The sequence below is a fragment of the Carboxydothermus pertinax genome, assembly GCF_001950255.1.
Lineage (GTDB): Bacteria > Bacillota > Z-2901 > Carboxydothermales > Carboxydothermaceae > Carboxydothermus > Carboxydothermus pertinax.
This window is the reverse complement of sequence record NZ_BDJK01000055.1, coordinates 242,739-299,303: the sequence shown is the minus strand read 5'-3', so window position 1 is coordinate 299,303 and position 56,565 is coordinate 242,739. Positions and strand designations below refer to the sequence as shown.

The 56,565-nt window shown below is 37.9% G+C and carries 68 protein-coding genes and 1 riboswitch (2 of these 69 running past the window's edge); of the genes, 63 read left to right on the top strand and 5 right to left on the bottom strand.

The window, feature by feature from the left end; all coding sequences use genetic code 11:
- From coaBC to hslO, 17 genes are all read left to right on the top strand, one after another.
- A protein-coding gene (gene coaBC / locus cpu_RS11500; RefSeq protein WP_077177327.1) for a bifunctional phosphopantothenoylcysteine decarboxylase/phosphopantothenate--cysteine ligase CoaBC crosses the window boundary here: on the top strand, positions 1-320 show its 3' end. The gene continues 880 nt to the left of window position 1, outside the view; the window shows 320 of its 1,200 coding nt (coding positions 881-1,200); its start codon lies off the left edge, out of view; its stop codon occupies positions 318-320.
- Positions 321-357: 37 nt separating this feature from the next.
- The gene (priA, locus tag cpu_RS11495) at positions 358-2,514 is read left to right on the top strand and encodes a replication restart helicase PriA (protein ID WP_075860114.1); all 2,157 of its coding nucleotides are present in this window, start codon (positions 358-360) and stop codon (positions 2,512-2,514) included.
- A 13-nt stretch (positions 2,515-2,527) separates the two neighbouring features.
- Positions 2,528-2,986 (top strand): peptide deformylase, encoded by a 459-nt coding sequence (def, locus tag cpu_RS11490; protein WP_075860113.1) that lies wholly within the window; start codon positions 2,528-2,530, stop codon positions 2,984-2,986.
- Positions 2,987-3,928 (top strand): methionyl-tRNA formyltransferase, encoded by a 942-nt coding sequence (gene fmt, locus cpu_RS11485; RefSeq protein WP_075860112.1) that lies wholly within the window; start codon positions 2,987-2,989, stop codon positions 3,926-3,928.
- Positions 3,929-3,931: 3 nt separating this feature from the next.
- Positions 3,932-4,423 (top strand): DUF116 domain-containing protein, encoded by a 492-nt coding sequence (locus cpu_RS11480; RefSeq protein ID WP_075860111.1) that lies wholly within the window; start codon positions 3,932-3,934, stop codon positions 4,421-4,423.
- Between the two features lie 9 nt (positions 4,424-4,432).
- Positions 4,433-5,755 carry a 16S rRNA (cytosine(967)-C(5))-methyltransferase RsmB gene (gene rsmB, locus cpu_RS11475; protein WP_159434010.1) on the top strand — a complete coding sequence of 441 codons (1,323 nt, stop codon included), beginning with the start codon at positions 4,433-4,435 and terminating at the stop codon, positions 5,753-5,755.
- 12 nt (positions 5,756-5,767) lie between these two features.
- Entirely contained in the window at positions 5,768-6,796 is a 1,029-nt protein-coding gene (gene rlmN, locus cpu_RS11470) for a dual-specificity RNA methyltransferase RlmN (RefSeq protein WP_075860109.1), read from the top strand.
- A 2-nt stretch (positions 6,797-6,798) separates the two neighbouring features.
- Complete coding sequence (locus cpu_RS11465) at positions 6,799-7,542, top strand: PP2C family protein-serine/threonine phosphatase (protein WP_075860108.1); 744 nt, start codon at positions 6,799-6,801, stop codon at positions 7,540-7,542.
- Entirely contained in the window at positions 7,539-9,371 is a 1,833-nt protein-coding gene (locus cpu_RS11460) for a protein kinase domain-containing protein (protein WP_075860107.1), read from the top strand. Before cpu_RS11465 ends, cpu_RS11460 begins: the two co-directional genes overlap by 4 nt.
- Positions 9,372-9,376: 5 nt before the next feature.
- Positions 9,377-10,249 carry a ribosome small subunit-dependent GTPase A gene (gene rsgA, locus cpu_RS11455; RefSeq protein WP_075860106.1) on the top strand — a complete coding sequence of 291 codons (873 nt, stop codon included), beginning with the start codon at positions 9,377-9,379 and terminating at the stop codon, positions 10,247-10,249.
- A gap of 7 nt (positions 10,250-10,256) precedes the next feature.
- Positions 10,257-10,916: a ribulose-phosphate 3-epimerase gene (gene rpe / locus cpu_RS11450; protein ID WP_200800691.1), complete on the top strand. Its 660-nt coding sequence runs from the start codon at positions 10,257-10,259 to the stop codon at positions 10,914-10,916.
- A 48-nt stretch (positions 10,917-10,964) separates the two neighbouring features.
- Positions 10,965-11,088, top strand: a riboswitch (FMN riboswitch).
- Between the two features lie 72 nt (positions 11,089-11,160).
- On the top strand, positions 11,161-12,237 hold the full coding sequence (ribD, locus tag cpu_RS11445) for a bifunctional diaminohydroxyphosphoribosylaminopyrimidine deaminase/5-amino-6-(5-phosphoribosylamino)uracil reductase RibD (protein WP_075860104.1): 1,077 nt from the start codon (positions 11,161-11,163) through the stop codon (positions 12,235-12,237).
- Positions 12,238-12,246: 9 nt separating this feature from the next.
- Positions 12,247-12,888, top strand: coding sequence for a riboflavin synthase (locus tag cpu_RS11440; protein ID WP_075860103.1), 642 nt, complete (start codon positions 12,247-12,249; stop codon positions 12,886-12,888).
- 19 nt (positions 12,889-12,907) lie between these two features.
- A complete protein-coding gene (locus cpu_RS11435; protein WP_075860102.1) occupies positions 12,908-14,116 on the top strand; it encodes a bifunctional 3,4-dihydroxy-2-butanone-4-phosphate synthase/GTP cyclohydrolase II in 1,209 nt (402 codons plus the stop codon).
- Positions 14,117-14,130: 14 nt separating this feature from the next.
- The gene (ribH, locus tag cpu_RS11430; protein WP_075860101.1) at positions 14,131-14,589 is read left to right on the top strand and encodes a 6,7-dimethyl-8-ribityllumazine synthase; all 459 of its coding nucleotides are present in this window, start codon (positions 14,131-14,133) and stop codon (positions 14,587-14,589) included.
- Positions 14,590-14,604: 15 nt separating this feature from the next.
- Complete coding sequence (gene yfcE, locus cpu_RS11425; RefSeq protein ID WP_075860099.1) at positions 14,605-15,141, top strand: phosphodiesterase; 537 nt, start codon at positions 14,605-14,607, stop codon at positions 15,139-15,141.
- 15 nt (positions 15,142-15,156) lie between these two features.
- Positions 15,157-16,017, top strand: a complete 861-nt coding sequence (gene hslO, locus cpu_RS11420; RefSeq protein ID WP_075860098.1) for an Hsp33 family molecular chaperone HslO — start codon at positions 15,157-15,159, stop codon at positions 16,015-16,017.
- 60 nt (positions 16,018-16,077) lie between these two features.
- Here hslO and rpmB read toward each other — a convergent pair whose 3' ends face one another.
- Entirely contained in the window at positions 16,078-16,266 is a 189-nt protein-coding gene (gene rpmB, locus cpu_RS11415; protein WP_075860097.1) for a 50S ribosomal protein L28, read from the bottom strand.
- 23 nt (positions 16,267-16,289) lie between these two features.
- Between rpmB and recG the strand changes: the two genes are divergently transcribed.
- A complete protein-coding gene (recG, locus tag cpu_RS11410) occupies positions 16,290-18,404 on the top strand; it encodes an ATP-dependent DNA helicase RecG (RefSeq protein WP_077177326.1) in 2,115 nt (704 codons plus the stop codon).
- Positions 18,405-18,428: 24 nt separating this feature from the next.
- Here the strand turns inward: recG and cpu_RS14155 are convergent, their stop codons facing one another.
- Positions 18,429-18,560, bottom strand: coding sequence for a hypothetical protein (locus tag cpu_RS14155; protein ID WP_268761787.1), 132 nt, complete (start codon positions 18,558-18,560; stop codon positions 18,429-18,431).
- 116 nt (positions 18,561-18,676) lie between these two features.
- On the opposite strand from cpu_RS14155, the gene cpu_RS13700 reads away from it, so the two are divergent.
- The 3 genes from cpu_RS13700 (at position 18,677) to cpu_RS11400 (ending at position 19,334) form a co-directional block, all read left to right on the top strand.
- Positions 18,677-18,829, top strand: a complete 153-nt coding sequence (locus cpu_RS13700) for a hypothetical protein (protein ID WP_159434009.1) — start codon at positions 18,677-18,679, stop codon at positions 18,827-18,829.
- A 69-nt stretch (positions 18,830-18,898) separates the two neighbouring features.
- Positions 18,899-19,111 carry an alpha/beta-type small acid-soluble spore protein gene (locus tag cpu_RS11405; RefSeq protein WP_075860095.1) on the top strand — a complete coding sequence of 71 codons (213 nt, stop codon included), beginning with the start codon at positions 18,899-18,901 and terminating at the stop codon, positions 19,109-19,111.
- 19 nt (positions 19,112-19,130) lie between these two features.
- Positions 19,131-19,334: an alpha/beta-type small acid-soluble spore protein gene (locus cpu_RS11400; RefSeq protein ID WP_075860094.1), complete on the top strand. Its 204-nt coding sequence runs from the start codon at positions 19,131-19,133 to the stop codon at positions 19,332-19,334.
- Positions 19,335-19,381: 47 nt separating this feature from the next.
- Here cpu_RS11400 and gpr read toward each other — a convergent pair whose 3' ends face one another.
- The gene (gpr, locus tag cpu_RS11395; protein WP_075860196.1) at positions 19,382-20,356 is read right to left on the bottom strand and encodes a GPR endopeptidase; all 975 of its coding nucleotides are present in this window, start codon (positions 20,354-20,356) and stop codon (positions 19,382-19,384) included.
- 73 nt (positions 20,357-20,429) lie between these two features.
- Here gpr and cpu_RS11390 point away from each other — a divergent pair, with 73 nt between their 5' ends.
- From cpu_RS11390 to cpu_RS11375, 4 genes are all read left to right on the top strand, one after another.
- Positions 20,430-21,080 (top strand): YkgJ family cysteine cluster protein, encoded by a 651-nt coding sequence (locus cpu_RS11390; protein ID WP_075860093.1) that lies wholly within the window; start codon positions 20,430-20,432, stop codon positions 21,078-21,080.
- Between the two features lie 141 nt (positions 21,081-21,221).
- A complete protein-coding gene (rsmD, locus tag cpu_RS11385) occupies positions 21,222-21,764 on the top strand; it encodes a 16S rRNA (guanine(966)-N(2))-methyltransferase RsmD (protein ID WP_075860092.1) in 543 nt (180 codons plus the stop codon).
- A 13-nt stretch (positions 21,765-21,777) separates the two neighbouring features.
- On the top strand, positions 21,778-22,266 hold the full coding sequence (coaD, locus tag cpu_RS11380) for a pantetheine-phosphate adenylyltransferase (RefSeq protein ID WP_075860091.1): 489 nt from the start codon (positions 21,778-21,780) through the stop codon (positions 22,264-22,266).
- Between the two features lie 3 nt (positions 22,267-22,269).
- Positions 22,270-22,710: a hypothetical protein gene (locus tag cpu_RS11375; RefSeq protein WP_075860090.1), complete on the top strand. Its 441-nt coding sequence runs from the start codon at positions 22,270-22,272 to the stop codon at positions 22,708-22,710.
- Here the strand turns inward: cpu_RS11375 and spoVV are convergent.
- Positions 22,700-23,782: a dipicolinic acid transporter SpoVV gene (spoVV, locus tag cpu_RS11370; protein WP_075860089.1), complete on the bottom strand. Its 1,083-nt coding sequence runs from the start codon at positions 23,780-23,782 to the stop codon at positions 22,700-22,702. The two genes, cpu_RS11375 and spoVV, sit on opposite strands and share 11 nt — an antisense overlap.
- Before the next feature lie 135 nt (positions 23,783-23,917).
- Between spoVV and pta the strand changes: the two genes are divergently transcribed.
- The 20 genes from pta (at position 23,918) to cpu_RS11270 (ending at position 44,144) form a co-directional block, all read left to right on the top strand.
- On the top strand, positions 23,918-24,922 hold the full coding sequence (gene pta / locus cpu_RS11365) for a phosphate acetyltransferase (RefSeq protein WP_075860088.1): 1,005 nt from the start codon (positions 23,918-23,920) through the stop codon (positions 24,920-24,922).
- 46 nt (positions 24,923-24,968) lie between these two features.
- Complete coding sequence (locus cpu_RS11360; protein ID WP_075860087.1) at positions 24,969-26,165, top strand: acetate/propionate family kinase; 1,197 nt, start codon at positions 24,969-24,971, stop codon at positions 26,163-26,165.
- 57 nt (positions 26,166-26,222) lie between these two features.
- A complete protein-coding gene (locus cpu_RS11355) occupies positions 26,223-26,720 on the top strand; it encodes a YceD family protein (protein ID WP_075860086.1) in 498 nt (165 codons plus the stop codon).
- Positions 26,721-26,723: 3 nt separating this feature from the next.
- Positions 26,724-26,900 (top strand): 50S ribosomal protein L32, encoded by a 177-nt coding sequence (gene rpmF, locus cpu_RS11350; RefSeq protein WP_075860085.1) that lies wholly within the window; start codon positions 26,724-26,726, stop codon positions 26,898-26,900.
- A gap of 110 nt (positions 26,901-27,010) precedes the next feature.
- A complete protein-coding gene (gene fapR, locus cpu_RS11345) occupies positions 27,011-27,571 on the top strand; it encodes a transcription factor FapR (RefSeq protein WP_075860084.1) in 561 nt (186 codons plus the stop codon).
- A 2-nt stretch (positions 27,572-27,573) separates the two neighbouring features.
- The gene (plsX, locus tag cpu_RS11340) at positions 27,574-28,566 is read left to right on the top strand and encodes a phosphate acyltransferase PlsX (protein WP_077177325.1); all 993 of its coding nucleotides are present in this window, start codon (positions 27,574-27,576) and stop codon (positions 28,564-28,566) included.
- Positions 28,550-29,542, top strand: a complete 993-nt coding sequence (locus cpu_RS11335; RefSeq protein WP_075860083.1) for a beta-ketoacyl-ACP synthase III — start codon at positions 28,550-28,552, stop codon at positions 29,540-29,542. The genes plsX and cpu_RS11335 overlap by 17 nt, the downstream gene beginning before the upstream one ends.
- Before the next feature lie 13 nt (positions 29,543-29,555).
- The gene (fabK, locus tag cpu_RS11330; protein ID WP_075860082.1) at positions 29,556-30,500 is read left to right on the top strand and encodes an enoyl-[acyl-carrier-protein] reductase FabK; all 945 of its coding nucleotides are present in this window, start codon (positions 29,556-29,558) and stop codon (positions 30,498-30,500) included.
- Positions 30,493-31,431 carry an ACP S-malonyltransferase gene (gene fabD / locus cpu_RS11325; RefSeq protein ID WP_075860081.1) on the top strand — a complete coding sequence of 313 codons (939 nt, stop codon included), beginning with the start codon at positions 30,493-30,495 and terminating at the stop codon, positions 31,429-31,431. The genes fabK and fabD overlap by 8 nt, the downstream gene beginning before the upstream one ends.
- Before the next feature lies 1 nt (position 31,432).
- A complete protein-coding gene (gene fabG, locus cpu_RS11320) occupies positions 31,433-32,176 on the top strand; it encodes a 3-oxoacyl-[acyl-carrier-protein] reductase (RefSeq protein ID WP_075860080.1) in 744 nt (247 codons plus the stop codon).
- Positions 32,177-32,191: 15 nt separating this feature from the next.
- The gene (locus cpu_RS11315; protein WP_075860079.1) at positions 32,192-32,425 is read left to right on the top strand and encodes an acyl carrier protein; all 234 of its coding nucleotides are present in this window, start codon (positions 32,192-32,194) and stop codon (positions 32,423-32,425) included.
- A gap of 54 nt (positions 32,426-32,479) precedes the next feature.
- Positions 32,480-33,718, top strand: a complete 1,239-nt coding sequence (gene fabF, locus cpu_RS11310; protein ID WP_075860078.1) for a beta-ketoacyl-ACP synthase II — start codon at positions 32,480-32,482, stop codon at positions 33,716-33,718.
- Between the two features lie 4 nt (positions 33,719-33,722).
- Positions 33,723-34,424, top strand: coding sequence for a ribonuclease III (gene rnc / locus cpu_RS11305; protein ID WP_075860194.1), 702 nt, complete (start codon positions 33,723-33,725; stop codon positions 34,422-34,424).
- A 9-nt stretch (positions 34,425-34,433) separates the two neighbouring features.
- Positions 34,434-37,991 carry a chromosome segregation protein SMC gene (gene smc, locus cpu_RS11300; RefSeq protein WP_075860077.1) on the top strand — a complete coding sequence of 1,186 codons (3,558 nt, stop codon included), beginning with the start codon at positions 34,434-34,436 and terminating at the stop codon, positions 37,989-37,991.
- 21 nt (positions 37,992-38,012) lie between these two features.
- Complete coding sequence (ftsY, locus tag cpu_RS11295) at positions 38,013-38,921, top strand: signal recognition particle-docking protein FtsY (protein WP_075860076.1); 909 nt, start codon at positions 38,013-38,015, stop codon at positions 38,919-38,921.
- Positions 38,922-38,947: 26 nt separating this feature from the next.
- Positions 38,948-39,745 (top strand): S-methyl-5'-thioadenosine phosphorylase, encoded by a 798-nt coding sequence (gene mtnP / locus cpu_RS11290; protein ID WP_075860075.1) that lies wholly within the window; start codon positions 38,948-38,950, stop codon positions 39,743-39,745.
- Between the two features lie 27 nt (positions 39,746-39,772).
- Entirely contained in the window at positions 39,773-41,008 is a 1,236-nt protein-coding gene (locus tag cpu_RS11285) for an adenosylhomocysteinase (RefSeq protein WP_075860074.1), read from the top strand.
- A gap of 13 nt (positions 41,009-41,021) precedes the next feature.
- Complete coding sequence (locus cpu_RS11280; RefSeq protein ID WP_075860073.1) at positions 41,022-41,654, top strand: class II aldolase/adducin family protein; 633 nt, start codon at positions 41,022-41,024, stop codon at positions 41,652-41,654.
- A gap of 19 nt (positions 41,655-41,673) precedes the next feature.
- Complete coding sequence (locus cpu_RS11275; protein WP_075860072.1) at positions 41,674-42,966, top strand: amidohydrolase; 1,293 nt, start codon at positions 41,674-41,676, stop codon at positions 42,964-42,966.
- Positions 42,967-42,971: 5 nt separating this feature from the next.
- Positions 42,972-44,144, top strand: a complete 1,173-nt coding sequence (locus cpu_RS11270) for a class I SAM-dependent rRNA methyltransferase (RefSeq protein ID WP_075860071.1) — start codon at positions 42,972-42,974, stop codon at positions 44,142-44,144.
- On the opposite strand, the gene cpu_RS11265 is transcribed toward cpu_RS11270, so the two are convergent.
- Positions 44,134-45,546, bottom strand: a complete 1,413-nt coding sequence (locus cpu_RS11265) for an aspartate aminotransferase family protein (protein WP_075860193.1) — start codon at positions 45,544-45,546, stop codon at positions 44,134-44,136. The genes cpu_RS11270 and cpu_RS11265 overlap by 11 nt on opposite strands.
- Before the next feature lie 49 nt (positions 45,547-45,595).
- Here cpu_RS11265 and ylxM point away from each other — a divergent pair, with 49 nt between their 5' ends.
- The 18 genes from ylxM to nuoK all read left to right on the top strand — a co-directional run.
- A complete protein-coding gene (ylxM, locus tag cpu_RS11260) occupies positions 45,596-45,937 on the top strand; it encodes a YlxM family DNA-binding protein (RefSeq protein WP_075860070.1) in 342 nt (113 codons plus the stop codon).
- A 14-nt stretch (positions 45,938-45,951) separates the two neighbouring features.
- Positions 45,952-47,292: a signal recognition particle protein gene (ffh, locus tag cpu_RS11255; RefSeq protein WP_075860069.1), complete on the top strand. Its 1,341-nt coding sequence runs from the start codon at positions 45,952-45,954 to the stop codon at positions 47,290-47,292.
- Positions 47,293-47,327: 35 nt separating this feature from the next.
- Positions 47,328-47,588 (top strand): 30S ribosomal protein S16, encoded by a 261-nt coding sequence (gene rpsP / locus cpu_RS11250; protein WP_075860068.1) that lies wholly within the window; start codon positions 47,328-47,330, stop codon positions 47,586-47,588.
- Between the two features lie 18 nt (positions 47,589-47,606).
- Complete coding sequence (locus cpu_RS11245; RefSeq protein WP_075860067.1) at positions 47,607-47,834, top strand: KH domain-containing protein; 228 nt, start codon at positions 47,607-47,609, stop codon at positions 47,832-47,834.
- Positions 47,835-47,872: 38 nt separating this feature from the next.
- A complete protein-coding gene (rimM, locus tag cpu_RS11240) occupies positions 47,873-48,385 on the top strand; it encodes a ribosome maturation factor RimM (RefSeq protein ID WP_159434008.1) in 513 nt (170 codons plus the stop codon).
- Between the two features lie 3 nt (positions 48,386-48,388).
- Positions 48,389-49,150, top strand: coding sequence for a tRNA (guanosine(37)-N1)-methyltransferase TrmD (gene trmD / locus cpu_RS11235; RefSeq protein WP_075860065.1), 762 nt, complete (start codon positions 48,389-48,391; stop codon positions 49,148-49,150).
- 2 nt (positions 49,151-49,152) lie between these two features.
- Positions 49,153-49,725, top strand: coding sequence for an RNA methyltransferase (locus cpu_RS11230; protein WP_075860064.1), 573 nt, complete (start codon positions 49,153-49,155; stop codon positions 49,723-49,725).
- 100 nt (positions 49,726-49,825) lie between these two features.
- Positions 49,826-50,167, top strand: a complete 342-nt coding sequence (gene rplS, locus cpu_RS11225) for a 50S ribosomal protein L19 (RefSeq protein WP_075860063.1) — start codon at positions 49,826-49,828, stop codon at positions 50,165-50,167.
- A gap of 74 nt (positions 50,168-50,241) precedes the next feature.
- Positions 50,242-51,078, top strand: coding sequence for a ribosome biogenesis GTPase YlqF (ylqF, locus tag cpu_RS11220; RefSeq protein ID WP_077177323.1), 837 nt, complete (start codon positions 50,242-50,244; stop codon positions 51,076-51,078).
- 99 nt (positions 51,079-51,177) lie between these two features.
- Positions 51,178-51,831, top strand: a complete 654-nt coding sequence (gene rnhB, locus cpu_RS11215) for a ribonuclease HII (RefSeq protein ID WP_075860061.1) — start codon at positions 51,178-51,180, stop codon at positions 51,829-51,831.
- Between the two features lie 93 nt (positions 51,832-51,924).
- Positions 51,925-52,281 carry an NADH-quinone oxidoreductase subunit A gene (locus tag cpu_RS11210; protein ID WP_075860060.1) on the top strand — a complete coding sequence of 119 codons (357 nt, stop codon included), beginning with the start codon at positions 51,925-51,927 and terminating at the stop codon, positions 52,279-52,281.
- Entirely contained in the window at positions 52,272-52,772 is a 501-nt protein-coding gene (locus tag cpu_RS11205) for an NADH-quinone oxidoreductase subunit B (protein WP_075860059.1), read from the top strand. Before cpu_RS11210 ends, cpu_RS11205 begins: the two co-directional genes overlap by 10 nt.
- Positions 52,772-53,200, top strand: coding sequence for an NADH-quinone oxidoreductase subunit C (locus cpu_RS11200; protein ID WP_075860058.1), 429 nt, complete (start codon positions 52,772-52,774; stop codon positions 53,198-53,200). The genes cpu_RS11205 and cpu_RS11200 overlap by 1 nt, the downstream gene beginning before the upstream one ends.
- A 12-nt stretch (positions 53,201-53,212) precedes the next feature.
- On the top strand, positions 53,213-54,310 hold the full coding sequence (locus cpu_RS11195) for an NADH-quinone oxidoreductase subunit D (RefSeq protein ID WP_075860057.1): 1,098 nt from the start codon (positions 53,213-53,215) through the stop codon (positions 54,308-54,310).
- A gap of 23 nt (positions 54,311-54,333) precedes the next feature.
- Entirely contained in the window at positions 54,334-55,386 is a 1,053-nt protein-coding gene (gene nuoH / locus cpu_RS11190; protein ID WP_075860056.1) for an NADH-quinone oxidoreductase subunit NuoH, read from the top strand.
- A gap of 5 nt (positions 55,387-55,391) precedes the next feature.
- Entirely contained in the window at positions 55,392-55,805 is a 414-nt protein-coding gene (locus cpu_RS11185) for a NuoI/complex I 23 kDa subunit family protein (protein ID WP_075860055.1), read from the top strand.
- On the top strand, positions 55,798-56,307 hold the full coding sequence (locus cpu_RS11180) for an NADH-quinone oxidoreductase subunit J family protein (RefSeq protein ID WP_075860054.1): 510 nt from the start codon (positions 55,798-55,800) through the stop codon (positions 56,305-56,307). Before cpu_RS11185 ends, cpu_RS11180 begins: the two co-directional genes overlap by 8 nt.
- Positions 56,304-56,565 carry the 5' portion of an NADH-quinone oxidoreductase subunit NuoK gene (gene nuoK / locus cpu_RS11175; RefSeq protein WP_075860053.1) on the top strand. The gene runs 47 nt beyond the window's last position, so the window shows 262 of its 309 coding nt (coding positions 1-262); it begins with the start codon at positions 56,304-56,306; the stop codon falls past the right edge of the window. Before cpu_RS11180 ends, nuoK begins: the two co-directional genes overlap by 4 nt.

Genomic DNA, 56,565 nt, shown 5'->3' with positions numbered 1-56,565 from the left:
ACTTTGTCAAAACCAAAGATATTTTAAAATCTTTGGGGCAACGGAAAGGACGAAAGTTTTTAGTAGGCTTTGCTGCCCAAACTCATGATCTTGAAAATTATGCTAGACAAAAACTTATTGAAAAAAATTTAGATTTAATTGCTGCCAATGATGTTTCAAGATCTGATGTGGGCTTTGATTCCGAGGAAAATGAATTATTGGTATTTACCAGAGATGGAAGAAAAATATTTTTTTCCCGCGAAAGTAAAAAGATTGTTGCCCAAAAACTTGCCCAATTAATTGGTGAAATGTACCTAAATAAACAAAACGAAAAAGGTTAAACCTTTTTCGTTTTTAATTATTTTAAGGGGGTAGTTTATGGCTACCTATGCCCAGGTTGCTTTATTGCGACCTTCCCGGTACTTGGACCTGCTTTATACCTATAAAATACCTTATGAAGCCAATGAAATTTCCATTGGGGCTAGGGTTAAAATAAATTTTAATAACCGTATTGAGGAAGGTTTTATCTTTTCGCTCTCAACAGAAAATACTTATCAAGGGGAAGTTAAACCTATTCTAGAAATTCTACCGAAAGATTTATGGCTTACCCCTGAATTAGTTGAGCTTATAAAATGGGTTTCCGAATATTATTTATGTTCGATAACGGAAGCATTAAATTTAGTATCTTCTCCAGAAAAAATCTACCTACCTTCTGAAGTATTATGTGCAGTGGTTGACGAACACCGTTTAAAACAAAAAGTTGAGAAAAGCAAGTGTTTAAAAAACGATAAAGCGCTCGCAAATTTACTAAAAGAAAAAAGTGGCTGGCTGAAAAACTCCGTTAGGGTACGAAAATTAATTGCTGAAGGATTGCTTACTGTCATAGAAAAGAAGTTACCTGCTCCACCAGAGATAGTGCTTTCGGATAGCCAAAGCAGTGTTTATCGGAGAATTGTTCACGATTTGGGAAAAGATTTTGTTGGGTTATTACACGGGGTTACGGGTAGCGGTAAAACGGAGATTTACTTAAAATTAGCCGGAGATGTTATTAAACAGGGAAAGCAAGTTTTGTTTTTACTGCCTGAAATTGGAATTACCACCCAAATGGTTGCGAGAGTAAAAAAATATTTCCCTGATCACACTTTAGTTTACCATAGCCGCTTAAATTCAAGGGAAAAGTTTTTTGTTTGGCATGAAGTGAGGCAAGGGAAACCGGTTTTGGTGCTAGGCCCCCGATCGGCTGCTTTTTTACCTTTTATAAAATTAGGACTGATTATCCTTGATGAGGAACACGAATTAAGTTATAAACAAGAAGAATCACCTAAATATCATGTGCGGGAAGTAGTGTACTGGCGGGCCAAAAGGTTAGGAGTACCGCTTTTGCTTGGAACAGCGACTCCATCCTTGGAAACATATGCAGCTGTTTTATCCGGGGCCATTAAATATTATCGTTTGGAAAAACGTTATCAAAATCGCCCCAGTCCTAAAATATTTATAGTTGATATGTTTAAAGAGGCCAAGGAAGGTAATACGGGAATTATCAGTAGAACTTTAAACCAAAAAATTGAAGAACGGCTAGTTAAAGGTGAACAGGTATTTTTATTTTTAAACCGTCGGGGTTTTGCTCCTACCATTATGTGTCGAAGTTGTGGCTATTTTTACCGATGCCCGGATTGTGATGTGGCAGTTACTTATCATAAGGAGGAAAAGAATTTTCAGTGTCATTATTGTGGTAAAAAAATTGTTGCCACCCGGAAATGTCCCGTTTGCCAAGAAAATTCTCTTGATTTGTACGGTTATGGAACGGAAAGGGTTGAAGAAGAATTACAGCGTTTGTATCAAGCTCGTATTTTAAGAGTAGATTATGATACAATGAAAGGTAAAGATAGTTATGAAAAAATAATTTTAGCGATGAAGAGAAAAGAAGTGGATATTTTAGTTGGAACGCAGATGCTTGCGAAAGGTTTCGACTTTCCCGATTTAACTCTAGTTGGGGTATTAAATGCCGATCAAAGCTTAAATTTACCGGATTTTCGTGCAGGAGAAAGAAGTTTTAATCTCCTAACCCAGGTAGCTGGAAGAGCCGGGAGGGGAATTGTTCCGGGAGAAGTGGTAATCCAAACCTTTAATCCGGAAAATTATGTTTTAAAAGCAGTAAAAGATGGTAATTATCAGCAATACGCGTTAAAAGAGCTCTTTAATCGAAAACTGGCGGGCTATCCCCCTTTTAACAAGATATTTAGGATAATTATTGCTGGAAGGGATGAGCAACTGATTTTAGAAGGGGCAAAATGTTTTGCAGATTTATTGAAATTTAACAGTGAACGATTAAAAGCCAATATCGAAATAATAGGGCCGGCATCAGCTCCCTATTATAAGTTAAAACGAAACTACCGTTATCATATTTTAATAAAGGGAAATAAAGGTAATATTGCCCGGGAGGTATTAAAGAATGTGGTTTTGGAGTTTAAAACCACAAGTTTTTACTCTAAATTAACTTTAGCCCTTGATTTAAGTCCACAAATCTTTTTTTAAAGGAGGCAAAAGAGTGGCGGTTTACAAAGTGGTGGAAATTGGTGATCCTGTTTTAAAAGAAATAGCCAAACCAATAAAAGAGATTACTCCAAATGTAATAAAGCTTTTAGAAAATATGGCAGATACGATGTATGCTTACGATGGGGTTGGCCTTGCGGCACCGCAAATTGGGGTTAGTAAAAGAGCAATAGTGGTAGATGTGGGCGAAGGTTTAATAGAGTTAATTAATCCTGAGATTGTGGCTTTTTCTGGCGAAGAAAAGGATGTGGAAGGTTGCCTTAGTATTCCGGGGGTACAGGGAGAAGTAGTGCGTTCCCAGAAAGTTACAGTTAAGGGTTTAAACCGGCACGGTGAGGAAATTATTATTTCGGCCGAAGGTTTATTAGCGCGGGCGTTTCAACACGAAATTGATCATTTAAATGGCATTTTATTTGTCGAAAAAGCGGATAATATTATAAGGAAGGGACGTTAAATGCGGGTTGTTTACATGGGAACCCCGGAGTTTGCAGTAAAGCCTTTAGAAAAGCTAGCTATACAGCATGAAATAGTCCTGGTAGTTACTAAGCCGGATACTATAGCTGGAAGGGGAAAAAAGCTAACTTCCTCTCCGGTTAAACTTTTTGCAAAAAAGCACGAATTAAAAGTTATAGAACCTTTAAGGCTTACCGCTGAAGTAGCTCAGGAAATTGCCAGTACAAAACCGGACGTTATTGTTGTTGCAGCCTATGGAAAGCTTTTGCCTAAAGAGATTTTGGCACTTCCTCCCTATGGTTGCTTAAATATTCATGCCTCCCTTCTTCCTTTTTACCGGGGTGCGGCACCTATTGAAAGATGCTTAATGGCTGGAGAAAAAGAGACAGGAGTTACTATAATGTATATGAATGAAGGGCTTGACACCGGTGATATTGCCTTACAGGAAAAAGTTTCAATTGAACCAGAAATCACCGGGGGAGAACTGCGGGAAATTCTAGCAACGTTAGGGGCGGACTTAATACTTGAAGCCTTAAAACAACTAGAGGTGGGACAGCTTCCCCGCATACCTCAAGACCACCGAATTGCAACATATGCTCCGCCCCTTAAAAAAGAAGACGAAATCATCAACTGGTACTTACCAGCGGAAAAAATTTATAACCAGATACGAGCGTTAAACCCTATACCTGGTGGCTTTACGGTTTTTCGCGGCAGAAAGCTTAAAATTTGGAAAGCAAAAATTTTTCAAAACAAACAAGTTTTTACACCGGGCGAAATTATCTTTGCCGACCGGATAAAGGGACTTCAAGTTGCTACCGGTGAAAATATACTGCAAATCCTAGAAGTTCAGCCAGAAGGTAGTAGAAAAATGACCTGGGAAAGCTTTTTAAATGGCTACAAACCGGTAAAGGGCGAAACCTTTTCAAGTCTAAGTTGGGGATAAAAAATGATTAACTTTTATAAACACAAAATATTTCTAAAATCCTTTTTAAAACTTGATGTAAAAAAAGATATACAAAAATTTGTTGCTTTAGTAAATCAAGCGACTTTAAAAGAAGGGCCTTTTGCGCCGGAAAAAGTGTTGGTGTTGCTCCCCCATTGTTTACAGAAAGCTGATTGTCTTTATAAAATTACTTATGATATGGGAAATTGTCGGGAATGTCAACGTTGCCCTATAGGTATTTTAAAAGCTTTTGCCCGGTTTAAAAGGCTAAATATCGCTGTAGCTGCTGGAGGCACTGCGGCTAGACGCATTGTTCAGAAGATCAAACCCGAAGTAGTGCTTGCAGTTGCTTGCGAGTGGGATTTGTTTTTAGGTATTAATGATATTTCTGTACCGGCGGTTGGCCTTCTTAATCTTCGACCGAAAGGACCTTGCTTTGAAACATTGGTAGAATTGGATAAACTTTATTCTTATATAAACCAATTAGTTTGGTAGGTGCGTTTGGTGAATTTAAGAGAACTGGTTATTAAAATCCTTGTAGAGGTGGAAAAAAATCATTCTTATGCTAACTTATTACTGCCAAAGGTAATTAAGAAACTTCCTAAAAAAGAAGATCGGGACTTTGTCTTAGAGCTTACCTATGGGGTTATCAAGCAAATAATGTTTTTGGATTATATGGCGGAGAAACTCCTAAAGAAAAGGAGTAAACTTCCGCCTTTTGTCGTAAATGCCCTGCGGGTTGGTTTATATCAGTTATACTTTTTGGATAAAGTGCCAACCTATGCGGCTATTAATGAAACCGTTGAGGCGGTTAAGAAAAATTATCGGGAATTTAGTGGGCTGGTTAATGGAGTTTTGCGAAATTTCTTGCGGAATAAAGATGAAATTATTAAAGTTACTTCAGAGGATTCGGTAAAATATTTAGCAATAACTTATTCTCACCCTGAATGGATGGTTGAGCGCTGGCTTAAACAATTTGGTTATTCCAGGACTGAAGAGATATTAAAGTACAATAATGGCCACCCGAATTTAGCTCTTAGAATTAATACGTTAAAAGTAGCTCCCAAAGCTTATGGAAAACTTTTAACTGAAAAAGGGATTAATTTTAAAAGTTTGCCTTTCGTCCCAGAAGCTATCATTATTTTGGACAGAATAGGGGTTACCGAGCTTCCAGGTTTTAACGAAGGCTTGTTTTACATTCAGGATATCGGATCAATATTAATTGCTTATTTGGTTAATCCTGAGCCAAATTCTGTAGGCATCGATGCCTGTGCCGCACCAGGAGGAAAAACAACCCATTTAGCACAGCTTATGCAAAATCAGGGTGTAATATATGCCTTTGACCTTCATTCCCATAGAATTAAGCTTGTGGAAGAAAATGCTCGCCGGCTAGGAGTAGAAATTATTCGGTGTGCAACCGCTGATGCTACAAAATTGCGGCTACCGGAAGAAAATCGAATAGACTGGATTTTAGCAGATGTACCGTGTTCAGGAACTGGTGTACTGGCCCGGCGCCCCGATGCCCGCTGGCAAAAAAGTCCTGATGAGATAATAAAACTTTCTCAATATCAGTTGGAAATTTTAACGCATTTAGCAATGCTTTTACCCCCTGGAGGAATAATAGTTTATTCAACCTGCAGTCTTGAATATGAAGAAAACGAAGGGGTTATTGAAAACTTTTTCAAACGTCATTCTAACTTTACTTTAATAAAGCCACCGGAACTTTTTTATAATTTAGGAGTTATAAGTAAAGAGTTTTATGTTCGAATGCTTCCAGGAGAATTAGGAGATGGGTTTTTTGGAGCAAAACTTTTAAAGCTTAAATAAGGCGGGGATTTGATGAAAGTATTTCTGGAAACTTCGGTAGATGATATAATGAGCTGGCTTGCACTTAATCAAGAAAAACCTTTTCGTTTAAAACAACTGAATGAATGGATTTTTAAAAAAGGGGAACTGGATTTTAATAAGATGACAAACCTTCCCAGCAAATTAAGAGAGAAATTAGCTGAATATTTTCTTTTACCCTCGGCGAAAGTAATTCATCGCAAAAGTTCACGGGACGGTCAAAGTATTAAATACTTATTAAAATTAAAAGACGGTATGGGGATAGAGGCGGTTTTACTTAAATACCGGTATGGAAATACCCTTTGTGTTTCTACCCAGGTTGGTTGCAAAATGGGGTGTAAATTTTGTGCTACTGGCCTTGGGGGGTTTTCCCGAAATTTAACGTCGGGTGAAATGTTAGAACAACTTTTGTTACTGCAAAAGGACAGCCAAGAAAAAATTAACCGGATCGTTTTAATGGGAAGCGGCGAACCGCTTGATAATTATGAGGAAGTAGTTAAATTTATTAAAAGGGTCAATGAAAAAGACAACTTTAATATTAGTTTTCGTAAAATTACGGTTTCGACGTGTGGGATTGTTCCTAAAATAAGACAGCTTGCCGAGGAAAATTTACCAGTTACTTTAGCGATCTCGCTCCATGCTCCAGAAGATAGTTTGAGGAATGAACTTTTGCCGATTAATAAACGTTGGGGTTTAGAGGAGCTTTTAAGCGCTGCCTGGTATTTTATTGAGAAAACTGGTAGAAGGGTAAGCTTTGAATATGCCCTCATTGAAGGTGTTAATGATTCTCCAAATTATGCCTTAAAGCTTGCTACTTTATTAAAAGGAAAGCTTGTTCATGTAAATTTAATCCCTTACAATAAAATTGGTGGACAAAATTTTAAAACTTCCAGTGACGAAAAAATAGAAAAGTTTAAAGAAATTTTAAAGAAAGCAGCAATACCTGTGACTGTTCGCCGGGAATTAGGCGATGAAATTGAAGGAGCTTGTGGGCAGTTAAAAGCAAAATATTTTGGGGTGTAACAATGAAAATCATTGGGAGATCTGTTAAAGGGCCGGTGCGTGCCCAAAATGAAGATGCTTATTATATTGATGAAAATAATGCTATCTGGGCAGTTGCTGATGGTATGGGGGGCCATACCGGTGGGGCGATTGCCAGTCAATTAGCAGTAAAAGTTGTTGCTGACTATTTTTTAAGTACTTCTGTTGCTGATATTACTGATCCAGAGAAAGAGATTCAACAAGTTTTTCAAATTATTAATAGAAAGATTAAAGAAAAACAAAATATAGATGCTGACTTGAAAGAAATGGGTACTACATTGACCTTAGGTATGCTACGTAATGCTTATCTTTTTATTGGTCATATAGGTGATAGCCGTGCTTATGTTTTTAGGGCTAATAAACTAACAAGGCTTACCCAAGATCATACTTACGTAGCAAAAATGGTTTCGCAAGGGATTTTAACGGAAAAAGATGCTATTTCTCATCCCTACCGGCATCTTCTCATAAAAGCCTTAGATGGAGCAAATAATGAAGTAGACATTGTGAAATTTAAAGTACAAGCAAACGACCTTTATCTTTTTTGTACTGACGGTTTATTAGATGGGATAAGCGAAACAGAAATCGAGGCAATTATTGAAAAAAACGGTACAGAAGATTTGGAGCAACTGGCTGAGGAGCTAATTTCGGGAACTTTAGCTAAAGGTTCCCGGGATAATATTACGGTAGTTCTTGCCCGTTATGACGATGGGAGAGAGGTGGAGAAATGATCGGCAGAATATTAGCCGGTAGGTATAAAATTATTGAACCTTTAGGTGGCGGGGGAATGGCGGTTGTTTATAAAGGCCAGGATTTACTTTTAAACCGCTATGTTACTATAAAAATTCTTCGCCCCGAATTTACTAGTGATGAAGAGTTTGTAGAAAGATTTAACCGAGAGGCTAAAGCGCTAGCCAGCCTTTCCCATCCCAATATTGTCAATATTTACGATGTAGGAAAGGAAAATGATACTTACTTTTTAGTAATGGAATATGTCGAAGGAAGAAATTTAAAAGATATTATTAAAGATAAACCTTTAGGTTTAAGAGAAAGCGTCCGCATTATTTTACAAGTAGCCTTGGCTTTAGGTCATGCTCACCAACACGGCATTTTACACCGGGACGTTAAACCCCAAAATATTATCATTACCCCGGAAGGAATTGCGAAATTAACAGACTTTGGCATTGCTGGAAATGTAAGTTCATCTACTATAAATAACTCTAAAGAAATCATGGGTTCGGTTCATTATTTATCTCCGGAGCAAGCTAAAGGAGAAAGTTTAACCTTTGCTTCTGACCTCTATTCTCTAGGAGTTGTTTTTTACGAATTGGTTGCGAAAAGACTACCTTTTACAGGGGATTCACCGATAGCGGTAGCCTTGAAACAAATCAATGATTTACCCCAACCCCCCTCATATTTTAATAAAAAAATACCTTCTGAAATTGACCGGATTATTTTAAAATTATTAAGCAAAAAGCCGGAACAAAGGTTTAATTCTGCTTATGAATTAATTGCTGTTTTAAAAAGGTTAGACTTGCCTCAAGAGGATAGTGAAGATGACCATACGATGACTATCATTTTAGATAAAAACCAGTTATCAGACGCTAGGAGTAAAAAAAAGTTAAAACCGGTAGGTATATTGGCCATAGCGGTTTTAATATTTGCCGTAGTTGGTGTTTTGGTTTATTTTCTTTATAATTACTTAAATGTCAAGGAAGCTACCGTACCGGATGTTCGGGGGCTTGGAATTATTGAGGCTAAACAAAAGTTAGTCGAACTAGGATTTCAAAATATAAATATTTCTTCTACCTACCATGATACCATTCCTAAAGATAAAGTAATTTCTATCGATCCTATGCCCGGGGAAAGGGTTAAGGTAGTTCGACCAATTTACTTAGTTGTAAGTAAAGGTAAAGAAATAGTATTGGTTCCAGATGTACGCGAAAAAAGTATTGAAGATGCCCGGGTGGCGTTAGAAAATGCTGGTTTAGCAGTGGGAGAAATTAGCGAAATATATGATGAACGGTTGCCGGCTGGAACTGTAATTGAACAGGATCCGGAACCAAACACCGAGATAGAAAAAGGCTCTAAAATCAAACTCATTTTAAGTAAAGGCGCAAAACCAGCCTGGGTTACGGTACCGGATTTATTAGGTAAGCAAATCGAAGAGGCTAGAAAGGCTTTACAACAGTCAAAATTAGTCCTTGACGATTCTATTAAAGAAGTGGATAGTATTGATTATTTCGCTGGCCAAATTGTTTCCCAGGCACCTTCTCCAGGAAGCTTGGTGGAGGAAGGTTCAAAAATCAAGGTGACCGTATCTAGAGGGCCTGGACCAGTTAGAAAATCAGTATTAGTTACTTTAGAAATACCCAATGATGGCAATAAACATTCGGTAAAGATAGTTGTAAAAGATGTAAGACCCTCGGAAGTAATTGCGTATGCCAATGACAGTGAAGAACCCGGTACAGTCCTTGAAAAAGAAGTATTTTATTATGGAAAAGGAAAAATAAAAGTTTATTTAGACGAAATAGTTATTGAGGAAAAGGAGGTAAACTAACGTCGTTGGAAGGATTAGTGATAAAAAATTATGCAGGGTTTTATTATGTTGATACCGGAAAGATAATTTATAGGTGTAAAGCTAGAGGAAAATTTAAAAAAGATAATATTAAAATTTTAACAGGAGACCGGGTTGTTATCTCGGTACTCATTCCTGATTCTGAAGGGGTAATTGAAAGCTTACTTCCTAGAAAAAATGAACTAATAAGACCTCCTATTGCTAATGTTGATCAGGTTTTACTGGTGTTTTCTTTTGCTAATCCTTCTCCTAATTCTGAATTAATCGATCGCTTGTTAGTCATGGCAGGAGCTGCAGACTTGGACGTGGTCTTAGTGTTTAATAAAAGTGATTTAGCTGTCTTAGAAAGTCAACAACTCTTTGAATATTATCGGCGAATCTTACCCAAAACAGTAGCAATTTCAGCTCATGCTGAAATAGGTATTGACCACTTAATGAATTATTTAAAGCACAAAATATCCGTTTTAGCTGGACCTTCCGGAGTTGGGAAAAGCACTTTAGTTAATAGACTTGTGCCTGGAGCAAAGTTGGTCACTGGTGAAGTAAGTCCAAAAATTGGACGAGGGAGACATACTACAAGACACGTTGAATTAATAAAACTTCCCTTGGGTGGATTTTTAGCGGATACTCCTGGTTTTAGTAATTTAAATTTGCCTGAAATTGATAAAAAAGATTTGCAAAATTATTTTCCTGAAATTAAAGAAAACCGTATCTTCTGTCATTATCCCGATTGTTTACATGTAAAAGAACCGGAATGCCGAATTCGAGAGCTTATACATAAAGGGGAAATTCCCTCCTTTCGCTATGAAAATTACAAAGCCTTTTTAGAAGAAATATCTCAACGGGAAAGGAGTTATTAGTTTGCCAATTGAAATTGCACCCTCAATTTTAAATGCTGACTTTAGTAACTTGGAATTGGTCATTAAACAGCTAGAACAAAGCGGTGTAAAGTATTTACACCTCGACATTATGGATGGTCACTTTGTTCCTAATTTGACTTTTGGTCCGCCGGTAGTTAAAAGTTTACGTTCCAAAACTAAATTAATTTTTGATGTCCATTTAATGGTGGAAAAACCTGAATTATTAATTGAACCGTTTGTCGACGCCGGAGCGGATTTTATTACGGTGCACTGGGAGAGCACTAAACATCCACACCGGCTTTTGCAAAAAATTAGAAGTTTTGAAAAAAAAACGGGGCTTGCTTTAAACCCTGCAACGTTGCCTGATAATTTGGAATATCTTATGGAACTTCTAGATTTAATATTAATTATGTCGGTTAACCCTGGTTTTGGAGGACAAAGTTTTATTCCAAGTCAAATTAACAAAATAAAAAAAGTCAGGGAAATGATTGATAGGGCAAACCGAAAAATTTTTCTAGGAGTTGATGGGGGGATTAATTTACAGACTGCCAGGAATGTAGTTGCGGCTGGGGCTGATTTTTTAGTGGCCGGAAGCTTTATCTTTAACGGAGATATTGTTAAAAACTACCAAGAACTTTTAGTTATTTGTAGCAAAGCGCAAGATTGACAGCATAAAAACCTCTTAATATAATTAAATTAATTTAATAATGAAGATTGTTACCTTCGGGGTCAGGTGAAATTCCTAACCGGCGGTAAAGCCCGCGAGTCCGTAAAAAGTACGGATAGATCCGGTGTAATTCCGGAGCCGACAGTTAAAGTCTGGACGGGAGAAGGTAAGTGACTCTATTCTTGTCTCTTTTTACCCCGAAGCTCATGCTTTGGGGTTTTAAATTTTTAGAGAGGGGTTAGTAATGTATCAGGAACAATTTATGAAAAGAGCATTAAGCCTTGCCAAAAAAGCCCTGGGCCGAACTTCTCCTAACCCGGTAGTGGGAGCAGTTATTGTAGATAGCGAGGGAAAAATTGTTGGCGAGGGGTTTCATCAAAAAGCTGGGTTACCCCATGCGGAAAGAGAAGCGTTAAAAATGGCCGGGGAAAAAGCACTGGGTGGCACCATGTATGTTACTTTAGAGCCTTGTTGTCATTACGGCCGAACTCCGCCCTGTACCGAGGCCATTATTGCTGCAGGCATTAAAAAGGTGGTGGTTGCGGCCCGGGACCCTAATCCCAAGGTTTCGGGCAAAGGTATTGAAATATTAAAAAAGGCGGGCATTGAAGTAGTGGAGGGTGTGTTAGAAGAAGAGGCGAGCCGTCTTAATGAAAAATTTTTTAAATATATTAAGAGTAAATTACCCTTTGTTGCGTTAAAATGGGCTATGACGTTAGATGGTAAAATTGCTACAATAACAAAAGATTCTCGTTGGATTTCCGGTGAAAAGAGCCGGGAGTTTGTCCATAAATTGCGCAATGAATATGACGGGGTACTGGTTGGGGCCAAGACCTTAATTTTAGATGATCCGCTTTTGACCTGTAGGATACCTGGAGGACGTGATCCCTATCGGATTGTATTGTCCGGTAGTGGCAACTTACCCGAGGGTTTAAAAATTTTTAGCCTCGATAGAGAAAGAAATATCTTAATAACCGCTAACAATAAGCTTCCAAATCATGTACAAAAAGGTTTTAGTAAAATCATTGTTGCTTATGGTGGAGAAAATAAAGTTAATCTTAATGAAGCGTTTTTAGAATTAACCAAGCTTGGGATAATATCCCTACTCGTGGAAGGTGGCGCACAAGTTCATGCCAGTATACTAAAAAATAAACTTGCGGATAAAGTTTACCTTTTTTTAGCGCCAAAAATTGTAGGTGGTGAAACGGCTCCGGGTCCTATTGGGGATTTAAATATCAATTTTATGAAAGATGCATTGCCTTTATCAATTCGTAAAGTTAAGAGGTTTGAGGAAGATATTTTTGTAGAAGGTTACTTTTAGGAGGGTGTCATGTTTACAGGACTCGTGGAAGAACTAGGGAAAGTTCAAGGGATTAAGAGATCTGGAAATTCATTAAGATTAATTATTGAAGCTAATAATGTTACTAAAGAGGTAAAATTAGGGGATAGTATTGCCGTCAATGGGACTTGTCTAACAGTTGTGAATTTCGGAAAGGGGTATTTTGAAGCGGATGTGATGCCAGAGACTTTTGATAAAACAAACTTAAAATATCTAAAACCTGGAGATAGGGTAAATCTTGAGCGGACCTTAAGGCCAGTGGACCGTTTAGGAGGACATATTGTTCAAGGACATGTAGATGAAGTGGGTTGGATTTATGAAATTAAGCCTTGGGAAATTGCCAAATTAATAACCATAAAAGCAACCCGGGATTTTTTAAAATATTTAGTTCCCAAAGGTTCGGTGGCAATCGATGGTATTAGTTTAACGGTGGTCAATGTCTATGAGGATTCCTTTACGGTATCAATAATTCCGCATACGTTTCAAAATACAACCTTAGGTTATAAAAAGGTTGGGGCACCAGTGAACTTGGAAGCGGATATTCTGGCAAAATATGTAATTAATTTTTTACAAAAAAGCCAAACCGCCCAAAAAATTGACTTAAATTTTCTTGCGGATAATGGCTTTTTATAAAAAAAAGGAGTGGTAAAAGGTGAGCTTTAATACTATAGAAGAAGCTTTGGAGGAATTAAAGCAAGGAAGAATGATAATTGTGGTGGATGATGAAGACCGTGAAAATGAGGGGGATTTAGTATGTGCTGCAGAAAAAGTTACCCCGGAAATTATAAATTTTATGGCTAAATACGGTCGAGGGCTTATTTGTGTTCCCATGGAAGGTAGACGCCTGGATGAACTGGAAATACCTATTATGGTAAGTAGGAACACTGACCCCCATCATACGGCTTTTACTGTATCTGTTGATGCCGTGGATACTCATACTGGGATATCTGCTGCAGAAAGAGCTAAAACAATCTTAAAGTTAATTGACCCTGCTTCTCGGCCAGAAGATTTTCGCCGTCCAGGTCATATTTTTCCATTGAGGGCAAGAGAAGGAGGGGTTTTAAGGCGGGCTGGACATACTGAAGCGGCGGTGGATTTAGCTAAACTAGCTGGTTTATATCCGGCAGGAGTTATTTGTGAAATCATGCGGGATGATGGGCAAATGGCTCGTGTGCCGGATTTGCTGGAATTTGCCAAAAAACATAGTTTAAAAATTATTACTGTTGCCTCATTAATCCAATACCGCCGGCGCACAGAAAAATTAGTAGAAAGGGGCGCTTTTGCTCTGCTCCCATCCAAATTTGGTGACTTTGTAGCAGTTGCCTATGAAAGCCTTTTAGATCACCAGACGCATTTAGCGGTAGTTAAGGGCAATGTGGCCGATGGTGAACCGGTACTGGTTAGAGTACATTCGGAGTGTCTTACTGGGGACGTTTTAGGAAGTTTGCGATGTGACTGTGGTGACCAGTTACAAACGGCTTTGAAAATGATTGAAAAAGAAGGGCGAGGAGTATTGTTGTATATGCGGCAGGAAGGACGTGGAATTGGCCTTGGAAATAAAATAAAGGCTTATCATTTGCAGGATTTAGGAAAAGACACCGTTGAAGCCAATGAAGCTTTAGGATTTCCTGCCGATTTACGGGATTATGGAATAGGTGCTCAGATTTTAGCGGATTTAGGTATTAAAAAAATTCGCCTTATGACCAACAATCCCAAAAAAATCAAAGGACTTGAAGGTTATGGATTGGAAATTGTCGAACGAGTGCCCATTGAAATTCCACCCAAAAAAGAAAATAAGAAATATCTTTTAACTAAAAAGAAGAAATTAGGACATCTTTTAAACATTAATGAAAATTTATAGAAAGGGGAATTAACATGCAAGTACTTGAAGGTAAACTAATAGGGAAAGGGTTGAAAGTAGGGATAATTGTCAGCCGTTTTAATGAATTTATTACCCAAAAGCTTTTGGCGGGGGCTTTAGATTGCCTTACCCGGCATGAAGTGGAAAGCAATAATATTGATGTAATCTGGGTTCCAGGTGCTTTTGAAATTCCTTTGGCTGCTAAAAAAGCTGTTTTTAAAGATTATGATGCAGTGATTTGTTTAGGAGCGGTAATCCGGGGGGCAACTCCTCACTTTGATTATGTTGCCGCTGAAGTCACTAAAGGAATTGCAGCTGTAGGATTAGAAAGTGGCAAGCCGGTTATTTTTGGGGTTTTAACTACCGATACCATAGAGCAAGCTATAGAAAGAGCTGGAACAAAAGCAGGCAATAAAGGTTGGGAAGCAGCTTTAGCTGCAATTGAAATGGCTAATTTATTTAAGAAAATCTAAAGTGGAGGGCTTACTTTGGCAATTGGAATAGTTAGTGACCTTCATGGAAGTCTGGCGGCTTTCGTCAAAGCTTATGATTACCTTAAGCATACGGATTATCTTATTTTAGCGGGGGATATTTTATACCATGGACCAAGAAATCCTTTACCCGAAGGATATGACCCGAAAGGATTGGCAAATTTTTTAAACAAGCTTCAACAAAAGATATTTGTAGTTCGGGGAAATTGTGATGCCGAGGTAGATGAGACCTTATTAGGATTTCCATTGCTCTCGCCGTTTTTTTTAACCGAGTATCTGGGTAAGAAGATCTTAACTGTTCACGATTTAAATAAGTTAAATGAAAAATATTTTAACTTTGCCAATATTATTATTCATGGGCATACCCATATCTGGCAATTAGAAAAGTTCCCTGATTATATAATTTTAAATCCTGGCTCTATTTCCCTACCTAAAGGAAAGGACCCAATACCTACTGTAGCAATTATAGACCAGGAATTAAAAATTATTGATATAAATACTGGAAACGTCGTAAAAAATTTGGCTCTGGAGTAGAGAGGAGCAAGAAGTGTGAGTGATTATTTAGTAAAAGGAATGGCAGGAGATTTTTTACGGTTTACCGGAGTTATCAGCCAAAATACTGTGGAAGAGGCAAGAGCTCGGCACAACTTATCCCATCTTGCTACTGCCGCTTTAGGACGAGCCTTAACTGCAACCGTCATTTTAGCCTCGGACCTTAAAAATCCCGATGATTTATTAACTCTAAGAATATTTGGCGATGGTCCCCTTGGGGGTATCATTTGTTCAGCAGGAAAGGATGGTACGGTACGGGGATATTTATTAAATCCAGAGGTAGAGTTGCCTTTAAATCAGTCCCAAAAGCTGGATGTTGGTGGTGGTGTTGGCCGAGGATATTTACATGTTACTAAAGATTTAGGTTTAAAGGAACCGTATACTGGGACAGTAGAGTTACTGTCGGGAGAAATTGCTGAAGATATTGCTTATTACTTATACTCTTCTGAACAAAGACCCAATGTTTTTAATTTAGGGGTCTTAGTTAATCCCGATGGTACTGTGGCCAATGCCGGGGGTTATTTAATTGAAATATTGCCGGGGGCACCGGAAGAGCTAATAAATACAGTAGAGGAAAACTTGGCTAAACAGGAATCACTTACAAGACAATTGCAAAAGGGGAAAAAAATTGAAGAAATAATTATTGATGTGGTAAAACCGTCCAAGGTTGAAATTTTAGAGACAAAACCGGTTAGTTTTGAGTGCCGCTGTAGTAAAGAAAAAATATTACCCCATTTAGTAGGACTTAGCTCGGAAATAGAAGATGAGGAAAAGGTTGAGGCTGTTTGTCACTTTTGCCGAAAAAAATATACTTTTTTAGGAAAGGAAATAAAAAACTACAAGGAAAAAACATTTTAATGCCAATAAATTGGCGTTATTTTTTTAAAGAAAAAAGCCGTGCTTGGGCACGACTTCAAGTTACGCTCTCTGTACTTTGCCGGACTTAAGACAAGAAGTACAGACAGTGATTTTTTTCGGGGTTCCATTTACAATAGCTTTTACTTTTTGTAAATTGGGGAGCCATTTTCTTTTGGAGTGAATATTGGAATGGCTAACTTGGTGTCCGTAGACCACGCCTTTTCCACAAATTTCACAACTTCTGGACATTTAGTACACCTCCTGTAGTTTCTATGCTAAAATATATACATGTAAAAGATATCAAAAAGACGAAGGTTTTTCAAGTATCAAGAGAATTTTTAAGGGGATTTGGTATGGATATTCCTGTTCAATATTTAAAAGGTGTAGGGCCACAAAAAGCAAAACTTTTGCAAAAATTAAAGATTGAAACAATAAAAGATTTAATTTTTTATTTTCCTAAGCGTTATGAAGATCGGAGTTTTTTAAAGAAAGTCAGTGAACTTAAAAGTGATGAAATTACTACTGTTTTAGGGAAAATAGTTGAAGTTAAAGAAATAACTCCTAAAACTAAGTTAAAGATATTAAAAGTTGGTATAAGCGATGATTCGGGTATAGCGTATGGTTGCTTTTTTAACCAATCTTATTTGAAAAAAATTTTTACCCTGGGTAAAAAAGTATATTTTTATGGAAAAGTTGAAAAAAGGTTTTTTGAAACCAATATCAATGTTTATGAGTATGAGTTTTGGGAAGAAGAAGCAATTCATACTAACCGCTTGGTTCCAATTTATTCAGTTACTGAAAACCTATCACCCAAAGTTTTGCGCCAAATAATAAAAAATGCCCTTGATAAACATCTTGAGGAAATTAATGAACCATTACCACTAGATATCTTAAAAAAGTATGGTTTACCTGAAATAACAACTGCCTTATTAAATCTCCATTTTCCTGAAAGTTTGGAACTAGCAGAGTTGGCCCGGCGGCGAATGGTTTTTGAGGAGTTTTTAATGTTTTTTTTAGCCATCGGCAAATTTAAAGAAAATCTTGAAAAACGGCCCGGAATATCAATTATTGGTAATGGAGAGTTGGAAAAAAGTTTTTTAAGTTTACTTCCTTTTAAACTCACTCCAGCTCAAGAAAAGGTCTGGAATGAAATAAAAGAGGATTTGGCAGCAAATAAACCAATGAATCGTTTGGTTCAGGGAGATGTAGGTAGTGGCAAAACAATTTTAGCGGCGCTGGCATTGGTGAAAGCGGTAGAAGCAGGTTTTCAAGGAGCTTTAATGGCTCCCACGGAAATATTAGCTGAACAGCACTATTTAAATTTAAATCGTCTTTTTACACCTATAGGAATTAAAGTTGTTTTACTTTCTGGGAGCTTATCCCCACGGAAAAGAGAGGCAGTTTACCAGGCTATCAAAAATGGCTATGCGGATGTGGTTATTGGAACTCATGCCTTAATCCAAGACGGTGTTACTTTTAAAAATCTTGGTGTCGCAATAGTTGATGAACAACACCGGTTTGGAGTAGACCAACGGAGTAGCCTTATGCAAAAGGGTCTTTTTGTTAATCAATTAGTTATGTCTGCAACCCCAATTCCCCGTACCCTGGCCTTAACTATTTATGGCGATTTGGATGTATCTGTGGTTGATACTTTGCCTGCAGGTCGAAAGCCAATTAGGACTTACTGGATTTCTTCACAAGATAAGGGTAAAGCTTATGCTTTTTTATTAAAACAAGTAGCTGAAGGTCGACAGGGGTACGTGGTTTGTCCTTTGGTCGAAGAGTCAGATAAACTTCAAGTAGAGGCAGTTACCAAACTTTATGAATTTTTAACTAAAAAATTTCCTCAGTATTCCTGGGGACTGATGCATGGGAGATTAAAGGCATCAGAAAAAGAAGAGGTTATGGAAAATTTTCGTAAAAATAAAATTCAAATTCTGGTTTCGACTACGGTTATTGAGGTTGGGGTGGATGTTCCTAATGCTAATGTAATTATTATTGAAGATGCCTGGCGTTTTGGGCTGGCTCAACTTCACCAAATTCGTGGAAGGGTTGGCCGTGGAGAGCATCAATCTTATTGCTTTCTTTTAGGTAACCCGAAAAATCAGGAAGGTATTGTTCGCATGAAGATTATGGAAAAATACAATGACGGGTTTAAAATTGCTGAAGAAGACCTTAAATTAAGAGGTCCCGGGGAATTGGCAGGAACTCGTCAGTCTGGTACCTGGGAGTTTAAACTTGCCGATATCGTTCGTGATCAATCCCTGTTGTTTTTAGCGAAAAAGGAAGCGGATTACATCCTTAAAAATGAAGAAAATTATCAAGAGATTGTAAATTTGGCATTAAAAAAATATCAAGATAAAATAAGTTTATTACAAAAAAATTGAAAAAGATAATAAAAGGCAGACCTCCTATTTGGTCTGCCTTTTTTCTTTTAGCGAAGAACCTTTGTTTTCCTTTTTTTTGTAAATATCATTAAAAACTTCATCATCTTGCAAGTAAACATCTTGGTAAAGATTAAATTTTTTCCTTTCCTTTTTCATTTACAATTACCTCCAGTACTTTTTTTTTATATTTTCCAATTTTACTAAGAAAAAATACAAAGAATTTTTCATAAAAAATTTGAAGAGATAAAAACTAGTATTAAGGAGGTGAAAAAATGCCGAAAAAAACAAAAAAGAACTATGAGTTAACTCCGGAACACCAGCAGTTTATGTATGAGTTAGCCAATGAGATTGGCATTGATGCCAACAAAATCGCACCAAAGACAAAAAATACCCTAAATGTAAATAAATCGCCAGATAAGGATTAAACTTACTGGCATAAAAAAAATTAACCGAGCAAAAATAAGACTACCAATCCAAAAAAGGAGGTGATAACAATGGCCCGGAACGAAATAGTAGTACCCAATGCGAAAGCAGCTTTGGAGCAGTTTAAATGGGAGACAGCTCGGGAAGTGGGTCTTAATATCCAGCCCGGAGCTTATGGTGGAGACATCCCAGCAAAACAGTGGGGCAGATTAGGTGGTAATATGGTTAAGAAACTTATCCAACAAGCGGAATCTCAGCTAAGCGGACAGTTTCCCACCCCTTAATAAAAAGGAGGCATAAGCTATGGCACGCAATGAAGTGGTAGTACCACAAGCTAAACAGGCTTTGGAACAATTAAAATGGGAAACCGCCAGAGAAGTTGGAGTTAATGTTCAGCCCGGAACTTATGGTGGAGATATCCCAGCAAAACAATGGGGAAAATTAGGCGGCAATATGGTTAAAAAGTTAATTCAACAGGCGGAACAACAACTTTCAGGAAAAGCCTAAGGAAGTAATTTTAGCCAGGGCAGAAGGGGTTAACCCTCTGCCCTTACTTAGTTTAGATACATATCAACATTTTCCGGTTTAACGCTCTCGTGCAGGGCTAACGTAATACCACCGGCAATTACTTTTGCTAAATTTAAAATTAAGACATCAATTTCTTTTGGGGTAACCGTAAGAGTATTAGAATAGGGTTCCAAAACCTCCCGGACAAGGGTCGCTATACCTTCTTGATAGGTCTTTAAAAACTGATAAAATTGTTTTGACGAGGTAAATTTGTTTAAAAACATTTCTATCGTGTTTTTAGCAATTATTGCAGCGTTCACTACTGTGGGACAACCAATAGCAATTACAGGTACTCCTAAGACTTCCTTATTTAATCCAGGGCGCCGGTTGCCAATTCCCGAACCAGGGGAAATACCGGTATCGGCCAACTGGATGGAGGAACAAATTCTTTCCACATTGGCTGCAGCAAGAGCATCAACTGCAATTACTAACGATGGGTTTATTTTATCTACAATTCCTTTTATTATTTCTACAGTTTCAATACCAGTAATTCCCAGTACTCCTGGAGAGATAGCGGCAACGTTTCTAAAACCTTGAGTGAGGGAGTTGTTATTTAGGTTAAAAAGGTGACGGGTAACCAGAACATAATCCACTACTTTAGGTCCCAGGGCGTCTGGAGTTGCATGCCAATTTCCAAGGCCAACTATTAAAATAGGACGATTATTATCTAAGGGTAAAAGACTTTTTAATTCTTCGGATAAAATCAACATAATTTCCTTATGAATTGATTTATTTTGACTTCGTAGTATAGGAGCGTCAATGGTGATATATTTACCAATAGGCCTTTGCATTTGTGCTGCGCCGTGCTCATTTAAAATTTCAACCCTGGTTAATTCGAAATTATCTTTTTTGTCTTTTATTACTTTTACCCCAGAGATTTCAATACCTGCTTCTCCTCTTAAAAGTTCATGGGCTTCTATGGCCAAATCAATTGTAAGGCCTAAAGAATTAAGGAATTTCATTATTGCCAAAATTCATCACCTCAAGGGCTAGTGTGTGTTGGACGACAAAATTTTATAAGGGAGGAATTATAAAATGGAAAAAGTAGTAATTGTACCAAAAATTATAGAAAATCGCCAAGGATATACAATAAAAGTGGCACCAACAGCTACGATTAACGATTACCTTATAGAAATAGAGAAACTTGTAGAAGCCACGGAATTTTACCGTGAATCAGGAACTAAAACTTGTCTTAATTGCATTAAATGCTGTTATGAAAGGATTCCCTTAACTAATATCGATGTCTTAAACCTACAAAGAAGTCTTTTTAAAAAAGAAGGGGTAAGTTATGACCTACTTAATTTTTTAAGACATTTTACGGATATATTTATTAAAGGTTTAGAAATTGATATAATTTTAAAAAGGAAAGAAAACGGAGCATGTATATTTTTAAATGAAAAAGAGAAAAAATGTGACGTTTATCCTGTAAGACCTTTTGTTTGCCGCAGCTTTTATTGTATTCCAACCACTTTTAATACAGAATTAATTCGCTTAGGTATTGTTAATTTAGGAGAAGATGCCTTAGTTCGTCAATACTTATTGTATTTGGAAGAGTCGAATACTCCACCTTTTTGGACTTTGGCTAAAAAACCAAATTTAAAAATAAGTTTTTATCCAGAAAATATCTTTTGGAATAAAAAAAATTATGATATCAAGATAAAAAAAATTTTGGAGATATTAAAATAAAAAAGGCTGGCGAAACGCCAGCTTAGAGAGGAGAAACCGGAGGAAGAGCAAATGGGGGAGGGTGTAAGAAGTTTGCTCTCTTCCGGAGCATTAAGTAGTGTTTCCGTTAAATAAAAATTTATACATTATTGGGGAGAAAAAATGCGCATTATAACAGGGGAAGCACGGGGGCGAAAATTAATTGCTCCCAAGGGATTAAAGACTAGGCCAACTTCCGATCGGGTTAAAGAGTCCCTTTTTAACATTTTAGGTTCAAAGGTTTTTGATACCATGGTTCTTGATGGCTTTGCTGGAACAGGAAATCTTGGTTTGGAGGCCTTAAGTCGAGGAGCGAAATTTTCTTATTTTATTGAACCGGATAGAGAGGCTTTTCGTTGCTTATGTCAAAATATCAATAATTTAGGTTATAAAGAGAAGGCTAAAGCTATCAGGGGAGATATTTTTAAAATTTTGCCAAAACTTAAAGTGAAGTTTGACTTAATTTTTTTAGACCCGCCTTATGGTAAAGGGTATGAGCAAAAGGCAATTACTGAGATTTTAAGACTTAATCTTTTAAAGGAGAACGGGATAATTGTTGTGGAAACGGCGACTAAAAATGGTTTATGTTTAAATTATGAAAACCTTTTATTGGTTCGGGAAGCGATTTATGGTAGTACTGTTTTAGGTTTCTATCATCTGCAGTGAGGGGGAGAATAATTTGCGAATTGCAGTTTATCCGGGAAGTTTTGACCCAATTACTAATGGCCATTTAGATATCATTGAGAGAGCAGCTGAGCTTTTTGACCGCCTAATTGTGGCCATTGCTAGAAATCCTGTTAAAAATCCGTTATTTACCTTAGATGAGCGTTTAGAAATGTTAAGAGAGACATTAAAGTATTACCCTAATATTGAAATTGATAGTTTTGAGGGTCTTACAGTGAATTACCTAAAAAGGAAGAATGCTCAAGTGATTATTCGTGGTCTTAGAGCTATTTCTGATTTTGAGAACGAATTTATGATGGCCCTAACCAATAAAAAACTGGTGCCTTGGGCGGAAACAATCTTTTTAATGACAAAAGCGGAATATTCCTTTATTAGTTCCAGTGCTGTAAAAGAAGTTGCCATGTATGGTGGATGTTTAAAAGGATTAGTACCAGAATATGTTGAATTAAAATTAAAGGAAAAATTTAATAAGGAAGGGTGTTAACTTATGGATGTTTTAAAAATCTTAGAAGAATTTGAGGAAAAGATAAATGATAGTCCTAAAATACCCTTAACCGGTAAAGTATTAATAGATGAAGAAGAGTTATTTCTGTTCATTGATAAAATAAGAAGCGTTTTACCCGAGGAAATAAGTAAAGCTAAGGGAATCCTTGAAACCAGGGAAAATCTTTTAAATAAAGCAAGAAATGAAGCGGAGGAAATTCTAGAAAGAGCAAAACTACAAGGAGAAAAATGGTTAAGTGAATCAGAAATGATAAAAATTGCTGAAGAACGAGCTAGGGAAATATTGAATAAAGCAAATAATACAGCAAACGAATTAAAAATTAGCGCACGACAATATGCAATAGAAATATTAGAAAAAATGGCAACTAATTTAAATAATGCATTACAGGAAGTAACAAAAGGTATCGAGGAGCTTAAAAAGTAGTTTTTTTTGTAATTAGAGCAAAAAGATAAAAAATCAAATAAATTGTAAATGCTAAAAGCAAGGAATGCTTTATAAGGCTTGGAAAATTGAAGGTTACATCCAAATTTATACTATTAACAGGAATGGTGAGATTGTAATAAAGCAAAGCGGTAATAAATGTACTTATTAGACCATGAAAGGGTCTTGTTTTAAGATACATTTTTGCTGTTAAATCGGTTTTTGAGATGATAGCTAAAATTTGGGCAAAAACTGAAAGACCACCAAAACTTAAAATAAAACTCATTAAAATGAGTTTTAAAAGCGGAGTTAGATTTAACTCTGCTATTTTTTTTACTCCGTTAGATATTTCTAAGAACCCGGCTAAAAGGGCAGTACTAAAGTTAGAGGCAGGGAGAAAAATTTTTTCTACCAGTGAAATCAGAACAGCAAAGAAAATAATAAAGCCTCCAACTAGAAAAATTTTGCTAAAAGCTGATTCAATTGCTTCCTGGAGTACTTTTCCAAAAGGAAGATAATGATAAGAATTTATTATTTTAAAGTTATTTTTTATCATAATCTTTTCTCGGCGGGCAGCAATACCAAGTACTACTCCGATTAATAAACTTGCCGAATATTGGCCAATTAAAAGGAAAAAGCCGAATGCTGGATTGCTTAGCAATGCAATACCTACAGTGGATAAGAGAAATAAAGGGCTAACATTATTGGTAAAAGCAAGAAGTCGCTCGCCTTCTTCCTGGGTAATTAATCTTTGGTCTCTTAAATTAGCCACCACAACACTACCAACAGGAAAACCTGAGGTAAAACCCATAATGATTGGTAATGTTGCGACCCCAGGAACATTAAAAAGGGGACGTAAGATAAATTCAAAAATTTTGCTAAGCTGTAAAAATACATTGTTTTTATTTAAAAGTTCGGCAACAATAAAAAAGGGCAGTAAGGTTGGTATAATGATATTTAGCCATAATTCGACGCCAGCTTTGGCGCCTTGATATACTGCAATGGGATTTAAAATAAAAACAATGAAAAACAGAAATAAAAAGCAGGTTTTACTTCGGTTTAAAAAAACCCACAAAGCGTATCACCTCTAAGTCAGAAATATGAGAAATATAAAAAAATTAAAAAATTAATATTCTGCATAGAAAAACTTTATAGGGTATGATATAAATAAATTGATAAAAAAATGCAGAAAAAGTCGGGAGGCTTTTTTATGTTAAATTTTATTGAAAAAGTTAAAAGTACGGCCCGGGAGTTTCAAAGGACTATTATCTTGCCCGAAAGTAAAGACGACCGGGTAATAAAAGCTGCTGGGGAAATAATTAAGCAACAATTAGCTAAAATAATTTTATTAGGGAATGAAAAAGAAATTGCTGAAAGGGCTAAAAATTTAAATGTTAATTTAGATGGGGTGGTGGTTGTTAACCCCCTAACCGATAGCCGGCGCGATAGATATGCCAATCTTTTATATGAAGTAAGAAAAAGTAAAGGAATGACTCTTGATAAAGCATACGAATTGCTAAATAATCCCCTTTATTTTGCCACATTAATGGTTAAGGCTGAAGATGCCGATGGTTTAGTTGCAGGGTCTTTAAGCCCGACTCCTGATGTTTTGCGTCCGGCCTTACAAATAATAAAAACTAAACCAGAGTTCTCCGTTGTTTCTGGTGCCTTTATTATGGTTATTCCCAATCCCCAGTTTGGAGAACATGGAATAATGCTTTTTGCCGATTGTGCGGTCAACCCTGATCCCAATCCCCAGCAACTGGCTGAAATTGCTATTGCCTCGGCTATGACTGCGCAAAAGCTTTTAGGGATTACTCCTTATGTTGGTTTACTTTCCTTTTCAACCAAAGGTAGTGCGGAACACGAATTAGTGGAAAAGGTACGGGAAGCAGTACGTATCGCCAATGCTTTAAGACCTGATTTAAAAATTGAGGGAGAACTGCAAGTTGATGCGGCAATCGTCCCTGCTGTAGGAGCCCAAAAAGCTCCGGGGAGTGAAGTGGCAGGTAGAGCCAATGTCCTAATTTTCCCTGATCTACAATCCGGCAATATCGGTTACAAACTTGCCCAAAGAATGTCTGGCGGAGAAGCAATTGGACCGATACTGCAGGGAATGGCTAAACCGGTAAATGACTTATCTCGAGGTTGCAGTGTTGATGAAATTGTTAATTTAACTGCAATAACGGCAGTTCAATCTTATTACGGTATTTAAAGCGCCTCAGGCGCTTTTTAAATTTAGTATAAAGGAGGCCATTTCAGTGAAAGTTTTGGTTTTAAACTGTGGTAGCTCATCGCTAAAGTACCAATTGCTAGATATGACAACGGAAACGGTTTTAGCCAAAGGTTTAGTGGAAAGAATTGGCTTAGAAGGTTCCAGAATCATTATTGACCTTCCTGGAAGGGAAAAGATAAAAAAAGAACAGCCCTTTGCCAATCACGAGGAGGCTATAAATGCTGTTTTAGCTGAATTAAACCGGGAGGAATATGGCATATTAAACAGTTTAGAAGAAATTACAGCTATTGGACACCGCATTGTCCATGGCGGGGAAAGATTTTCAGGTTCTGTAGTTATTAACGAGGAAGTTTTAAAGGCTGTTGAAGAATGTGTTGAACTGGCTCCTCTCCATAATCCACCAAATATTTTAGGTATTCGGGCGTGTCAAAAATTATTACCCAATACTCCCCAGGTGGGAGTCTTTGATACCGCTTTTCACCAAACTATGCCCAAACATGCGTACATCTATGGCGTTCCGTATGCCTGGTATGAAAATTATGGTATCCGGCGCTACGGTTTCCATGGAACTTCTCACAAGTATGTTTCTAGGCGAACAGCGGAAATTCTTGGACAACCTTTGGCGGATCTTAAAATTATTACATGCCATTTGGGAAATGGTTCTAGTGTAACGGCAGTAAAGAATGGCGTATCAGTTGATACCTCCATGGGCTTTACCCCCTTAGAAGGGCTTATGATGGGGACCCGTGCGGGGAGTATAGATCCGACCATAGTAACATTTATTCAGGAAAAAGAAGGTTTAACTGCCGCCCAGGTAAATGAGTTACTAAATAAAAAGAGTGGGGTTTTAGGTATTTCAGGTTATAGTGACTTTCGGGATATTGAAGATAGGGCTAAAGCAGGTGACGAAAAAGCTAAACTTGCCTTAGATATGTTCTGTTACCAGGTGGCCAAATATGTGGGGGCGTATGCTGCAGCCATGAACGGTGTTGACGCTATTGCTTTTACTGCTGGAGTAGGTGAAAATTCCAGTGTTGTCCGTAAAGGTGTTTGTCAATATTTGGGCTACCTCGGTACAACTCTTGACGAAGAAAAAAATAAAGTGCGAGGACAGGAAGCCATTATTTCTACTCCCGATTCTAAGGTGACGATTTTGGTAGTACCAACCAATGAAGAATTAATGATTGCAAGGGAAACCCTTGCTTTAGTCCCGAGTAAGTAGTGGTTGACAGCAAAATTAACCCCGGTTATAATGTAATTTGTTATTGGGGGTTTAACCATGTATTTAGATTTAATTTCTATTAAAAATGATAAAAAGGTTATTTTGGAGTTTGTTGAAAAGGTTTATTTGCAACTAGGTGAAGATTATTCAAATTTTAAGAGCAATAAGCCTTTTTTAGTCTCAGGGACTGTTCAAAATACGGAAAATGGTTTTTACCTAAAAGGTGAAATTACTGGTCAAGTTGCTACTAAATGTAGCCTTTGTCTTAAAGAAATTAATTTAAATCTTAACTTAACGGTTGAACGTCTGTATAAAAATGTTGCAGATGAGGACAGTTTTCCATTGGTAGATTTTAAAATAAATCTCGATGAACTGGTGTTTGAAGAAGCGGTGCTCAACTTGCCTTTAAAACCTGTTTGCCATCATGAGTGCAAAGGATTGTGTCCAATTTGTGGGCAGAATTTAAATGAGCGGGAGTGCAGCTGTAGCAGTGAAGAAATCGATATCCGGCTGTTGCCGCTTAAGGAGTTTTTAGAAAAACAAAAGGGGGTGTAGGCTATGGGAGTACCAAAAAGGCGGGTGTCTAAAGCAAGAAAAAATAAACGGCGGGCTCAATGGAAAATTTCTGCTCCTAAACTTGTGAGTTGTCCGCATTGTCATCAGTTAATGGTACCGCATCGCGTTTGTCAGAATTGTGGTTATTACGATGGCAGGCAAGTTGTAAATATTGATTAGCCTGTAAAATCTCCAGTTATTGCTGGAGATTTTTTCTTTTTACTTGCATTAACGCTATCAATAAGCTAAACTAATAATAAATAGTAGCAGGTAATAAAAGGTGGTACTAAATGACTAAGTCACCGGAACTTAGGCGAAAGAAGCTTAAGGAAATAATAAGCCAAAACCCATTTTTAACGGACGAACAATTAGCCACGACCTTAGGGGTAAGTATACAAACGATACGCCTTGATCGAATGATTCTCTCAATTCCTGAGCAGAGGGAAAGAATAGAAACAATGGCTCAACAAGCGTATCAAAATTTAACATCTTTGGCCAAAGAAGATATTATTGGTCGCCTGTTAGTATTAGAACCGGAGGAGAAGGCAGTTTCTATTATGGAGATTATGCCAGAGATGTGTTTTCAGGAAGGAGATATAGCTCGTGGACATTTTTTGTTTGCTCAAGCGAATTCCCTTGCGGTGGCACTAGTTCCAGGGAAGAATGTTGTTACAGGAATTGCCCGCATGAGCTTTAAAAAACCTGTATATGCCTGGCAAAAAGTAGTGGCAACCGCCATGGTTCGTGTAAAAAAGCAAAACAAATTTTACATAAAAGTTGTAGGAAATGTAGAAAATGAAATTGTTTATCTTGGGCGTTTTGTGGTTTTTAAAATTCAAAAGGAGGGTTAAGGTTGCTGGTAGTTGATGCTATGGGAGGAGATTTTGCTCCCAAAGAGATAGTTTTAGGAGCTCAAGATTTTGTAGTTGAAACAGGAAAGAAAATAGTTTTAGTTGGCAGGGAAAAAGAAATAAAAAAAGAATTAACAAAAAAAGGAAATGAAATCAGAAACATAGAAATATTAGATGCTCCAGAAATAGTAACAATGGATGAAAAGCCAACTATGGCCTTAAGAAAAAAAGAAAGCTCCTTATGGAAGGGGCTTCATTTGGTAAAGACAGGGGAAGCAAAAGGTTTTTTTTCGGCTGGAAACACCGGCGCAGTCATGGCAACGGCAGTTTTTAGTTTGGGTAAAATACCAGGAATTGACCGGCCGGCGATAATAACGCCCCTTCCTACTTTAACGGGACAAACTTTTTTAATTGATGCCGGGGCAAATGTTGATGTGAAGCCCGAAAATCTCTATCAATTTGCGGTAATGGCCGAAGTATACTTAAAAACTGCTTATCGGTATCAAAAACCACGGGTAGCAATTTTAAGTAACGGGGAAGAAGAAGGCAAAGGAAATGACCTAATTAAAAAAACGTATCCTTTGTTAAAAGAAAATTTAGCTGGCTTTATTGGTAACATTGAAGGTAAAGATATATTTAAAGGAGTTGCGGATATTATAGTTGCCGATGGTTTTGTTGGAAATATTGTACTGAAAACCGGTGAAGGGCTTGCGGAGAGTATTTTTACTTTATTAAAAAATGACGTTTTTACTGGCTTAAAAGGGAAACTTGGAGGACTTTTATTAGCTAAGTCTTTAAAAAAAGTAAAAAAGCGTCTTGATTATGCGGAATATGGTGGAGCTCCCCTTTTGGGGGTAAACGGAATTGTTTTTATTGCCCATGGGCGCTCACGGCGAATAGCTGTTGCTAATGGCTTGAAAGTTATGGTAAAAGCAGTGGAAACTAGATTTTTAGATGAATTACTAAAGGGGGATTTAAATGTCCAGGAAAATTAAGGGAATTGAAATATTGGGAACCGGACATTACGTACCAGAGAGGGTACTTACTAATCATGATTTGGAAAGAAATTTGGATACTTCTAATGAATGGATTGTTACAAGAACAGGTATTAGGGAACGAAGAATTGCCAAAACAAATGAAACGACTTTAACTATGGCCTATAATGCTGCCCAAGAAGCTTTAAAGGAAGCCAAAGTTACGCCGGAAGAATTAGGTTTAATCATAGTAGCTACTGCAACTCCCGATATGATATTTCCCGCAACGGCGGCACAACTGCAGGAAAAGCTTGGGGCAAAAAAGGCAGGGGCTTTTGACCTGTCCATAGGTTGTACTGGTTTTATTTATGCTTTAGTAACTGGTGCTTTATATGTAAAAGCATTAGACCCGCAAAAGGTATTGGTAGTGGGTGCTGAAAAGCTATCGGCCATTGTAGACTGGGATGATAGAAATACGGCGGTTTTATTTGGAGATGGCGCGGGAGCAGTTGTCCTTGGGGCTAATTCCCAAAAAGCAGGAATTTTAGCATTTGAATTGGGAGCTGACGGAAGTGGGGCAGAGTTATTAAAACTACCCGCGGGTGGTTCTATGCTTCCTTCTAGCCATGAAACCGTAGCTAAGAAACTGCACTACATAAAGATGAATGGGAAGGAAGTGTTCAAATTTGCTGTAAAAAAAATTGAAGAGTCGGTACAAAATTTGCTTCATTCTGCAAACTTGGAGCCCCAGGAAATCGACCTTTATTTATTTCATCAAGCTAATAGAAGGATAATAGAATCATCCCTGGAGCGTTTAGGTCTTGGTCTCGAAAAAACTTTTATTAATATTGAACGGTATGGTAATACTTCTGCAGCTTCCATTCCCATTGCTCTTAATGAAGCCTTACACGAAAAAAAATTAACGAAAGGAGATAAAGTTTTGCTTGCGGGATTTGGTGCAGGGCTTGCTTGGGGTGGCTTAATTTTAGAATTTTAGGGAGGGTGAAAACTTGAAGACTGCTATAACTGAACTTTTAAAAATTAAATATCCAATTCTTCAAGGGGGAATGGCCTGGGTTGCAACCGCTCGCCTGGCAGCAGCGGTATCTAATGCCGGAGGGCTTGGCATTATTGGAGCAGGAAACGCAACGGCTGACTGGGTACGTTCTGAAATACAAAAAGTAAAAAAACTTACCGATAAACCTTTTGGTGTAAACGTAATGCTTCTTTCACCCCATGTAGAAGAGGTAATGGAAGTAATTATCGAAGAAAGGGTGCCAGTAATAACAACTGGAGCAGGTAATCCTGGAAAGTATATAAAAAGGCTTAAAGAAAATAACATAAAAGTAATACCAGTTGTGGCTTCAGTGGCGTTAGCCAAGCGCCTTGAGCGAACTGGAGTTGACGCTTTAATTGCTGAAGGGCACGAATCGGGTGGTCACATTGGGGAACTTACCACTATGGCTTTGGTACCACAGGTGGTAGATAACGTCTCAATACCGGTCATCGCGGCAGGGGGAATTGCTGATGGCCGGGGAATGGCTGCAGCTTTAGCTTTGGGTGCAGAGGCGGTGCAAATTGGAACCCGCTTTCTCTGTGCCGAGGAAACAGAAATCCATCCAGCAGTGAAAGAGGCAGTCATAAAAGCCGGGGATAGAGATACGGTTATTACCGGTGCATCAACCGGCCATCCAGTCCGTGTCATAAAAAATAAGTTAGCCCGGCGCTTTTTAGAATTAGAAGAACAAAGAACTCCTCCGGAAGAATTAGAAAAACTTGGTGCTGGAAGCTTAAGACGGTGTATGCAGGAAGGCGACATTGAAGAAGGTTCTCTCATGGCGGGGCAAATTGCGGGACTTATTAAAGAAATTAAACCCGCAGGGATAATAGTCGAAGAAATCGTGCAAGAGGCAAAGGAAATTATAAAAAAGATTGCGAGGGGGATAGATGAGTAAGGTTGCCTTTGTTTTCCCAGGCCAGGGCTCTCAGTATGTTGGAATGGGTAGGGACTTATATGAAACCGTTCCATTGGTGCAAAAGTATTTTCATCTTGCCAACGAAGTTTTAGGCTATAATCTTACAAAAATTATTTTAGATGGTCCAGAGGAGGAGCTTAATTTAACCGCCAATACTCAACCGGCGATTTTAACACTAAGTTACTCTTTATCTTTAGCATTAGAAGAAAAAGGTTATTTTCCCATGGTTTATGGAGGACATAGTTTGGGGGAGTTTACAGCCCTTACAGCTGCTGGCGTATTAACTTTTGAAGATGCAGTAAGGCTTGTGCATATTCGGGGAAAACTTATGCAGGAAGCGGTTCCTATAGGTCAGGGAGTAATGCTAGCGGTAATGGGATTGGAAAAAGAAGCGCTTATGGAAGTGGTTAGTGAAGTGTCTTTGGCTGGCATTATGGAAGTTGTTAATTTTAATGGCGGTGGTCAATATGTGCTGGCGGGAGAAAGTAAGATAAAAGATAAAACAATTGAGCTTTTAAAGGAAAAGGGAGCGAAAAAGATAAGAGAGCTATCCGTTTCTGCCCCCTTTCATTCCTCGTTGATGCGCCCTGCTGCTTTAAAGTTTCAAACTTATTTAGAAAAGGTGAACTTTTTTCCACCTAAAGCTCCGGTTGTAAGTAATGTTTCTGCTGAAATATTAAATGATGTGGTAAAAATTCGTGAGCTTTTGTATAAACAAATGGCAGCTCCGGTTTTGTGGGAGCAGGCGGTGTTGGAAATGGTAAAAACGGGAGCTGCCCATTTTATTGAAATAGGTCCAGGTAAAGTTTTAACAGGTTTAATAAAGCGGATAGCGCCGGTTGCAGTATTTAATGTAAATAATCTTGAAAGTTTGCGGATTTTACTTGATAAGCCCGAGGAGGTTGGATAAAATGAATTTTAGCGGCAAGGTTGTCCTGGTAACGGGAGCAAGCCGCGGAATTGGTCGAAAGGTTGCTGAAAGGTTTGCTTTGGAAGGAGCAAAGGTTGGTCTAAATTATCTCCATAATGACCGGTTGGCAAAGGAAATTAAAGATGAATTAGAAAATCAGGGGTGTAAAGTTCTTCTTTTAAAAGGAGACGTTAGTCAAAAAGATGAGGTCGAACGAATATTTAGTGAACTTATATCAGCTTTTGGCAGGGTTGATATAGTTGTTAATAATGCCGGAATTACCAAGGATAAACTTCTTTTACGGATGACCTATGATGACTTTGATTCTGTAATTAAAACTAATTTATATTCTACTTATCTTGTAACCCAGGCAGCTGCTAAAATTATGTTAAAGCAGCGCTATGGGCGAATTATCAATATAAGTTCTATTGTCGGCATTAAAGGAAATGCCGGACAGGCTAATTATGCTGCCAGTAAAGCCGCTATAATTGGCTTTACGAAAGCTGTTGCCTTAGAACTTGCCAGTCGAGGTATCACCGTTAATGCTGTTGCGCCCGGCTACATAAAAACCGACATGACCGAGAATTTAGATGAAAAAGTTAAAGAAACGCTAATTAACGCCATCCCCGTTGAACGATTGGGCACAACCGATGATGTGGCTTCTACGGTGTTATTCCTGGCAAGTGACGGCGCAGGTTATATAACTGGGCAAACAATTATTGTGGATGGCGGAATGGTGCTATAGGAAGGGGGTGAATTTATGGCAGGAGTATTTGAGCGAGTTAAGAAGATAATTGTGGATCAACTAGGAGTTGAAGAAGATGAAGTTACCATGGAAGCTTCCTTTATTGATGACCTTGGGGCTGATTCTTTAGACATTGTGGAGCTTATAATGGCTTTTGAAGAGGAGTTTGAATTGGAGATTCCCGATGAAGATGCGGAAAAAATTCGCACCGTTGGGGATGCAGTTAACTATATTCAAGAAAAAGTCTAACATTAAAGTCCCGCGGAAGTGTTTCCCGGGACTTTTTTAAAAAGAGGTGAAAAAATGAAAAGAGTAGTGGTTACTGGATTGGGACTGATTACGCCCTTAGGTATAGGGATAAAAAAGAATTGGGAAAATCTCATGAAAGGGGTTTCTGGGATAAAAGAAGTGACAGCTTTTGATGCCACTGGTTTTTCCACCCGTATTGCTGCTGAGGTTAGAGTTTTTGATCCATTGTTATTTATTGACAAAAAGGAAGCGCGCCGCATGGACCGATTTACCCAATTTGCGGTAGCAGCAACTAAAATGGCTATTGACGATGCAGATTTGGACTTAGAGAAAATTGAGCGGGAACGAGCTGGGGTATTTATAGGAAGTGGGGTTGGAGGAATTAAAACTTTAGAAGAACAGGCAGCGGTTTTGCGGGAAAAAGGCCCCGATCGGGTTAGTCCTTTTTTCGTACCTATGATGATTGCCAATATGGCTGGTGGGCAGATTGCTATTACTTTTGGTTTAACCGGACCCAACGAAACCGTTGTGTCTGCTTGTGCTTCTGGAGCTAATGCAGTAGGTGATGCTTTTCGCTATTTACAAAGAGGCGAAGGGGATATTGCGATTGCAGGTGGGGCTGAAGCTTCAATTACTCCACTAGCTTTTGCCGGCTTTTGCTCAATGAAAGCAATGTCCACTAGAAATGATGAACCGGAAAAAGCTTCCCGTCCCTTTGATAAAGCGCGGGATGGTTTTGTAATGGGGGAAGGTGCGGGAATTTTAGTTTTAGAAACTCTGGAACATGCTTTAGCTAGGAATGCTCGGATTTATGGAGAAATAGTTGGTTATGGGGTAACCAGTGATGCTTATCATATTACCGCACCAGACCCCGACGGAAAAGGGGCTGCTCGGGCAATGGAATTGGCGTTAAAAGATGCCAGACTTACGCCAGAAGATATCAATTATATTAATGCTCACGGTACTTCTACCCCATTAAATGATAAAGTAGAAACAATGGCTATTAAAAGGGTTTTTGGAGCTCATGCCTATAAGTTGATGGTAAGCTCAACAAAATCCATGACCGGTCATTTATTGGGAGCTGCCGGTGGTATAGAAACTATTTATTCGGTCTTGGCGGTATATAACGATCAGGTTCCACCTACTATAAATTATGAGGAACCGGAAGAAGGGTTGGACCTTGATTATGTTCCGAACGTAGGACGAGATGCTAAAGTTTATGCTGCCCTTTCTAATTCCTTGGGATTTGGTGGACATAATGTTAGTTTAATTGTTAAAAAGTTTAATGGGTGATGATATGAAAAATTTAGTTTCTTTTGAAAAAGTCCTGGGGTTAGACTTTAATAACCCCAGTATTTTACTTTCAGCCCTAACTCATCCTTCTTATGCTTTTGAACATCCGGAAGAAGGGATTGCTCACAATGAAAGACTTGAATATCTGGGAGATGCGGTGTTAGAACTTTTTATCAGTGATTACTTATTTAGAATATTCCCGCAAAAAAATGAAGGAGAATTAACCAAGCTGCGGGCTCGTCTGGTTTGTGCCGAATCATTATACGAATTGGCTTTTAAAATCAATCTTGATGAATATTTACGCCTTGGGAAAGGGGAACGAAAAGCAGGAGGTAACCGCCGAATGTCGAATTTAGCTAATGCAGTGGAAGCGGTAATTGGCGCTATTTATTTTGACAGGGGAATTGAGGCAGCTTTTACTTTTATAAAAAAGCTTTTTGGCGAAAAATTAAATCCGGAGAATTTAGAAACGTTGCCGAAAGACGAAAAAACTACCTTGCAAGAGCTTTTACAAAAAGAAAAAAACAATGTATTATGGTATGAAGTTCTTCAGGAGGACGGGCCTGCCCATCAAAAAGTTTTCACTGCTGGAGTGTTTATTAATCATAAGCTTTTTGCTACCGGTCGGGGAAAGTCCAAAAAGGAAGCTGAACAGGAAGCCGCCAGGAAAGCCCTGGAGCTTTTAACAAAGGACGAGGGGGTTTAATGGATTAAAGTGTTAAAAAAGATTATAATCCAGGGTTTTAAGTCTTTTGCTGAAAAAACTGAAATAAGTTTCGACGCTTCTATTACTGGTATTGTTGGGCCAAATGGTAGTGGGAAAAGTAATGTTGCTGAAGCAATTCGCTGGGCTTTGGGTGAAACAAAAACAAAGGTTTTACGTTTCGAGCGCCAGCAGGATGTCATCTTTACCGGTTCCCAAGGAAAAAAACCGGTTGGTATGGCGGAAGTAACCTTAATTTTAGATAACAGCAACAATTATTTTTCTTTGCCCTACGATGAGATAGCAATTACTCGACGGTGTTACCGCTCCGGGGAAAGCGAGTTTTTCATAAATAAATCCCCCTGTCGGCTTAAAGATATCCATGAACTACTAGTAGATACTGGGCTTGGGAAACACGGATATGCCATTATTGGACAAGGGCAGGTAGATGAAATCCTTTTTTCTTCCCCAGAGGAAAAAAGAAGTTATCTGGAAGAAGCTGCTGGAATAAATCGCTTTCGATGGCGAGAGCTAGAAGCAAAGAAAAAATTATTAGAAACGCAAAGCGGAATTACCCGCCTGGAAGATTTATCCCGGGAATTATTCACTGAATATCAAGAAAAAGAAACAGAAGTAAATAAAGCTCGCACTTATCTTTTATTGAAAGAGGAGCTTACAGCCAAGGCAAAAAGGTTTTATGGTGTAAAGATAAAAAGTTTATTGGAAGAAGTACAAAAGAATGAAAAAAAAATTAGTGCTTTAAAGAATACTCTTGACGAAACACAATTTAAAATTACCAAGCTTGAGGCAGAATATGCCGTTAGAATTTCGGAAGAAGAACAGTTAGCAAACAACCGTGACAGTGCCCAAAAAATTGTTATTTCTTTAGAGAATTGTTTAGATAAATTACTAAATGAAAAGAAATTTCAACAACATGAAGAAAGCCGGCTTTTGCAAAATTTAGTAAATTTAAAAGAGCAGATACAAATAAATGGTAATAAACTAGCAGAAGTGCAGAAAGAACTTAAATCTTTTTATTCCCAAGTTAACCTATTAAAAGAAAAAGAAAAAGAAATAATTATAAAAATAAATAATCAACGGGAAAAGCTTGGAGTTGATGAGGAAAAACTCTTAGACTTAAGAAAGTCCTTAGAAGAACAAAAAGATGAGCAGTTTGAATTAAATTTCCGTGAGGTTTCTTTAAAAAACGAAATTGGGTTTATAACGGAGCGTATCGATAGGTTAACAAAGGAATGTTTAAAAATTGAAGGCGAAATTAGCGAATTAACCAAGGAAATTTCCGAAGCTGAATGTTTATTGAACAATTTAGTTGATGATAAAAAACAAGCCCTCATTAAACTTGATGGCTTAAAAAAAGAGCGAGGAGTTTTAGAAGAAAGAGTTTTATTTTTAAAGAAAGAAATAGAAATCTTACAAAAAGAACAATCAATTTTAGAGAAAAGATATCATGAAACTTCTGCTCGTTTACAAATCCTGAATAAACTGGAAGAAAGTTATGAAGGTTATGGTAAGGAAATAAAAAATTTATTTGAAGCAAAGCAAAAAGGAATACTTAAAAATCCCCATAACATTATTGGTACTGTTGGAGAATATTTGGAAGTTAACGAAAAATATCGTTTAGCTATTGAAACAGCCTTAGGAGCAAGTATAAAAAACGTAATTGTAAATAATGCCCAAGAATTAGAACCAATATTAGTTTACTTAAAAGAAAATAAGCTTGGGAGAATCACCTTTTTAGCCCTTGATTTACTTTCGGTGGATAGTTTAAAAACGAATTTTATAGAGTTAAAGGACGTTAGCGGGTTTATTGGAAAAGCAATTGACCTTATTACTTTTCCCCAGAAACTTTCTAAAGTTTATGAGAGCCTTTTGGGTAAAGTATTAGTAGGTACTGATTATCAAGCCTGCTTGAAAATAGCAAAAATTACAAAGCATAAATTTAAAGTTGTAAGCCTTGAAGGAGAGCTCTTACTTCCAGGAGGGGCCATTGTTGGTGGAAGTTTTGCTTCGCAATCTTCAGTTTTACAGAGAAAAAATGAAATAAAATTTCTTAATAAACAAATAAATGAGCTTTTAGAAAAAAAAGCTGAAGTTACCGAAACAATTAAAAAGCTTATCAAGGAGCAGGAAGAGCTTACATTAAAAATAGCTAATTTGAGAGAGGAAGTTAATAAAACTGAAGGAAATATTACTGAGATGGCTTTTAAAGAAGAAAGCCTTCAGGAAAAGAAAGACCGGTTGGTAAGTAGGTATTTAGAGCTAAAAAATCAATTAGGAAAAAATATTAAAGAAAGAGATAATTTAATAGCGGAAAAAGAAACCCGGGAAAAGGAGATACTAAAAATTAATGAAACAAAGGCAAAGTTACAGGATAAGATAAGAAATCTAGAGGAGCAAATATCTACTATCAATAATCTAATAGAAAAAAATCAAAATTATCATCAAGCATTGAATTTAGAGAAGATACAGGTGGAAAAAGCTCTGGAAAATTTAAATAATCTTATTCGGGAAAAAAGATATCAGCAAAAAGAAATTTTCGAAAGACAATTAAGTAATGCTAGAAAAGCTATTGAAGCTAAAAAAACACTCTTAACTTTAAGGAATGATTTAATAAATTTAGAGAAAAAGACGAAAGTTCACCAAGAGGTTCTAATGTTTGCTACAAATTCTTATGAGAAAATAAAAAATAGCCATGAAAGTTTAAAAGCAAAGCTTACGGAAGTACAATATAATCTTTCACAGTTACAAAAATTTACTCAAAGACAAATTGCCGATTTAACTCGTCTAGAAGCGAAACAAAGGGCTCTAATTCAGGAAATTAATTCAATAAAGTTGTTATTAAATGAAAAATACGGTATAGTTTTAGGGGATGAAGAAACAATTAGTATGGATGAAAGTAATATTGAAGAAACCGATATTGAAACGCTTTATCAACAACTTCAAGATTTAGGGACGGTTAATGTATTTGTAATTGATGAACATAAAAGGTTAGAAGAACGAATCAATTTTTTAAATAAGCAAAAAAGAGACCTTGAAGAGGCTAAAGAACAACTAGAAAATTTGCTTGAACAACTAAACAAAGAAATAGAACAAAAATTTAATGAGTTTTTAAATTTACTTAACAGAGAATACGACTTGGTCTTTAAAGAATTATTTGGTGGGGGTCGAGCAGCTCTTGAAAAAATAACAGGGGAATTTAAGAAAGAAGGAGTTGAAATTATTGTAGAGCTTCCCGGGAAAAAACGGCAGCCTCTTGGCCTTCTTTCCGGTGGGGAAAGGGCGCTGGCAACAATTGCTCTTCTTTTTGCTTTGTTTAATTTAAAACCATCGCCTTTTTGTGTTTTAGACGAAATCGATGCAGCATTAGATGAAGTAAACGTTCAACGATTTTCTTCTTACTTAAAGAAGATTGGCCAGAAAAGCCAGGTAATTATCATCACCCATCGACGGGGCAGTATGGAAGCTTGTTCTAAATTAGTTGGTATTAGCATGCAAGAAGGATGTTCTAAGGTCTTATCAATTTCCTTACAAAATATCAAAGCAGGTTAAAATACGGGGTAGGTGAATACTTTGGGTTTTTTTGACCGGTTAAAAGATGGTTTATTAAAGACGAAACAAAATATTGTGGCCAAAATTGAAGATGTTTTAAAAAAATCTTCGGTTGATGAGGAGCTTTTTGAAAAACTTGAAGAAATACTAATTGAAGGGGATGTAGGTGTAAAACCCAGCCTGGAGCTTGTGGAAAAACTCAGAAAGGTAGCAAAAGAACAGCGAATTTCCGATGGTGAACAATTAAAACAAGTGTTAAAAGAGGAAATTCGTACAATATTGGCTTTGGGTGATAATAGTCTCAAAGAAACTAGTAGAAATCCTCAAGTTATTTTGGTAGTTGGGGTAAATGGGGTAGGTAAAACCACAACTATTGGCAAGTTGGCTTATTATTTTAAACAGCAGGGTAAACAGGTCATTTTAGCGGCGTGTGATACTTTTAGAGCAGCGGCCATTGATCAACTGGAAATTTGGGGGAATAGAACTGGGTGCCAGGTAATAAAGCATAGCGAAGGGTCAGATCCTGCAGCGGTAGCTTTTGATGCAGTAAAGGCAGCAGTAGCTCGCAGAGCTGATATCTTAATAGTGGATACTGCGGGAAGGCTTCATACCAAAACAAATTTAATGGAAGAGCTTCGAAAAATAAAAAGGGTTATTGAAAGGGAAGTTTCAGGAGCTCCTGATGAAATTTTACTGGTTTTGGATGCCACTACTGGACAAAATGCTCTAAGCCAGGTTGAGTATTTTAATAAAGCGCTGGAATTAACTGGTTTGGTTTTAACAAAACTAGATGGTACGGCTAAAGGTGGAGTAATAATTGGGATAAAAAGCAGTTATCAAATCCCAATAAAATTTATAGGGGTTGGCGAAAAAATGGATGATTTAAGGCCTTTTGACCCCCATGAATTTGTGGAAGCTTTGTTTAATTAAAATAACCAGTAAAGGGAGGAAAATATATGACAGTAAAAATTGCAGTGATTGGTGGCACCGGGGTTTATGACCCAAAAATGTTAAAAAATCTCACTAAAGAAAAAATTTCCACACCCTATGGTGAAATTGAAGTTACTATTGGCGAACTGGCAGGAAAAAAAGTAGCTTTCCTTCCTCGACATGGTGCTGGCCATACGGTACCACCGCACCTTATCAATTACCGGGCCAACATTTGGGGATTAAAAATGCTTGGCGTAAAACAAATTATTGCGACAACTGCAGTTGGTTCATTAAATTTAGATATGAAAGGTGGCGATTTTGTTTTAATTGATCAGTTTCTTGATTTTACTAAAAACCGAATTTATACCTTTTATGATGGCGGTGAACGGGGGGTAGTTCACACTGATGTCACCGAACCTTATTGTCCTGAACTAAGGAAAATCATCTTAAAAGCAGGACATGATTTAGGTTATACCGTTCATTCGTCGGGAACTTATGTTTGTACGGAAGGTCCGAGATTTGAGACGGCTGCCGAAATAAAAATGTTTGCAAAATTAGGTGGCGACCTTGTGGGGATGACCAGTGTACCGGAAGTGGTTTTAGCTCGCGAGGCAGAAATGTGCTATGCTTCGATATCCCTTGTTACCAATTTTGCTGCTGGGATTTCACCAAATCCGTTAACTCACGAAGAAGTAGTGGAAATGATGGCAACTAAAAGCGAACAATTAAAAAACCTTATTGCCAAAACCATAGAAAACTTAGACCCCAATCGGGATTGTTGGTGTCAACATGCACTAAGTGGTCAGAAAGAATTAGGAAAGTAAATTTCCCTAAGGGAGGGGGTAATTTTTATGAGTATTATCCGCGATATAAACTTGGCTCCTGTAGGACATCAGAAAATTGAATGGGTAAAAAAATACATGCCAGTTTTAAATTATCTTAAAAATGAACTTAAAGAGAAAAAGCCTTTTGTCGGCAAAAAAATTACCATGAGCATCCATTTAGAAGCTAAAACTGCCTATCTTGCCTTAGTTTTAAAGGAACTTGGGGCAGAAGTGGCCGTAACCGGTTCAAATCCTCTTTCCACTCAGGATGAAATTGCTGCAGCACTAGTAGACCAGGGTTTAGAAGTTTATGCCTGGCATGGGGCAACTGCCGAAGAATACGAGGAGCATTTAATTAAAGCCTTAGAATTTAAACCGGATATAATTATTGATGATGGAGGTGACTTAGTCCACATTTTACATAACGTCCGGCCCGAACTTGCCGAAAAGGTTATTGGCGGTGCTGAAGAAACCACCACTGGAGTTCATCGCTTGCGGATTTTGGAGAAAAATAATGCTCTTAAATTCCCAATGATTGCGGTAAATGATGCATTTACAAAGCATATGTTTGATAATCGTTATGGGACCGGTGAATCATCGTTAACTGCTCTCATGGCTAATACTAACTTATTAATTGCCGGGAAAAATTTTGTGGTAGCAGGTTATGGCTGGTGCGGTAAGGGGGTAGCCCAAAAAGCCCGGGGGCTTGGAGCCAGGGTTATTGTTACTGAAGTCAATCCTGTTCGGGCCCTGGAAGCTTATATGGACGGTTTTGAGGTAACCGATTCCTTAACGGCAGCTAAAATTGGGGATATTTTTGTAACTGTTACCGGTTGCAAAGATGTATTTCGGGCCAAACATTTTGCAGTAATGAAAGATGGCGCCATATTGGCTAATGCTGGTCATTTTAACGTTGAAATTAACCTAGATGAACTTCAAGAAATGGCAGTTGCGGTTTCGGAAGTAAGGCCTAATATTAAAGGATACCTTTTGGCTGATGGCCGGCAGTTAAATGTAATTGCTGAAGGACGTTTAGTGAATTTAGCGGCAGGGCAGGGACATCCGGCGGAAATTATGGATCTTTCCTTTTCCCTTCAGCTTTTATCAGCTTTATATCTCTTAGAAAAGCAGGGCGTACTTTCACCTAAAGTTTATAACTTACCTCAGGAACTTGACGAAAAAGTTGCATATTATAAATTAAAATCACTTAATATTGAAATCGATAGCTTAACTGCAGACCAAAGAGCTTATTTATTCGGATAAGAAGGGGTTATTGATGAAGTTAAGTGTGGAAAAAATAAAGGAAAAAATAGTAAAAACCACCCAGAAACTCTGCCAGTATGGCCTAATGTTTTATAATTGGGGTAGTTTAAGCGTCTACATTCCTGAAGAAAATGTTGTAGTCATCACACCGTTAACTCCGGATATGGCCTGTCTTAGTACCTTTGACGTCCTAATTGTGGATATGGATGGTAACGTCTTGGAAGGAGAAAACCAGGCTAAATTTAACTTAAAACTTCACCGGCAAATTTATAATGTACGTTCGGATGTTCGAGCGATTATCCATGCTCATCCGGTTAATAGCACTGTCCTTTCCATTTTACACGAACCTTTACCGTTAATATTACCGGAGATGGTGAGAACTATTGGTAAAGATGTGCCTATTACAGGTTCTTTATTTATTGATTCCCCAGCGTATTTAGACGAAATCAAAGCTTTAGCAGAAAGGCATAATGCTTTTTTGCTAGCCAATAATGGCCTTGTAACTTTAGGCAAAAATCTTGATGAAAGCTTTAACCTTTGCCGCATGGTTGAAAAATGTTCCGAAATATACCTGCAAGCTCTCAGAGTGAAGGAACCGCGCGTCTTAAATCTTGAAGAAATAAATTATCTTAAAAATCTATTTTAAAAAAAAGGCGGTGAGAAAGGTGTCAATTTTAATAAAAAATGTGGTTATGCTTGATTTAATAAACCATGAAGCCGCAGAAAAAGACATTTTTATTGAAAAAGACCGTATTTCCCAAATAGCTTCTAAAATCAATTTATCCCCATTAACTGCTAACACGACGATTATTGACGGTAAGGGCAAAATAGCTCTTCCTGGACTTGTTAATGGTCATACCCACGTAGCCATGACTCTCTTTCGTGGGGCTGCCGATGACTTGCCATTAATGGATTGGTTAAATAACGTTATCTGGCCTAGTGAAAGTCGGTTAAAAGGAGAAGACGTTTACTGGGGAAGCTTACTGGGAATTGTTGAAATGCTGAAAAGTGGCACTACTACCTTTTGTGATATGTATTTTTTCATGGATGAAGTTGCCCGGGCGGTTGAGGAAAGTGGAATACGGGCTTTATTAAGCCGAGGGATGGTTGCTCTTGATCCTGTCAATGGCGAAAAAGGGCTTAAGGAGAGTGGCGAATTTATAAAAAACTGGCAGGGGAAAGCAAGCGGGCGGATAACAACGGCTCTAGCCCCTCATGCTCCGTATACCTGCCCGCCGGAATTTTTAAAAGAGGTTATATCAGAAGCGAAAAAATTAGGTGTTCCTATACATATCCATATTAGTGAGACGCTGGATGAAATTAAAATCATTAAAGAGAAATACGGAACTACTCCGGTAAGACATTTAGAAAATCTGGGATTATTTGAAGTAAAAACCATTGGCGCTCATTTAGTTCACGTTGATGATGAAGAAATCGAGATATTAAAACGTTATCGTGTGGGGGCAATCCACAATCCGCAGAGCAATATGAAACTTGCTTCAGGTATTGCCCCGGTTCAAAAAATGCTTGAACGGGGAGTTCTTGTAGGGTTGGGCACTGACGGGGCGGCAAGTAACAATGATTTAGATATGTTTGAAGAACTGAGAACTGCCTCATACTTGCAGAAAGTTAGTACAATGAATTCCCAAGCCTTAAATGCTAAAACCTCTTTAGAAATTGCAACTTTATTGGGAGCAAAGGCTCTTGGTTTTGAAGATATTGGGGCAATTAAAGAAGGATATAAAGCAGACATTATTTTAGTCGATGCCAATGAAACTTATTACTATCCGCGCCATAATGTTTTTAACTTGCTTGCGTATTCTGCCAAGGGGGCGGATGTCGAGACAGTTATAATTGATGGTGAGATAGTCATGAAAAACCGGGAACTAACCCGGATTGATGAGGAAAAAATTAAATTTGAGGCAAATAAACGGGGAATACAATTAGTGGCGGGGTAGATAATGTGGAAACAGTGCGCTTGCTTGGAGGAAAACCTCACCGAGTATTAGGTGGTCATCCTTGGATTTACAAAACTGAATTAGAGCAACAATATCCTTATCCTCCAGGGGAGTTAGTTCGGGTTTTTGACCATAAAAACCGCTTTATTGGAATTGGTTATTATAATCCCAACTCCCAAATTGCTGTCAGGATAATGTCTTTTGTCGATGAAGATATAAACTACCAGTGGTTTAAAAACAAAATTGAAAAAGCAAAACAGTACCGCTCGTTAGTAGTTTCTGATACTGATGCCTACCGGTTAATTTACGGGGAAGCGGATCAAATTCCAGGGTTAATTGTGGATTGCTTTGGTGATTATTTAGTTTTGCAGAGCTTAACCTATGGAATTGAAAGACTTAAGCCCTTGATAGTTGAGGCATTAATGGAAGTAGTTAAACCAAAAGGCATTTACGAACGAAGCGATGTTCCAGTGCGGGAAAAAGAGGGGTTACCGTTAGTGACTGGACTTTTGGCCGGGGAAGTACCGGAGCTGGTTATAATAAAGGAAAATGGTTTTAGATTTTCAGTAAATATCAAAGAAGGTCATAAAACCGGCTATTTTTTAGATCAAAGAGAAAACCGCTTAGCTTTAAAGCCGTTTGTGGTAGGAAAATCCGTTTTAGATTGTTTTTGTCACACCGGAGCATTTTCTATTTATGCGGCAGGCTTTGGTGCCAGGGAAGTAACGGGGGTTGATATTTCTTCTGAGGCTATCGCCAGGGCTCAGGAAAACGCCGCGTTAAATGGTTATAGCAATAAGATTTATTTTTTTGAAGCAAATTGTTTTGATTATCTGCGGGAATTGGAGAAAGAAAAGGCCAAATTTGATGTGGTGATTTTAGATCCGCCGGCCTTTACTAAAAGTAAAGCAGCATTAGAGGGAGCCATTCGTGGGTATAAAGAGATAAATTTACGGGCATTGAAACTTTTAAACGACGGTGGTTTTTTAATTACCAGCTCCTGTTCCTACCATCTTACCGAAGATTTATTTTGGGATGTATTGTATGATGCTGCATATGATGCCAAAAAAAGAGTGAGGATAATTGAAGCCCGCCGGCAAGCTAAGGACCACCCGATGCTTCTTTCCTCACCCGAAACCTATTATTTAAAGTATTTTATTTTACAAGTTATTTCTTAAATAGTGAACCAAAGACGGTTTTTAAATTGGCCGAGGCAACTCCCAGAAAACTATTGTGGCTTTCAAAAATTTCTTTAAGAGCGCTTACCATAAAATTGAGCTCTTCTTTTTCCACAATTAGGGGTGGTTCTAAACGGATTACGTTGGGGTTGTTTAAAGTATAAGCAGTGATTATGCGGTATTTATTCATCAATAATCCGGCGACAAAACTTCCAGTATATTCCCGGGCAAGATTAGTAAGTCCGGGAATTTTATTTAATATACCTTTAGGTTCATTAAATTCAATACCAATTAGTAAACCTTTTCCACGAATATCTTTTATTAAGGGATAGGAATTTTGTAAGGATTTTAACTGGTCTAAAAAATAATTTCCCAATTCGTCGGCTTTTTTTGCTAAATCCCATTTAATTAAAAGTTCCATAGCCTTTATAACAGCTGCCATTGCTTTAGTGTTTCCACCAAAGGTGGAGGTATGTAAGGTTGCTTTATCGGTTGATCCATAAGCTTTTTTCCAGATGGCATCAGAAGTTATATAGGCGCCAACAGGGATGACTCCACCGCCTAAAGATTTAGCTACGCACATAATATCCGGAACAATTCCCTCATGCTCTACAGCGAAAACTCTTCCTGTTCTCCCAAAACCCGTTTGAATCTCATCGGCAATTAATAAAGCTCCATATTTATGACAAAGCTCTAAAGCGCCTTTAAGATAGCCTTTTGGAGGAACTATAACGCCTCCTTCTCCTTGAATAGGTTCAACTATAAAAGCGGCAATAGGTTTGGATTTTAAAATACTTTCTAATTCATCTAAATCGCCGTAAACCACGGGATAACACTCCGGTAAAAGGGGTGAAAAGGGAGTTTGGTATTTTTGGCGGCCAGTTACAGATAATGCTCCAAAAGATTTTCCGTGGAAAGAATTATGGGCATAGACTATTCCTGGTCTTCCAGTATATATCCTGGCAAGTTTTAAAGCTCCTTCAACTGCTTCAGCTCCTGAATTTCCAAAGAAAACTCGTTTTAAGTTGCCTGGAGTGATTGCCGCCAGATTAAAAGCTGCAGCTCCAATCAACTGACCAATAGAAGCCTGTAAAAGATTGGGTAAATCTTTTACCTCATCGACTGCTTGCCAGATTTCTTCAGGATTATGGCCAAAGTTTAAACTGCCATAGCCCCCTAAAAAGTCAAGATACTCGTTTCCTTCATTATCCCAAACTTTTGTCCCTTTAGCTCGAACAAACTGCTTATCAAATTCTAATAAACCTAGAAGAGTTGCCAAACTTTCATTTACGTATTCCCGATAGAGGTCGCGTATATCCTGGCGGGTTAAATTTAAAGCTTTCTCTAAGGTAATGAGTTCCATATTTTTAACCTCCTTCTTTTTCCTTGACAATTTAAGTATAACTAAATAAAATACTACTGTAAAGGTTAAATACTTGACAGGTGACAAAATGATTGACGAATATGCAAGGAACGGCAGTTTACTTGAGTTATACGGCAAGTTACTCACCGATAAACAAAGAGAGATAATGGAACTTTACTATTTAGAAAATTGGTCGTTAGCTGAAATTGCCGAGTATTTCAGAATTAGCCGACAGGGAGTTTATGATATTTTACAGCGAGCGGTTCGCCAGTTAAATTTTTATGAAGGGAAACTTGGACTATTAAAAAAAGAGGAACAGCGCCAACAAACATTAAATACAATTATTCAGGATATCAGGAAAACTTTTAACTCGAAGGAATACTTAAAATTACAACCTTTTCTTGAACAAATAAAAAATCTTTTTGAGTAACGGGAGCGGATGAAATGTTTTTTGAAAACCTATCCAGTAAATTACAAGAAGTATTTAAAAAGTTAAAGAGTAAAGGGAAGCTTTCGGAAGATGATGTCAATTTGGCGATGCGCGAAGTACGAATGGCTCTTTTGGAAGCGGATGTAAACTTCCAGGTGGTAAAAGATTTTATTGCTCGAGTAAAAGAAAAAGCAATTGGGCAGGAGGTTTTAGAAAGCTTAACCCCAGGGCAACAAGTAATAAAGATTGTCCATGAAGAATTAATTGCTTTAATGGGTAAGAGTAATGCCAAGCTCAATGAAGCTGGAGCTCCTCCAACCATTATCATGTTGGTTGGATTACAGGGGGCCGGGAAAACTACTACTGCTGCTAAGCTGGCCAATTTGTTAAAGAAACAGGGTAAAAAACCATTGCTGGTAGCGGCGGATATCTACCGACCCGCAGCAATAAAGCAATTACAGATTTTAGGAGAGATTATCGATGTACCGGTTTTTACAATGGGTGAAAAATCACCGGTAGATATTGCTAAAGCTGCTTTAAACTTTGCCAAAACCAATTTAAGAAATTATGTTATTATTGATACTGCTGGACGTTTGCATATAAACGAAGAGTTGATGGAGGAATTAAGAAATATAAAGGAGTTTATAAACCCGCACGAAATATTACTGGTAGTTGATGCAATGACCGGACAGGATGCTGTGAATGTTGCTAAAACTTTTAATGAAGAGCTGGGTTTAACCGGAGTTATTCTTACTAAGTTAGATGGGGATACCAAAGGTGGAGCGGCCTTATCGGTAAAAGCTGTTACTGGCTGCCCAATTAAATTTATCGGGATGGGGGAAAAAATCGAAAATTTAGAACCGTTCCACCCTGAGCGAATGGCTTCCCGAATCTTGGGAATGGGTGATGTTTTAACTTTAATTGAAAAAGCCCAAGCCGCGCTTGATGCCGAAAAGGCCCAAAAAATGCAGGAAAAGCTAAAAAGCCGGGATTTCGATTTAGAAGACTTTTTAGATTCCATGCAGCAAATAAAAAAAATGGGCCCTTTAGAACAGCTTTTAGGTATGATTCCGGGTATGGGAAAAGTTAAGGATTTAGCAGGAATGGTAGATGAAAAGGAATTAAAGCACGTGGAAGCAATTATCTATTCCATGACCCCGGAGGAGAGAAGAAGACCGGAAATTATTGATGGTAATCGCAAAAAACGAATTGCCAGGGGTAGTGGTACCAGTATTCAAGAAGTAAATAGGCTTTTAAAGCAATTTGAACAGATGAAAAAAATGATGAAACAGTTTGGTGGTATGGAAAAACAGTTAAAGAAAGGTAAGAAAATTAAATTTCCATTCTTTACCTAATATTAATCTAGAAACCTAATAAGGGAGGTGAAACAATGGCAGTAAAAATTCGTTTAAAAAGAATGGGTGCAAAGAAAAATCCTTTCTATCGGGTAGTTGTTGCTGATGCTCGTTCTCCACGGGATGGCCGGGTTATCGATGAAATTGGTTATTATGATCCTGTAAAGCAACCGGCAGTGGCTGTTATTAATGAAGAAAAAGCCCTGGACTGGCTTAAAAAAGGAGCTCAGCTTACTGAAACAGCCCGAGCCCTTTTTAGAAAAGCTGGTGTTTTGCAGAAGTTTAACCAAAAATAGACACCGCGAGGTGGATTTATGAAAGAATTAGTAGAAGTTTTGGCTAAATCTTTGGTGGATAAACCGGATGAAGTGGCAGTAACTGTAGCCGAAGGGGAAAAAGCTATCTTAATTGAACTTAAAGTAGCGCCGGAAGATGTGGGAAAGGTGATTGGAAAGCAAGGAAGAATTGCCAAGGCACTGCGTACCTTGGTAAAAGCGGCAGCTACTAAAGAAAAAAAGAAAGTGATTTTGGAGATAATGTAAAGGGGCACATCGCCCCTTTTTTTTAAAAGGTGATGGTTGTGGAAAACTTAATTGCTATAGGGTATATATTGGGGACATTTGGTACTGAGGGTTGGGTAAAAGTTGAGCCTTTAACTAATTTCCCCCAAAGGTTTAATGAAACTAAAAGGGTTTTTTTTGAAAAAGAAGATGAAATTTTTCCTTTATATTTGGAAAAGGTTCAATTCCACACCGACAGGATAATGTTAAAGTTTCAAGGAATAAATGAGCTAAAAGAAGCAGCGAAATTAACCAGTGGATATTTAAAAATTCCAAGGTCCGAAATTTTAGCTCTTAAGGAAAATGAATTTTATATTTTTCAATTAAAAGGTCTTACAGTTTTTGATACAGAAAACCGGAAAATAGGTATAGTACGCACTGTTCTTAATAATCCAGCTAACGATTTGCTAGTAATCACTACTGCTAAAAATAAAGAGGTACTAATTCCGTTTTTAAAAGTTTTTATTAAAGAGGTAAATTTACCCGAAGGTTTCATTAAGGTATATCTTTTGCCCGGTATGCTGGAGGAATAACTCATGAAAATAGATATTTTAACCCTTTTTCCTGAGATGTTTTTGGGACCATTAAACCATAGTATTTTAAAAAAAGCTCAGGAAAAAGGAGTAATTAAAATAAATTATATTAATATTAGAGATTTTACCACTGACCGGCATCATACGACTGATGATAAGCCTTTTGGTGGTGGTGCCGGTATGGTTATGAAAGCAGAACCAGTAATTCGAGCTTATGAATCAATACCTAAAACTAAAGCCTATACTGTAATGTTGTCACCCCAGGGACGGAAATTTAACCAAAACCTTGCATGGGAACTTTCCCAAAAAGAACATTTAATATTGATCTGCGGCCATTATGAAGGTATTGATGATAGGGTGCGGCAGCTCATTGTTGATGAGGAAATTTCCATCGGCGATTATGTTTTAACTGGGGGAGAAATTGCCGCTATTGTTATTGTTGATGCAGTTGTTCGTTTGGTTCCAGGAGTATTGGGAGATGAGGCATCTCTTGTTGAGGAAAGTTTTACTAACCGCCTTTTAGAGTATCCTCAATATACTCGCCCGAGAAATTTCCAAGGTTTAGAAGTACCAGAAATATTACTTTCGGGTAATCATAAAAAAATTGATTTATGGAGAAAAAAAGAGTCACTACTTACTACTTTTTTTCGTCGCCGGGATTTATTAAAAAAAAGAGGACTTACAAAAGAAGAAAAGATTCTTTTATGGCAGGGATTTTTTGAACTAGCCATGTTAATCGACGAAATTCCTGAAAGGAGCGAATAGGGTTGGGCAATGTTTATTTAGCCCTGGTTCATTATCCCGTTTATAACAAACATCTGGAAGTGGTAACAACTTCGGTAACTAACTTAGATATTCACGATATTGCCCGGTCGTCTCGAACTTATGGAATAAAAAATTATTATATAGTTCACCCGTCGCCAACCATGAAGCAGTTAATAAAGAAAGTTTTAAACTTCTGGCAAGAAGGGTATGGGGCAAGCTATAATCCAGACCGCAAAGAAGCATTTAAAATTGTAAAATTGGTTTCTTCCCTTGAGGAGGTAATTTTTGATATAGAAAAACTTGAAGGTAAAAAGCCTTTGACAATTAGCACCGATGCAAGAATTTATTCTAACACTGTTAGTTATAATTTTTTAAGAAATAAGATAAAAGAGGATTCTAATCCTTATCTTTTGCTCTTTGGTACCGGATGGGGGTTAACCCGGGAAGTCATGGAGAGCACAAGCTTTATTTTGGAACCTATTTATGGACCTTCTGATTATAATCACTTAAGCGTTCGCAGTGCTGTAGCAATAATCTTAGATAGACTTTTAGGAGAAAATTGGTTTAGCAAATGAGGCCTTGAAAGGCTAAGAAATAAATGGTATAATTTTATCGCTTATTAAACGTTCCGCTGGACAAGGGCTCCATGAACGTGGTGGAAGGAGGGAAAAAGTTATGGATTTGTTAAAATCTTTGGAAGAAGAACAGTTGAGAACAGACCTTCCTGAGTTTCGTCCCGGAGATACTGTAAAAGTGTACTTTAAAGTAATTGAGGGTAACCGGGAGAGAATCCAGCCCTATGAGGGAGTTGTAATTAGGAAAAGAGGTTCAGGTTTAAGTGCTACCTTTACTGTACGTCGGGTTTCCTATGGTGTTGGGGTAGAAAGAACTTTTCCATTACACTCCCCGCGGATTGAAAAAATCGAAGTTACCCGTCGTGGTAAAGTAAGAAGGGCTAGACTCTATTACTTAAGGAAATTGACCGGTAAAGCTGCGCGCATTGCCGAGCGTCGATAAGAAAAGGAACGAAGGGACGATAGATCGTCCCTTTTTTCATTTCTTATTTTATTTTTACCGGAAGGGAGTTAATTATGATAAACTGGTATCCTGGCCATATGTTTAAAACCAAAAAAGCTCTAATAGAGCAGATTAAGCTTATCGATGTGGTTTTGGAAATTCGAGATGCCAGAATCCCGATCTCTAGCCAAAATCCGGACATAGATGAAATATGTCAAAATAAACCGAGAATTATCTTGTTTAATAAAAAAGATTTAGCGGATATAGAAAAGACAGAAAAGATAATCAAGAAAATAAGCTGGCCGCAGGAGGTGTATTATTCACTGGTTGATACTTGGGAATTTCAGGGGTTAAGAGAGGTCTGGCGCATCATTGATTATGTGCATGGGCAGATAAAAGATAAATGGCAAAAAAAAGGTTTAAGGCCGCGACCATTAAGAGGAATAGTAGTTGGAATTCCTAATGTCGGGAAATCAACTATAATTAATCGCCTCTTAAAAAAGTCAGTGAAAACCGGAGCAAAGCCAGGGGTTACTCGGGGGGTGCAGTGGATAAAGCTATCAGATAAATTGGAGCTTATGGATACACCAGGTGTACTTTGGCCGCGCCTGGGCGATCAGGAAGTTGGACTAAAGTTAGGGGCTACTGGGTCTATAAGCGATGAGGTTTTACCGGTGGTTGAAGTTGCTACTTGGTTATTAAAAATTTTGCTGGAGGAGGGAAAACCCGAGTTTTTTGCTCGTTTTAGCTTAAATGGAAACGAAAATATTCCGGAGGTTTTTGCCAAGATAGGTCAAAAAAGAGGTTTATTTAAAAAAGTTAAAGAACCTGATTATGACAAAATAGCGCTCGTCATTTTAAAAGAATTCCGTCAAGGTCTTCTGGGAAAATATACTTTGGACAATATGTGAAATATATAACATATTAAATAAAAAAATAAATAAAAATCTTTAATAAAAAAATTTTTTTGGCAGGGAAATTGTCCATTAATAGCGAAATATACTTTGGTTATGAAAACTTTTATTAATAATTTGCCGGCAAATCTCCAAATTGAAAATAATTTGTTTTTAAAGGGCCATGAATTGGTTGGGGGCGGTGACGAAGCGGGGCGCGGCCCGGTGGCCGGTCCTGTTGTTGCGGCAATCGTTGTAATTAAGCCTGGAATTTTCATACCTGGAGTCGATGATTCAAAATTACTTTCCGCCCAAAAGCGTAAACTACTTTTTAAAGAGATAATTAATGTGGCAGAAGATTGGTCCGTGGCAGTTGTAGAACCAGAATTGATTGACCGCTTTAATATTTATCAGGCGACAAGATTTGCCCTTAAAGCTGCTCTTTTGCATTTAAATGTTAAACCTTCTGCCTTAATTTTAGATGCGTTAAAAATTGATGGATTTTCCGGTGAACAAATAGCACTGGCCAAGGCAGATCACCTTTCGTTTACTGTTGCTTGTGCTTCCATAATTGCAAAGGTTGTTCGCGATCGAATTATGGAGCAATACGACAAAATTTATCCAGGCTACGATTTTAAAAAAAATAAGGGTTACCTCACCGCCCAGCATCGACGGGCGATAAAGAAACTTGGGCCAACGCCCATACACCGTAAAAGCTTTGAACCTATAAAAAGTTTTTATAGTCAAATGCAGCTTTTTGACGAAGAATAAGGAGGTATAAAGGGACAATTTGTTGAATATATACTGATGGGTGTAATTTGTTTTTATTAATACATTCACCAAAAAAAGGAAGGAGGGAAAGGGGTGCTAAGCCCAAAAGGTGCAATTTTAATCTTTTTCCTCACGGGTGTTTTGCTTTCTATCATTATTTTAGTATTAAATTATTTGCTGTCACCCAAAAGCAAGTCCCTTATAAAGCGAGAGCCTTATGAATGCGGACTTGAAACTATCGGACCGACTTGGGTGCAGTTTAAAGGGAATTATTTTATGTATGCCTTAGTATTTGTAATGTTTGACGTTGAAACAATATTTTTATACCCGTGGGCGATGCGTTTTAATGTTTTGGGTTTGTTTGCATTTATTGAAATGGTGATATTTATTGGAATTTTAGTTTTAGGCTTATGGTATGCCTGGAAGGAAGGGGCGTTAGAATGGAAATAAAAACTATCCAGAGTGAAGAAGAAAAGCTTATTGGAAAAAACATCTTTCTTACCACTTTAGATACAGTATTTAACTGGGCTCGGGGTAATTCGCTTTGGCCGTTGACCTTTGGCTTAGCCTGTTGCGCTATTGAGGTTATGGCGGCAGGGGGGCCCAAATATGATTTTTCGCGTTTTGGCTATGAGGTTTGGCGGCCTTCTCCCCGGCATGCGGACTTAATGATTGTTGCGGGAACTATAACAAAGAAGATGCAGCCTTTGGTCTTGCGTTTATACGAGCAAATGGCTGAACCAAAATATGTGATAGCGATGGGAAGCTGTGCCCTTTCGGGTGGACCCTTCGTTGATTCTTATCATGTTGTTCCCGGGGCAAATACCTTTTTACCGGTGGATGTTTATATTCCTGGCTGCCCTCCCCGGCCGGAGGCTTTGCTTTATGGATGGCTGGAACTTAAAAGAAAAATTCAGAATCCCCGGGTGGTGAAGAAGTAATGAATATCAATGAGGTGTTTAACCGTTTACAGGGAAAATATAATGTAGAACTTAATAACGAGGCAATTATTGTCCACGTAGAAGAACTGTTAAAAGTCTTAGAAGAGATAAAAAACATGGGGTTTGAACTCTTAAATAATCTAACTGCGGTAGATTATCCTCCGGAGAGATTTGAAGTAGTTTACCATCTTGAGTCATTTTTAAACAATTATGACATCATTACTGTGAAAACAAGCATTGATAGAAACAATCCCAGAATACCTTCAGCTTTTTCCCTTTGGCCATCGGCCGACTGGCAGGAGCGGGAGGTATATGATTTAATGGGAATTATTTTTGAAAATCATCCCAATTTAACCCGCGTCTTTTTAGGCGAAGATTTTGAAGGTTTTCCTTTAAGGAAGGATTTTAAGGTTCAATCCAACAGGTAGAGGTGGATTTAAATGTTAAAAACCCAGGAAATAGCGATAAACGTTGGCCCGCAGCACCCCAGTACCCACGGTGTGTTTCGGATTATCTTAAAGTTAGACGGGGAAACAATTGTCGATGCTGAACCGGTGGTTGGTTATTTACATCGGGGCATTGAGAAATTAGCTGAAGATCGTACTTACACCCAGGTAATTCCGTATACTGATCGCATGGATTACCTTGGCGCTATGTCTTACAATTTGGGCTATGTGCAAACTGTAGAAAAGTTGATGGGGATTGAAGTACCCGAAAGAGCTGAATTTATTCGAGTCATTGCCACAGAACTTTCCCGGATTGCCAGCCACCACGTCTTTTTAGCCAGTATGTCTTTGGATATGGGAAGTTATACAGGCTGGATGTATCCATTTCGGGACCGGGAGTTAGTATTAGAACTTTTAGAAATGCTTTCTGGCTCACGAATGACCTTTAGCTTTATGCGGATAGGTGGAGTGGCTGACGACCTACCCGAGGGATTTATTGAAAAGGCTAAAGAATATCTTCCCAAAATCCTAGAAGGGGCTGACGAGGAAGAAGGACTTTTAGCCGGAAACGAAATATTTATTGCCAGAACTAAAGGTCTTGCACCGGTATCTGTGGAGAAGGCTTTGGCCTGGGGATGGGGTGGTGCAAACTTAAGAGCTTCGGGTTTTAAATTTGATTTAAGGAAGAATCGTCCTTACAGTGTTTATGATCGCTTTGATTTTGATATACCAACTGGCTCAAAAGGTGATTGCTGGGATCGATTCTATTTAAGACTTGCTGAAATCAGGCAATCGGTTAAAATAATTGAACAGGCGCTGGAGATGATTCCTGAAGGACCAATAATGGCTAAAGTACCAAAAGTAATTAAACCACCGGTTGGTGAAGCCTACCATGAGGTGGAGGCACCTAAAGGAATCCTTGGTTACTATATTGTCAGCGACGGTTCAACCAAGCCGTACCGGATGCATGTAAGAAGGCCTTCTTATATTAATATAGGAATGTTACGGGATTTATTAATTGGAACTAAATTAGCTGACTTTATTACAATTTTTGCAAGCATTGACGTGGTTTTAGGTGATGTGGACTGTTAATTTGACAGTAGGGGAGAGAGTCTATGGGTGAAAATTTATTTGTGGGAATTGCAAAAGGTTTAAGAACCTGGCTTGAAAGTCAGCATTTATTGCCACTGGTAACCGATGTAATCTTAATGTTGTTGGCGGTTGTTGGAGTTTTGGCATTTTTATTTCTAAATGCCCTCTTTTTAATTTATTATGACCGAAAATTTGGAGCTTGGGTGCAAGCGCGTTTAGGGCCTAATCGTGTGGGCCCGCGGGGTATATTTCAAACAGTGGCGGATACCTTGAAACTTTTTGCTAAAGAAATTTTTGTACCCAGCAACGTTGACCGCTGGCCTTATCTGCTGGCACCAGTTTTAATATTTACCATTCCCGTTATGCTATTTTTAGTAATTCCTTTTGGTAAAGGGATGGTTCCTTACGATTTAAATCTAGGTATTTTGTACATTGTAGCAGTTACTTCTCTGGAAACTATTACTTTATGGATGGCCGGTTGGTCGTCAAATAGTAAATACTCTCTTTTAGGGGCAATGCGCTCCGTTGCTCAGATGTTGAGCTATGAAATGCCAGTTATCTTGGCAATGATTAGTGTAGTTATGATGGTTGGGTCTATGAAGTTATCAGATATCGTTGCCGCTCAACAAAAAGTTTGGTTTATCTTTTTACAGCCTGTTGGTTTCTTAATTTATTTTATTGCGGTAAATGCGGAAATCAAAAGAACTCCCTTTGACCTGGTAGAAGGGGAATCAGAAATTATATCCGGGCCTTATACTGAATACAGCGGAATGAACTTTGCTCTCTTCTTTTTGGCTGAGTACACCAATTTTATGATCGCGGCAATGATGGTTACCACACTCTTTTTAGGTGGCTGGAATGCACCTTTTGGGTGGACATTTATTCCGTCGTGGCTCTGGTTTTTCCTCAAAATGTATCTGGTGATTACATTATTCATGTGGACCCGTTGGACTTTCTTGCGAATCCGGATAGACCAAATGTTGAATTTTGCCTGGAAGTTCCTTTTACCATTATCTTTAGTAAATATTTTTATTACAGGCTTTGGACTGTATCTTTACCGGATGATTAGGTGGTGATAAAAATGAATGGAACTGGATTGTTAAAGGGGCTAGCAATTACTTTTAAGGAATTATGGAAGAAACCAGTAACTTTACAATATCCAGAACAAAGAGAAACTCTACCTTCAAGGTTTCATGGCTCGTTCACCCTCCACAGCGAGAAATGTATTGCTTGCGGGTTATGCCAGCAGGCTTGCCCAAATAAAGTAATAAAAGTAGGAAGCGTTAAAGACGAAAATAATAAGCGAAAACTTGCTTCCTATGAAATGGAAATGAAATACTGTCTTTTTTGTGGCCTTTGTGTTGAAGCTTGTCCCACTAATGCCATCGTTTTTAATCAGGAGTACGAATTAGCAAAGTATAAATTAGAAGATGTAAAGTTAACTCTTTTTAAAAAAGAAGAGTTAACAACTGGGGAGGGGAGCGAGAATGTTTAGTGGTGAGTTAATAAGCTTTGCGGTAATAGCTTTTTTACTGATTTTTTCGGCCCTTGGGGTTGTGTTTATGAGAAATATTGTTCACAGTGTTTTGTTTTTAGCAGCGACCTTTGTGTTAATGGCCGTAACCTACCTTATGCTTGATGCCGGTTTTCTGGCAGGGGTACAGCTGGTGGTTTATGCTGGTGCAGTCTCAATTATGGTTGTTTTTGCGGTTATGTTAACTAAGAGAAGTGATTTGCATGAAACTAATCTTTTTAACCGTCAAACCGTCCCCGGAGCAATATTAAGCCTTTTAATTTTTCTAGGATTGTCCTGGGTGTTAGTTAAAACTCCATGGAACTTAGCCGATCATCCCCAGGTGGATCCAATGGCTATTAATAAAATTGCTGATTTGATGTTTGGAAAATTTGTTATTCCTTTTGAGGTTGCGGCGATTTTACTATTAGTGGCCTTAATTGGTGCCATTATCTTGGCTCTGGAGGTGAAGCCGCAGAAATGATTACTTTAACTCATTACATGCTTTTAAGTGCTGTGTTATTTACTATTGGTTTATTTGGAGTTCTTTCCAAGAAAAATGCCATTGCTGTGCTGGTATCTACTGAAATTATGTTAAATGCCGTAAATTTAAATTTAATTGCTATCAATAAATATATTGGTGTTGACGGTTTTTACGGACAGCTCATGGCGCTTTTTGTTATTGCCGTAGCTGCAGCAGAAGTAGGAGTTGGTCTTGGTATAATCATCTCAATGTACAGAA

Bases quoted from the DNA above. Each gene is read 5' to 3' on its own strand.
- priA (WP_075860114.1), top strand. From the start codon at position 358: ATGGCTACCTATGCCCAGGTTGCTTTATTGCGACCTTCCCGGTACTTG.
- fmt (WP_075860112.1), top strand. From the start codon at position 2,987: ATGCGGGTTGTTTACATGGGAACCCCGGAGTTTGCAGTAAAGCCTTTA.
- cpu_RS11480 (WP_075860111.1), top strand. From the start codon at position 3,932: ATGATTAACTTTTATAAACACAAAATATTTCTAAAATCCTTTTTAAAA.
- rlmN (WP_075860109.1), top strand. From the start codon at position 5,768: ATGAAAGTATTTCTGGAAACTTCGGTAGATGATATAATGAGCTGGCTT.
- cpu_RS11465 (WP_075860108.1), top strand. From the start codon at position 6,799: ATGAAAATCATTGGGAGATCTGTTAAAGGGCCGGTGCGTGCCCAAAAT.
- cpu_RS11460 (WP_075860107.1), top strand. From the start codon at position 7,539: ATGATCGGCAGAATATTAGCCGGTAGGTATAAAATTATTGAACCTTTA.
- ribD (WP_075860104.1), top strand. From the start codon at position 11,161: ATGTATCAGGAACAATTTATGAAAAGAGCATTAAGCCTTGCCAAAAAA.
- cpu_RS11440 (WP_075860103.1), top strand. From the start codon at position 12,247: ATGTTTACAGGACTCGTGGAAGAACTAGGGAAAGTTCAAGGGATTAAG.
- ribH (WP_075860101.1), top strand. From the start codon at position 14,131: ATGCAAGTACTTGAAGGTAAACTAATAGGGAAAGGGTTGAAAGTAGGG.
- rpmB (WP_075860097.1), bottom strand. From the start codon at position 16,266: ATGTCCAGAAGTTGTGAAATTTGTGGAAAAGGCGTGGTCTACGGACAC.
- recG (WP_077177326.1), top strand. From the start codon at position 16,290: ATGCTAAAATATATACATGTAAAAGATATCAAAAAGACGAAGGTTTTT.
- cpu_RS14155 (WP_268761787.1), bottom strand. From the start codon at position 18,560: ATGAAAAAGGAAAGGAAAAAATTTAATCTTTACCAAGATGTTTACTTG.
- cpu_RS13700 (WP_159434009.1), top strand. From the start codon at position 18,677: ATGCCGAAAAAAACAAAAAAGAACTATGAGTTAACTCCGGAACACCAG.
- cpu_RS11405 (WP_075860095.1), top strand. From the start codon at position 18,899: ATGGCCCGGAACGAAATAGTAGTACCCAATGCGAAAGCAGCTTTGGAG.
- cpu_RS11400 (WP_075860094.1), top strand. From the start codon at position 19,131: ATGGCACGCAATGAAGTGGTAGTACCACAAGCTAAACAGGCTTTGGAA.
- gpr (WP_075860196.1), bottom strand. From the start codon at position 20,356: ATGAAATTCCTTAATTCTTTAGGCCTTACAATTGATTTGGCCATAGAA.
- cpu_RS11390 (WP_075860093.1), top strand. From the start codon at position 20,430: ATGGAAAAAGTAGTAATTGTACCAAAAATTATAGAAAATCGCCAAGGA.
- rsmD (WP_075860092.1), top strand. From the start codon at position 21,222: ATGCGCATTATAACAGGGGAAGCACGGGGGCGAAAATTAATTGCTCCC.
- cpu_RS11375 (WP_075860090.1), top strand. From the start codon at position 22,270: ATGGATGTTTTAAAAATCTTAGAAGAATTTGAGGAAAAGATAAATGAT.
- pta (WP_075860088.1), top strand. From the start codon at position 23,918: ATGTTAAATTTTATTGAAAAAGTTAAAAGTACGGCCCGGGAGTTTCAA.
- cpu_RS11355 (WP_075860086.1), top strand. From the start codon at position 26,223: ATGTATTTAGATTTAATTTCTATTAAAAATGATAAAAAGGTTATTTTG.
- rpmF (WP_075860085.1), top strand. From the start codon at position 26,724: ATGGGAGTACCAAAAAGGCGGGTGTCTAAAGCAAGAAAAAATAAACGG.
- fapR (WP_075860084.1), top strand. From the start codon at position 27,011: ATGACTAAGTCACCGGAACTTAGGCGAAAGAAGCTTAAGGAAATAATA.
- cpu_RS11335 (WP_075860083.1), top strand. From the start codon at position 28,550: ATGTCCAGGAAAATTAAGGGAATTGAAATATTGGGAACCGGACATTAC.
- fabD (WP_075860081.1), top strand. From the start codon at position 30,493: ATGAGTAAGGTTGCCTTTGTTTTCCCAGGCCAGGGCTCTCAGTATGTT.
- fabG (WP_075860080.1), top strand. From the start codon at position 31,433: ATGAATTTTAGCGGCAAGGTTGTCCTGGTAACGGGAGCAAGCCGCGGA.
- cpu_RS11315 (WP_075860079.1), top strand. From the start codon at position 32,192: ATGGCAGGAGTATTTGAGCGAGTTAAGAAGATAATTGTGGATCAACTA.
- fabF (WP_075860078.1), top strand. From the start codon at position 32,480: ATGAAAAGAGTAGTGGTTACTGGATTGGGACTGATTACGCCCTTAGGT.
- rnc (WP_075860194.1), top strand. From the start codon at position 33,723: ATGAAAAATTTAGTTTCTTTTGAAAAAGTCCTGGGGTTAGACTTTAAT.
- mtnP (WP_075860075.1), top strand. From the start codon at position 38,948: ATGACAGTAAAAATTGCAGTGATTGGTGGCACCGGGGTTTATGACCCA.
- cpu_RS11285 (WP_075860074.1), top strand. From the start codon at position 39,773: ATGAGTATTATCCGCGATATAAACTTGGCTCCTGTAGGACATCAGAAA.
- cpu_RS11280 (WP_075860073.1), top strand. From the start codon at position 41,022: ATGAAGTTAAGTGTGGAAAAAATAAAGGAAAAAATAGTAAAAACCACC.
- ylxM (WP_075860070.1), top strand. From the start codon at position 45,596: ATGATTGACGAATATGCAAGGAACGGCAGTTTACTTGAGTTATACGGC.
- ffh (WP_075860069.1), top strand. From the start codon at position 45,952: ATGTTTTTTGAAAACCTATCCAGTAAATTACAAGAAGTATTTAAAAAG.
- rpsP (WP_075860068.1), top strand. From the start codon at position 47,328: ATGGCAGTAAAAATTCGTTTAAAAAGAATGGGTGCAAAGAAAAATCCT.
- cpu_RS11245 (WP_075860067.1), top strand. From the start codon at position 47,607: ATGAAAGAATTAGTAGAAGTTTTGGCTAAATCTTTGGTGGATAAACCG.
- trmD (WP_075860065.1), top strand. From the start codon at position 48,389: ATGAAAATAGATATTTTAACCCTTTTTCCTGAGATGTTTTTGGGACCA.
- rplS (WP_075860063.1), top strand. From the start codon at position 49,826: ATGGATTTGTTAAAATCTTTGGAAGAAGAACAGTTGAGAACAGACCTT.
- ylqF (WP_077177323.1), top strand. From the start codon at position 50,242: ATGATAAACTGGTATCCTGGCCATATGTTTAAAACCAAAAAAGCTCTA.
- rnhB (WP_075860061.1), top strand. From the start codon at position 51,178: ATGAAAACTTTTATTAATAATTTGCCGGCAAATCTCCAAATTGAAAAT.
- cpu_RS11205 (WP_075860059.1), top strand. From the start codon at position 52,272: ATGGAAATAAAAACTATCCAGAGTGAAGAAGAAAAGCTTATTGGAAAA.
- cpu_RS11200 (WP_075860058.1), top strand. From the start codon at position 52,772: ATGAATATCAATGAGGTGTTTAACCGTTTACAGGGAAAATATAATGTA.
- cpu_RS11195 (WP_075860057.1), top strand. From the start codon at position 53,213: ATGTTAAAAACCCAGGAAATAGCGATAAACGTTGGCCCGCAGCACCCC.
- nuoH (WP_075860056.1), top strand. From the start codon at position 54,334: ATGGGTGAAAATTTATTTGTGGGAATTGCAAAAGGTTTAAGAACCTGG.
- cpu_RS11185 (WP_075860055.1), top strand. From the start codon at position 55,392: ATGAATGGAACTGGATTGTTAAAGGGGCTAGCAATTACTTTTAAGGAA.
- cpu_RS11180 (WP_075860054.1), top strand. From the start codon at position 55,798: ATGTTTAGTGGTGAGTTAATAAGCTTTGCGGTAATAGCTTTTTTACTG.